Here is a 55,745-nt window from a genome sequence, read left to right as displayed (position 1 = left end):
ACGCCGGGCCATTTCCAGGCGCAGTTCGGTTTGTTCGGGCTTGGGGAACAACTTCTCGCCGAGGGCCTTGCCGATGGTTTCCAGGCTCAGCAGGCGCATCAGGCTCCAGCGCTTGAACCATTGCCAGCAATCGTCGGGCGTACGGACTTTGACTTCAGGGGCACTGTTGACGATGCACAGGCTCCTGACCCGTGCGGGTTCGTCCACGGCCAGCTGGAAACAGATCATGCCGCCCATGGACCAGCCCACCAGGTGCACCGGGCCGAGATCGAGGCGCTCGATCAGGGCGCCCAGGTCGGCGCTGAAGCCCGCGATGCTGTAGGGCTCGCGCGGCTTGTCGGAGCGGCCGTGGCCGCGCACATCCATCACGATCAGGCGGTAGTGGCGCGACAACACGGGAATCTGCTTTTCCCAGTCGCGAGTGCTGGAGCCCAACCCGTGGACCAGCACCAGCGGTTTGCCGTGGCCATATTCCTCATAGTGCAGGCTGCAACCTTCATGTTCGAAAAAGGCCATCGGCGAGATCCTTGTCAGGCTTGTTCAGGGGCAGCGAACGGCGCATCCAGCGGCGCGGTATCGAAGGTGCGCAGCAGTTCGATGAGAATCTGCGTGGCCGGTCCCAGAGGCTTTTCCTTGTTCGAATACAGATAGAAGCTCGGGTTGCGGCTGGCGCCCTGATCCAAGGGTAGACGTTTGAGCGTGCCCTCCCTGAGTTCTCGCTCGATCATGTGCCGGGGCAGCCAGGCAAAGCCGAGGCCGCTGCCGACGAACGTCGCGGCGGTGGCCAGGCTCCCCACGGTCCAGCGCTGTTCGGCGCCGAGCCAGCCGACATCGCGGGGCTGCTGGCGGCCGGAGTCGCGGATCACCACTTGCAACTGGCTCTCCAGGTCCTGGAACGTCAGCTCGCGGTTGAGTCGGTGCAGGGCGTGCTCGGGATGGGCCACCGCAACGAATTCGACATCGCTCAGTTCCGCGCCCAGGTAACCGGGAATGCTGAAGCCGCTGATGGCAAGGTCGGCGACGCCTTCGAGCAGCACCTCTTCGACGCCGGACAAGACTTCTTCGCGCAGCCGCACCCGGCAGCCCCGGCTCTGCGGCATGAACGCGGTCAGCGCGCGGACGAGGCGGGCAGTGGGGTAGGCCGCGTCGACCACCAGGCGCACTTCAGCTTCCCAACCCTGCTCCATGTGGTGGGCCAGGTCTTCCAGCTGGCTGGCCTGTTTCACCAGTTGCCGGGAACGGCGCAGCAGCACGCCGCCGGCTTCGGTCAGCACGGCTTTGCGTCCGTCGATACGCAGCAACGGCACGCCGAGCTGATCCTGCATGCGGGCCACGGTGTAGCTCACCGATGATTGAGAGCGGTGCAGTACTTCGGCGGCCTGGGCGAAACCACCATGGTCCACCACCGCCTGCAACGTTCGCCATTGATCAAGGGTCACGCGGGGCGCTTTCATATTGAGCTCCTCTTGTCCTAAGCTGGCGGTCCCCTCGTGGAGACTGCCGAATGAAAAAAATCTGTTGTGCGCTGCTGGCCCTGCTGCCGCTGAGTGCCTTTGCCTACCCGATCGACGTGGAAAAACACCTCAACGGCTTGAGCATCGACTACACCGCCTACGACACCGATGCCGACATCGGCTCGATCCAGGTCAACAACTACGGCAGCACCGACGCGGCGTGCAGCGTGGTGTTTCGCAACGGCCCCGAAGCGCCGCGAACCCGCAAGATCGAAGTCGCCGCCGGCAAGTTCAAGAACGCCACCGCCAAGTTCAACCGCAACATCATCAAGCTGCGCATCGAGCTGACCTGCAAGCCGAAATAACCAGCGGCGGGGCAGCGTCACAAGGCGTGCTCCGCTTATAAACGAAATAATCGATGTTTTGCAGCAATTATTTGCGCTTTTTCATCGATATGATCGCGCTTAACCTTCACTCCATCGACTTACAACATTCTCAGATGGAGCCTACAAGCCATGTCCCGCGTTCTGATCATCGAAAGCAGTGCCCGCCAGCAAGACTCGGTTTCCCGTCAACTGACCCAGACCTTTATCAGCCAGTGGAAAGCCGCGCATCCGGCCGATGAGATCAGCGTTCGCGACCTGGCAGTCAACCCGGTTCCGCACCTGGACGCCCATTTGCTGGGGGGCTGGATGAAACCGGCCGAGCAGCGCAACGACCTCGAGAACGCCTCCCTGGAGCGCTCCAACCAGCTGACCGATGAGCTGCTCGCCGCCGATGTTCTGGTGATGGCCGCGCCGATGTACAACTTCGCCATCCCGAGCACCTTGAAAGCCTGGCTCGACCACGTGCTGCGCGCCGGCGTGACCTTCAAGTACACCCCCACCGGTCCCCAGGGGCTATTGACCGGCAAGCGCGCTTTCGTGCTCACCGCCCGCGGCGGCATTCATGCCGGTGGCAGCACCGATCACCAGGAACCGTACCTGCGCCAAGTCATGGGCTTCATCGGCATCCACGACGTGACCTTCATCCATGCCGAAGGCATGAACCTGGGCGGCGACTTCCAGGAGAAGGGCCTGAACCAGGCCAACGCCAAGCTATCCCAAGTGGCCTGAGCGTTAATCCTCGGGTAATCGCCAGGTGTTCTAGTGACTTGGCGCTTCCCTTCAAACCGTTTTGCGCATCGAACCTCCCTTGGCACTTATTGCTCCTGAGTGCAGCCGCCCGATTGAACGCTGAAGCGAGATCGGGCTTTTTTTTGCCTGCGACCTCCCATTCACTGAATTTCCCCTGTGGGAGCGAGCTTGCTCGCGATAGCGGAATGTAAGCCGACATCTCTCTCGACTGTCAGGCAGCCATCGCGAGCAAGCTCGCTCCCACAGGGTTTAGTGTCTGGGCTGGTTATTGCGGTTAGCGGCGATCCTGAAAAACCGCTATCTTCGCCGCCATCCGAAAACGAGGGGCGGTATGGGCTATCTACTTTTTGTGACCTTGATCCAGGCGTTTTCCTTCAGCCTGATCGGCGAATACCTGGCCGGGCATGTCGACAGTTATTTCGCGGTGCTGGTGCGCGTAGTGTTGGCGGGGCTGGTGTTCATTCCACTGACCCGCTGGCGCCAGGTTGAGCCGTCGTTCATGCGCGGCATGCTGTTGATCGGCGCCCTGCAGTTCGGCGTGACCTACGTCTGCCTCTACCTGAGTTTCCGCGTACTGACGGTGCCGGAAGTGCTGCTGTTTACTATCCTCACGCCGCTGCACGTGACCTTGATCGAAGATGCACTCAATCGACGCTTCAACCCCTGGGCCTTGATTGCGGCGCTGGTGGCGGTGGCCGGCGCGGCGGTGATTCGTTATGACCGGATCAACCCGGATTTCTTCATGGGCTTTTTGCTGCTGCAACTGGCCAACTTCACCTATGCGGCCGGGCAAGTGTTGTACAAGCACCTGGTGGCGCGGCACCCGAGCGACCTGCCGCACTATCGGCGTTTCGGCTATTTCTACCTCGGCGCGCTGATGGTCGCGCTGCCGGCCTTCCTGCTGTTCGGCAAGGCCGATTTCTGGCCTGAAGCGCCGTTGCAATGGGGCGTACTGGTATTCCTCGGCCTGGTCTCCACCGCGCTGGGGCTGTATTGGTGGAACAAGGGCGCGTGCCTGGTGAACGGCGGGACATTGGCGGTAATGAACAACCTGCACGTGCCGGTGGGGTTGCTGGTGAACCTGCTGATCTGGAACCAGCATGAGGCGTTGGGTCGGTTGCTGCTGGGTGGGTCGGTGATACTCGCGGCGGTGTGGATCAGTCGGTTGGGGATACGCCAGCCTCAGCCTTCACATTGACCCTTCACCCTGAACCCTGTGGGAGCGAGCTTGCTCGCGATGGCGCACTATCAGTCAACATCTATGTTTCTGATACACCGCTATCGCGAGCAAGCTCGCTCCCACAGGGGAATCGGGTTGGCTTCAGACCACCTGCTTTTCCGGCTCCGGAATATGGCTTGCCCCCAGCACCGCCGGCAGCAACCCCGCCCGCAGATCCGTACCGCTCGGCTGTTGGTACAAGCCCAGCCCGAACTCTGGCATCACCGCCAGCAGGTAATCGAAGATATCCCCCTGGATGCGCTCGTAGTCGGCCCACACGGTGGTGCCGGTGAAGCAGTAGATTTCCAGCGGGATACCCTGGGCAGTGGTCTGCAGCTGGCGGACCATGCAGGTCATGTTCGGCTGGATCTCCGGGTGGCTTTTCAGATAGGCCAGGGCATAGGCGCGGAATGTGCCCAGGTTGGTCATCCGCCGGCGGTTGGCCGACATCGCCGCGACGTTGCCCTGGGCTTCGTTCCAGGCCTTGAGCTCGGCCTGCTTGCGGCCGATGTAATCGGTCAGCAGGCGCACCTGCGTCAAGCGCTGTTCTTCCTCGTCGTGGAGGAAGCGCACGCCGCTGGCATCGATGAACAGGCTGCGCTTGATCCGCCGTCCGCCGGATTGCTGCATGCCGCGCCAGTTCTTGAACGATTCGGACATCAGACGCCAGGTGGGGATCGAGACGATGGTCTTGTCGAAGTTCTGCACCTTCACCGTGTGCAGGGTGATGTCCACCACATCACCGTCGGCGCCCACCTGGGGCATTTCGATCCAGTCGCCGACCCGCAGCATGTCGTTGCTGGTCAACTGCACGCTGGCGACAAACGACAGCAGCGTGTCCTTGTAGACCAGGAGGATCACCGCCGACATCGCACCCAGGCCCGACAGCAGCAACAGCGGTGAACGGTCGATCAGCGTGGCGACGATGATGATCGCGCCGAACACGTAGAGGACCATTTTTGTCAGTTGCACGTAGCCCTTGATCGAGCGGGTGCGGGCGTGTTCGGTGCGAGCATAGACGTCCAGCAGCGCAGTGAGCAGGGCACTGACGGCCAGCAGCATGAACAGGATGGTGAAGGCCAGCGCGACATTGCCGAGGAAGACCGTGCTGGTCTTGCTCAGCCCCGGCACCAGGTGCAGGCCGAACTGGATGATCAGCGACGGCGTCGTCTGCGCCAGGCGATGAAAGACTTTGTTCTGGCGCAGGTCGTTGACCCAGTGCAGGGCCGGTTGGCGGCCGATCAGCTTGGCGCCGTGAAGGATCAGGTAACGCGCCACGCGCCCGAGCACCAGCGCGATCGCCAGCAGCAGGGCCAGGGCGAGACCGGAATGCAGGAGCGGGTGCTGATCCAGGGCCCCCCAGAAATCCTGAAGGTTGAGCCAGAATTGTTTGATATCCATGGACGAGACGGTCTTCTAATGAGCGCGATGGGCGAATTAGAGCATTTAAGCGTGGCGAAGTGACCGTTGATGACAAATCCGGTCTTGAAAACACACTGATTTGCAGCCGTTTGTATAAAGAAACTCGGCCTGCGCGCTCGAAACCGGTAACCTATGCAGCTGTTTTTTTGCATTTCTTCGAGGTAGCACCCGTGTTTTCCCAATTCGCCCTGCACGAACGCCTGCTCAAAGCCGTGGCCGAGCTTAAATTTGTCGAGCCAACGCCGGTGCAGGCAGCGGCTATTCCGCTCGCGCTCCAGGGGCGTGACCTGCGGGTGACGGCGCAGACCGGCAGCGGCAAGACCGCTGCGTTCGTGCTGCCGATCCTCAATCGCCTGATCGGCCCGGCCAAGGTCCGCGTCAGCATCAAGACCCTGATCCTGCTGCCGACCCGCGAACTGGCCCAGCAGACCTTGAAGGAAGTGGAGCGCTTCTCGCAGTTCACCTTCATCAAGTCCGGCCTGATCACCGGCGGGGAAGATTTCAAGGTCCAGGCCGCCATGCTGCGCAAGGTGCCGGATATCCTGATCGGCACGCCGGGGCGGATGATCGAGCAACTGAACGCCGGCAACCTCGACCTCAAGGAAGTCGAAGTGCTGGTGCTGGACGAAGCTGACCGCATGCTGGACATGGGTTTTGCCGAAGATGTGCAGCGCCTGGTGGATGAATGCGTCAATCGCCAGCAGACCATGCTGTTCTCCGCCACCACCGGCGGTTCGGGCCTGCGCGAGATGATCGCCAAGGTCCTGAACAACCCTGAGCACTTGCAGCTCAACGCGGTCAGTCAGCTGAACTCCACGACTCGCCAGCAGATCATCACCGCTGACCACAACCAGCACAAAGAGCAGATTGTGAACTGGTTGCTGGCCAACGAGACCTACGAAAAAGCCATCGTATTCACCAACACCCGGGCCATGGCCGACCGCATCTACGGTCGTCTCGTCGCCCAGGAATACAAGGCGTTCGTGCTGCACGGCGAGAAAGACCAGAAGGACCGCAAGCTGGCCATCGACCGCCTCAAGCAGGGCGGTGTGAAGATCCTGGTTGCCACCGATGTCGCCGCCCGTGGCCTGGACGTCGACGGCCTGGACATGGTCATCAACTTCGACATGCCCCGCAGCGGGGACGAGTACGTGCACCGCATCGGCCGCACCGGTCGCGCCGGCAACGATGGCCTGGCGATCTCGCTGATCTGCCACGGCGACTGGAACCTGATGTCGAGCGTCGAGCGCTACCTCAAGCAGAGCTTCGAGCGCCGCACCATCAAGGAAGTCAAAGGCACCTACGGCGGACCGAAAAAGGTCAAGGCGTCGGGCAAGGCCGTTGGCGTGAAGAAGAAAAAGGTCGACGCCAAGGGCGACAAGAAAAAAACCGGCGCCAAGGCCCCGACCAAGCGCAAGACCGCCAACCGCCCGAAGAGCGATGCGCCGTCGCTGGTCAGCAAGGACGGCATGGCCCCGCTCAAACGCCGCAAGCCCGAGGCGCCGGCGGCTGAATAAGCCCATGAATGAAAAACCGGACCTTGGGTCCGGTTTTTTTATGGGTACGCCGAGTCAGAAATGGTATTTGACCAACAGGCTGGTATTGCTCTGGTTGGTCTTGAAGCTTTCACTGTCCTCGATGGCGTACTTGTTCTTCCAGTAGTCGTATTCCACGCCCACGTATAGCTGCTTGGCGCCGAGCTTCAAGGCCTTGCCCAGGTCATATTTGATCTGCGGGACGATATGCAGGTTGGCGTGGTACGTGCCCTTGGCGTTGCTGTCGTTGTCGACGACCCAGTCGATGAACCCGTCGAACAGAATGTCGGATGAACCCACCGGGACGGTGACGGCCCAGACCGGGGTGATCTGCCAGACGTTGTCGCCCGCCCGCGAGCCTTCGGTCTGTCGGTTGTAGAAGTTCAACTGGAAATAGTCGAAGCCGGGAATCGCCAGGTCGAAACCCGGGCCGATCAGGTAGGACTCGTTGTCACCTTCGCCAAACTCATAGGTCATCGCCAGCAGCACATCCTTGACCGGGCCCAGTTCCAGCTTCTGATCAAAAATCTTGCCGAACGACAGGCGCGGGCTGAACTCGCCGTAGTAGGTGTTCGGGCCGGAATTGCTGTCGTCCTCGCCGTTGTAGAAGATCCGGTCGAGGAAGAAGAAGTTGTCGCCGTAGGTCCAGGCATCGGCGTGTTCGAACGTCACGGTCTGCTGGATACGCGGGTTGATCTGGAAATCCTTGCCGTAGAGATAACTCAGGCTGTTGTTCTGCCACTGCAACAGATCGCCGGCCATGGCTTGGCTGCCGGCGAGCAACGATCCTGCGAGTATCAGGCTGGTGCACGTACGTTTCATTCGGTTTGCTCCCAAAGGTAAGTGGTACCGCGTTGTTGTCGTCAGCGCTCTGGTGTGGCGCCTTTTTCCACGGACAAAACATCCGTTCGGTCAGCTTTTTGTTTGTGGCAGTGGCTGAAAGTCGGCGGGTCGCTCAGGACTTGATGATTATTTTGAGGTGTCCGGGTTTGAACGGCCGCGCAGGATACGGACTTGCCTGGGGCGACTCAAGTGCGTTGCGACGGCGCATCTGGAGGCGTGACGATGGAGCGCATGCATAAAGCTTTCCTCTTGTTCTTGTTGTTGAGGCGCAGGCGGCCGCTGACAGGCGACCGGTCGTGTGCCGGCCTGCCTGTCTGCGGTATTGCGGGTGGAGCGGGGTGTGTCTGGCCGGACTAGTTGGTGCGTGCGCCCTGGGTGATCCAGGCGCCGATCAGATCACGTTCCTGCTGGGTCATCTGGGTGATGTTGCCCAAGGGCATGATCTGGGTGGTCACGGCCTGGGCCTGGATGCGTGCGGCCTGTTGCTGGATCTGCTGCGGCGTATCGAAGATCACCCCGCCCGGCGCGGCGCTGAACAGCGGACTGGTGGGCTTGGCCGAATGACAGACCGAGCAGCGCTCCTGGATCACGCTGTGGACCTTTTCAAATGACGGGCCCTGCGCGTTGGCCGCCTGGGCGGGCGCGGTTGCCGGAGCGGCTGGCGCCGTGGCCGGTTTGGCCCCGCCGCCCACCGCCGTTTCCGGCAACGGTTGATACTCGATCACGCCAGGAGCCTTGGCGACTTCCGGTGCCGTTGGCATTGGCTTGGGCCCGGTGACGTAAGCCAGGCAGATCATCGCCAGGGCGCCGACCGGCAGCGTCCAGGCAAACCGGTTGCTGTCATGGCGGGTGTTGAAGTAATGACGCACCAACACGGCCGCCACGGCGATCCCGGCCAGGATCAGCCAGTTGTATTGGCTGCCGTAGGTGCTCGGGAAGTGGTTGCTGATCATGATGAACAGCACCGGCAGGGTGAAGTAGTTGTTGTGGCGCGAACGCAACAGGCCCTTGGCCGGCAACGCCGGGTCAGGCGTGCGGTTCTCGGCGATGGCCGCCACCAAGGCGCGCTGTGCCGGCATGATGATGCGGAACACGTTGCCGACCATGATCGTACCGATGACGGCGCCGACATGCAGGTAGGCGCCGCGACCGCTGAACACCTTGCTGAAGCCGTAGGCCGCGGCGATCAACAGCACGAACAGAATCAGGCCGAGCAGGGCGGGGCGTTTGCCGAGTGCCGAGTCGCAGAGTGCCGAATAGACGAACCAGCCAACGAACAATGAACCGATGCCCAGGGCGACACCCTCAGCGCCGCTCAGGCTGCTGCCGGGAGCCAGCAGGTAGACGGTCGGGTTCCAATAGAACACCAGGCACAGCAGGGCGATGCCCGACATCCAGGTGAAATAGGCTTCCCATTTGAACCAGTGCAGGTTGTCCGGCATGGACGGCGGCGCGAGTTTGTATTTTTCCAGGTGGTAGATGCCGCCACCGTGGATGGCCCATAAATCACCGGCCAGGCCGCTCCGGGGATTGACGCGATTGAGGTTGTTTTCCAGCCAGACGAAGTAGAACGACGCGCCGATCCAGGCCACGCCAGTGATCATGTGAACCCAGCGCACGCTCAGGTTCAGCCATTCCAGCATATGTGCTTCCACAGTCTTTACCTCTCGCCCGTCACCCTTGTCTTCGGGTGATCGGACCTTCTCTTGGGGACGGTGTGAAAACGTAGCGAGCGAAGGCAAGACAAGGCGAAAACTGGCGAGAAAGCGGAGTTGACTTTAGTCAATGAGCATTTCGAGTCTGTTTTCAACGCAGTATTGCCGAGCGCAGCAGTTTTCACTCCGTCCGCTGGTGGGGGGCGAGGATCAAGTACTCATCCTCTTGGAAAAAATGCTCATCGCAGTTATTGCCTGTGCCACTGCGATCAACCACCAGGAAGTCATCCCGCTTTTCGATCGTCAGCACCGGGTGGTGCCAGACGCCGCGATGGTAATTGATGCCCTGCCTGCCGTTGGTGACGAAGGCGCGGACCAAGCCTGATACAGGTGCATCGCCAAGTGGCGCGACCACGATCAGAAAGGGGTTGCCGAGCAGCGGAATGAAGGCCTGGCTGCCCAGCGGATGGCGCTCCAGCATGCGCACGGTCAACGGCATCTGCAGCGCGTCGGCGCGGAAGATGCTGATGATCGCCTGGTCGTCCGGCGTGGCGGTCTCGACCGTCGCCAGGCGGTGGAAGCGCATGGTCGAACCGTTGTTGATCATGAAGTGATCGCTGCCGTCGGTTTCGATCACGTCACCGAACGGGGCGAAGGCTTCTTTGGTCAATGGCTCGATCTTGAGTGTGCGCATGCTGGTCTTCTTAACCTTGAATTCGTTGTTGTCTGTTCTATTGCTATCGCGAGCAGGCTCGCTCCCACATTTGACCGCATACCCCTGTGGGAGCGAGCCTGCTCGCGATTGGCTTCACTGCTATTTAGCGACCTTGCCCAATACCCGCAGGCGGCTCACGCCACCGTCCGGGAACACGTTCAGGCGGATGTGCGTGATCGGCCCCAGTTCCTTGATCTGCTCGGCGAAGGTGTGTTCGGCGTGCATTTCCAGCTTCTGGCTCGGCAGCAGTTCACGCCAGAACAGCGACTGGGTTTCGATCTGGCTGTCGGTGCCGCCTTTGACGAACGCGCCCTGGATCGAGCAGCTGTCCGGGTAGTTGCCTTTGAAGTGCAGGGTATCGACGACGACTTTCTCAACAATGCCGGCATGGCCCAGGGCGACGATCACCCAGTCATTGCCGGGGGTGCGCCGACGGGCGGTTTCCCAGCCGTCGCCCATGTTCACGCCACGGCCCGGGTTGAGGATGTTGCTCATGCGGCCGAAGTGTTCATCGGAGCAGGCCAGGGCACGGCCACCGTTGAGGGCGGCAGCCAGGTCGATCTGTTCGTTGTCGCCGACGGCGGACCAGTCGCGGTATGGAATGCCGTAGACCCGCAGCCGGGCCACGCCACCGTCCGGATAGATGTTGAAGCGCAGATGGCTAAACGCCTGGTCATTGCTGATTTCGTGGTAGTGGTGGCTGTCGCCCTTCAGCTCGACGGCCGACAGCACTTCGGTCCACTGGGTGTTTTCATCCGGCTCGCCTTCAGCCAGGAAACAGGCTTCCAGGGAGGCCGACGGTGGGTAATTACCGGTGAAGAACGAGGTGTCGATATCCACGCCCTTGATCGAGCCCGGCACGCCCAGGCGGATCACCGCGCTGTCGTAGCCTTCGAAACGCTTGCGGCGCGACTCCCAGCCGTCCATCCATTTGCCGTTATCGTCGAACACACCCTCCTTCCACACGGCCGGGGTCGGCTGGAACAGGCGGTTGGCATCGGCGAACCAGTCATCGGTCACCGAAATGATCTTGGTGCCCAGGCGGGCGTCGGCCAGGTTGACGAATTTCTCGAACGGTACGGCGTAAGCTTTCATTCTTCTTGTCTGCCTTTGGTAAGTTGGCTGGGGATGCTTGCAGGACCTGGTCTTGAGGTGCCGCTCGCTAAAGGGTCAGTAATCGGAACAACGCGATCTTGTTGATCTCTGCCAATGCGCATTTGAATTCGGCATCCGCCGAGTGGTGAATGCGCGTTTCGAACGCGGCAAGGATCTGGTGCCGGTTGCTGCCTTTTACCGCCATGATGAAGGGAAACTTGAACTTGGCCTTGTAGGCCTCGTTCAGCTCGGTGAAGCGCTGGAACTCTTCGGCCGTGCATTGGTGAATACCGGCGCCAGCCTGTTCGTTGGTGCTGGCTTCGGTCAGTTGGCCCTGGACGGCGGCTTTGCCGGCCAGGTCCGGGTGAGCGTTGATCAGCGCCAGCTGGCTGGCGTGGTCGGCACTCAACAGGATGTCGCTCATGCGCTGGTGCAGGGTTTCGATCTGGTCGATCGAGGGATCCTGGCCCAGGTCGAAGGCCTTTTCGGCCACCCATGGCGAATGTTCGTAGATGTCGGCGAAGGCTTTGACGAACGCTTCGCGGCTCAGGCTGGAAGGCTTGAGGGTCTGGAATGCAGTCATTTCGAAACTCCCGGATACGGGTGGGTCTGCTGCCAGTGGCGTGCAATGTCGACCCGGCGGCTGAACCACACCTGTTCGTGGCCCTTGACGTATTCCAGGAAACGCTTGAGGGAGGCGAGGCGGGCAGGGCGGCCGATCAGGCGGCAATGCAGGCCGATGGACAACATCTTCGGTGCTTCGGCGCCTTCGGCATACAGTACGTCGAAGGCATCCTTGAGGTACTGGAAGAAGTCGTCGCCCTTGTTGAAACCCTGCACCTGGGTGAAGCGCATGTCATTGGTGTCGAGTGTGTAAGGGATTACCAGGTGCGGCTTGCCGGTGGGGTTATTCGGCTCCCAGTACGGCAGGTCGTCGTCGTAGGTGTCGCTGTCATAGAGAAAGCCGCCTTCTTCCATTACCAATCGCCGGGTATTGGGGCCGGTGCGTCCGGTGTACCAGCCCAACGGCCGCTCGCCGGTAAGTTCGGTGAGGATGCGGATCGCTTCGAGCATGTGTTCGCGCTCCTGCGCTTCATCCATGTACTGGTAGTCGATCCAGCGATAGCCGTGGCTGCATATTTCATGGCCGGCGGCGACCATGGCGCGGATCACGTCCGGATGGCGCTGGGCGGCCATGGCCACGGCGAAGATAGTCAGCGGGATATCGAATTGCTTGAACAGCTTGAGGATCCGCCAGACGCCGGCACGGCTGCCATACTCGTACAGCGACTCCATGCTCATGTTGCGCTCGCCCAGCAACGGTTGCGCCGAAACCATTTCCGAGAGGAACGCTTCGGACTCACGATCGCCATGCAGGATGTTGCGCTCGCCGCCTTCCTCATAGTTGAGTACGAAAGACAGGGCGATTCGGGCATTGCCCGGCCATTGCGGGTGGGGAGGGTTACTGCCGTAACCGATCAGGTCGCGTGGGTAGTCAGCGCTCACTGCAGTCTTCCTTCTTCTTCGAACCATGTAGGTGGCGCCTTGGGGGTGGATCACAGGCTGGCGTCACGACGATGGGCTGATTGTATACAACTTTATATTCGACTTGTAAGCCTGTTTTTTGCATTTTTCACCGCGACCGTCGGTTTGTCTACACTGCAAGAAATCTGCCCACTTGGTCAATTTACTCTTCACAAGCCTTTGTCGAAGCAGGGGCGGACCGGGAGTCGGGCGGAACCATCGTCAGGCGGTGTGGACGAGAAAAATTCATTTTTTATTGTGTACAATTTATGTTTAAACTGTCTTAATTCGAGAATTGCCGCAGCGTTAATGCTTCACAATGGTGCGGCCTGTCTTTCAACTGACTCAGGAGGCGCCGTGCCTGGTCGCCTTGCGGCAAGGCACGCACAATCAATGGGACGTCTGACTACACACGTTTTGGATGCTGCACACGGTTGTCCGGGCAGCTCGATCAGGATCGAGCTGTACCGCGTCGAAGGTTCGCAATTGCAACTGGTCGCCAGCGCATTGACCAACAGCGATGGCCGTTGCGACGCACCGCTTCTGCAAGGGGATGACTACCGCAGCGGGGTCTATCAGATTCAATTCCACGCCGGCGACTACTACCGCGCCCGTGGCGTGCAATTGGCCGAGCCGGCGTTCCTTGATGTGGTGGTGCTGCGCTTCGGTATTTCGCAGGAGCAGGAGCATTACCATGTGCCCCTGCTGATTTCGCCTTACGCCTATTCAACCTATCGAGGCAGCTGAGCCCCCAAGCAGCTGCCTTGCCCTGGAAGCGACTGCGCATAGAGCTTCTTTGGTTTTTAGCCCGCTCACACTGCGGGCTTTTTTTGGCCTTGAAAAAGAGCTTGTCTTCGAGGCCGCCTTCGCGAGCAGGCTCGCTCCCACAAGGTTTCGTGAACACCAGTAATCCAGTGTCGGAGCGAGCCTGCTCGCGAAGCTTTTGCTTTTCAGCGGCTCAACAAAGAAGCCGCCCCCGCCCCACTGAACAACCCCGCACTGACCCGGTTGAACCAGCTCTGGCCCTTGCCGGTACGCAGATACCGGGCAGCGCCGTGGGCACCCAGGCCATAGGCCAGCTTGCACAGCAGGTCAAGCGCGGTCCAGGTGGCGATCATGATCAGCAGTTGCGGCAGGAATGGCTGCTCGGCGCTCAGGAATTGCGGCAGGAACGCCGCGAAGAACAGGATGTCTTTCGGGTTGCTCGCGCCCAGCACGAATGCCCGGCCGAACAGCGCGCGAAACCTTGGAGTGACAGTAGCCTGGGGCACTTCGGCGCCCTGGGATGGCTGGCGCGATTGCTGCCAGCTCTGCCAGGCGAGGTAGAACAGATACAGCGCGCCGACAATTTTCAGGGCGCTGAACAATTGTTCCGAAGCCAGCAACAGCGCCCCGAGCCCCAGCGCTGAGGCGCTCAACAGGCAGATCGAGGCGACCACCCCACCGAGGAACGCCGGATAAGAACGACGCAGACCGTAGTTGAGGCTGTTGCTGATCATCAGCAGCGACAGCGGGCCGGGGATGAGGATCACCACCAAGGCGGCGCCACTGAACAATAACCAGGTTTCCAGATTCATTGCTTTGCTCCTGATGCACAAAAGCCTCACCCGACGGGGTGAGGCGGATACAGAGGGTGCCCGCTTACAAGAAGATGAACTTGGCGATGAAGATCGCGCAGAGCACCCACAGGCTGACGGATATTTCCTTGTGTTTACCGGTGCCGGCCTTGAGTACCACGTAGGTGATGAAACCCAGCGCGATGCCATCGGCGACCGAGAAGGTCAGCGGCATCATGATGGCGGTGACGATGGCTGGAATACTGTCGGTCGCTTCGTCCCACTCGATGTGGGCCATGCCGCCCATCATCAGCATGGCCACATAAATCAAGGCGCCGGCCGTTGCATAGGCAGGAATCATCCCGGCCAGCGGGGCAAAGAACATGGCGGCAATAAATAGCACACCGACCGTCACCGCCGTAAGCCCCGTGCGGCCGCCGGCTGCGACGCCGGCCGCGCTTTCCACGTAGCTGGTCACCGGCGGAACACCGACCATCGCGCCGAATACGCTGGAGGCGCTGTCGGCCTTGAGGGCCTTGGACAGGTTTTCGATCTTGCCGTCGGGCTTTACCAGGCCGGCGCGCTGGGCGACGCCCATCAAGGTGCCGGCGGTGTCGAACATATGCACGAACAGGAAGGCCAGCACCACACTGATCATGCTGACGTTGAACACGCCGGCGACGTCCATCGCCATCCAGGTCGGAGCCAGGCTCGGCGGCGTCGACATCACGCCGTTGTATTGCACCAGTCCCAGGCCCCAACCGGCCAGGGTCACGGCAATGATGCTGATCAGGATCGCGCCGAACACACGGTGATAGCTCAGCACGGCGATCATCAGGAAACACACGGCGGCCAGCAGCGGTCCTGGCTCATGCAAGGAACCCAGCTTGATCAGCGTCGCCGGGCTGTCGACGATGATTCCGGCGGTCTTCAGGCCGATCAGCCCAAGGAACAATCCGACCCCCGCACCCATGGCGTAGCGCAGGCTCACCGGAATGCTGTTGAGCAACCACTCACGCACCCGCGACAGGGTCAGGAACATGAACAACACCCCGGAAACGAACACCGCGCCCAGCGCGGTTTCCCAGTTGTAGCCCATGGTCCCGACGACCGTGTAGGTAAAAAAAGCGTTCAGGCCCATGCCCGGCGCCAGGCCTACCGGCCAATTGGCATACAGGCCCATCAACAGGCAACCCAGGGCGGCGGCAATGCACGTAGCGACGAACGCAGCGCCGTGATCAATGCCCGCGTCGGCCATGATGTTGGGGTTGACGAAGATGATGTAGGCCATGGTGATGAAGGTCGTCAGGCCGGCGATCAGCTCGGTCTTCACCGTGGTGCCATGCAAGCTGAGTTTGAAGATTCGCTCCAGCCAGCCACTGCGTAGTGGCGGCGAAAGGTCCAGGGTCTGGGCTTCTGGTTTGCGGCTTTCCACAGCGAGTACTCCTCAAGAGTCTTATTGTTATTTCAGCACCGCGTGCTCCCTGAGGAGGGCTGCGAGGCATTGAGGCGGTAAGGCTGGCGAAGTAGTTGACCTTTTGGTCAGGAACTCGCACGAAGCGAATTATGCTTTTGTATACAAATAAAGCAAATAATGTTTTCTGTTTTGTTGACGAAATATCTGTACATAGGGATATATCGTTCTTGAAGACGCCTTCGCGAGCAGGCTCGCTCCCACATGGGGAGCCTTGTCGAACACAAATGCCGTGTTCAACGAGATCACTGTGGGAGCGAGCCTGCTCGCGAAGGGGTCGCATGGCTAAACGAGTTCCCTAGTCAGTGGATTTCCCCAACCCCAGATTCACCGCCAGCCACCCATCCACCGCCGCTTCACCCGCCTCGGCAAACACCCGTTCAAGCAATTTCACCTGCTCGCGCCGTAACGCCTGTTCAAAGCGCGCGCCCTCGGCGGTCAGTTCCAGCAGCCGCTTGCGCTTGTCGGCCTCGGAAGCAACGCTGTTCACCAAATGCATTTCCATCAATTGCCGCAGCGGCATATTCAATGCCTGTTTGCTCACGCCAAGCAGCGCCAGCAGCTCCTTCACACTCAATGATGGATAACGGGCGATGAAAAAAACGATGCGCTGATGGACGCGGCTCAAGCCCCGGCGCTCAAGCATTTCATCGGCTTTGGCGGTGAACGCCTGGTAACCGAAGAAGAACGCTTCCATGGCCATTTGTTGGGAGGTCGGATTTTTAAGGTCAAGCATATTGACGTTTCCAGAGGCGGCGGGGTAATTTCGGTCAAACAGTTTGACTCATTTTTCCAACGCCTCGCTACAGGTGACCCCATGGCTTTTTCCGAACGTGTCTCGCGCCTCAAAAGTTCTTTGATCCGGGAAATTCTCGCCGCGGCGCAGCGCCCGGAAGTGATGTCGTTTGCCGGCGGCCTGCCGGCCGAAGCCATGCTGCCGAAGGTGCAGTGGGAGGACATGCCGCTGTCCATGGGCCAATACGGCATGAGCGAAGGTGAGCCGGCCTTGCGTGAAGCGCTGGCAGCGCAGGCGCGATCGTTGGGCCTGGCTTGTGAGGCCGGTCAGGTATTGGTCGTGAGCGGTTCCCAGCAAACCCTCGATCTGGCGGCAAAACTGCACATTGACGTCGGCACCGAGATCCTGCTCGAAGCGCCGACCTACCTGGCGGCTTTACAGATTTTCCAGTTGTTCGGCGCCAATTGCATCACCGTGCCCCTTGAAGCGGATGGCCCGGACCTTGAGCAATTGCGGGCCCGGCTGCAGCAGCATCGACCGGCGTTCATCTACCTGATCCCAACGTTCCAGAACCCTTCGGCGGTACGCTACAGCGAGGCCAAGCGCGATGCGGTCGCGGCACTGCTGGACGAGTTCGGCGTGACGCTGGTGGAGGACGAGCCCTATCGCGAACTGACCTTCGATGGCGGCAGCGCCACGCCAATTGCCAGCCGTTTGAAAAAGGCCAGCTGGATCTACACCGGCACGGTGTCGAAGACGCTGCTACCTGGGCTGCGGGTGGGGTATCTGATTGCCAGCCCGGACCTGTTCCCGCATCTGCTACGGCTCAAGCAGTCAGCGGACCTGCACACCAATCGCATCGGCCAGTGGCAGGCGTTGCAATGGATCGGCACCGAGCAGTACCGCAGCCATTTGAGTGAATTGAGGGATTTCTACCGGGATCGCCGCGACAGGTTCCAGGCCGCGCTGCAAAAGCATTTCGCCGACATCGCTGACTGGAACGTGCCCCAGGGCGGGCTGTTTTTCTGGCTGACCCTCAAACAACCGCTGGATACCCGGACCTTGCTTGCCGCAGCCCTGGCGGAGGACGTGGCGTTCATGCCGGGAGAGCCGTTTTTTCCCGAGCCGGACAAGCATCCCGGGCACTTGCGGTTGAATTTCAGCCATATCGATCCGGCGCGGCTGGATGAAGGGCTCAGGCGACTGGCGGGGGTGGTGCGGGGGGCTTTGGCTGCCGAGGCGGCTTGAGGCTTGGGTTGGATCGACCGGCCTCTTCGCAAGCAGGCTCGCTCCCACATGGATCTCTGGGTGATTGCAAACTTGTAATCAACACCGGCCTCCTGTGGGAGCGAGCCTGCTCGCGAAAGGGCCATCAACCCCAGCACAAACCCTCAGACCGCCGAAAACCGCTTGTCCAGATAATCAATAATCACCTTGGACTCATACATCCAAATGGTCTCGCCATTCTCTTCAATGCGCAGGCAAGGCACCTTGATCCGGCCGCCCTGTTCGAGCAGCGTCTGGCGATCCTGCTCGTTGTTTTTCGCATCGCGCAGCGCCACGGGCACGTTGAGGCGGTGCAGGGCGCGGCGGGTCTTCACGCAGAACGGGCAGGCATGGAACTGATAAAGCGTCAGGCTGCGGGCCGCCTGGTCGACTTGCGCCTGGGCCTCGGCCGAGCGCTTTTTCTTGCCGGGGCGAGTGATGAAATCGATGAAGATGATGAGCTGGCCCAGACCAACTCGAAGCGCTTTGACGATCACGGTGCAAGCCTCGAAGCAGGGAAGAAGAGGGCGCGCAGCTTACCTGATTTTTGCCAGGCGAAAAAAAACCGGCGATCAATGCCGGTTTTCTTGATGCATCGCGTTACTTGATCAGGCTGAGGAATTCCATGCGAGTCGCCGCGTTTTCACGGAACTCACCGAGCATCACCGACGTGATCATCGAAGAATTCTGTTTTTCCACACCGCGCATCATCATGCACATGTGCTTGGCTTCGATCACCACTGCCACGCCCATGGCCCCCGTCACCTGCTGGACCGCATCGGCGATCTGGCGGCTGAGGTTTTCCTGGATCTGCAGGCGACGCGCATACATATCGACGATACGCGCGACTTTCGACAGGCCCAGCACCTTGCCACTCGGGATGTAGGCCACATGGGCCTTGCCGATGAAAGGCAACAGGTGGTGCTCGCACAGCGAGTACAACTCGATGTCCTTGACCAGCACCATTTCGCTGTTGTCGGAGCTGAACAAGGCACCGTTGGTGACTTCTTCCAGGGTCTGTTCATAACCGCGGCAAAGGTACTGCATGGCCTTGGCAGCGCGCTTGGGCGTGTCGAGCAGGCCCTCGCGGGAAACGTCCTCGCCGAGTTGCCCGAGGATCGCGGTGTAATTCTGTTCCAGAGACATGAAACTACCTGTGGGATTTTACGCAAAGGGCAAGGGTACGGTGGCGGACACGGCGCTGCAAGCTCGGCAATCGAGGGTTACTCGTCGCGACCTTCCATCATGGTGCGCTTGAGCATCACGTAGACCGCCCCGGCGCCGCCGTGCCTGGCCTGGCAGGAGGTGAAGCCGAGCACTTGCGGGTGCTGGCGCAGCCAGGTGTTGACGTGGCTCTTGATCATCGGTCGCTTGCCGTCCAGCCGCACCGCCTTGCCGTGGGTGACGCGCACGCAGCGGATTTCGAATCGGGTGGCTTCGGCGAGGAAGGCCCAGAGGGTTTCCCGGGCCTTTTCGACAGTCATGCCGTGCAGGTCGAGGCTGCCTTCGAAGGGGATCTGACCGACCTTCAGCTTGCGCATCTGGCTTTCCTGGACCCCGTCGCGCGCCCACATCAACTCGTCTTCAGGACCGACGTCGATGACGAACTGATCGGACAAGCCATCCACGGTTGTTGCATCGGTGCGCACGGTGGCGGCCTGGCGCAACTTGGCGATCTGCGCGCGATCGGCCTTTGGCTTGCCGGTTTCGGCGCGATCGTGTTTGATCGGTTTTACGCCCTGGATCGCACTTTTGAACAGGGAAAAGTCGTCGTCTTGCATGTCAGCCTCCGCGAAGGCCGGCCAGTTTACCCAACTCCGCTGGGATAGGGCGCGACAAAACGTCGGATGGCGGATCAGTCGTGTTTTTTCATCAGATGGGGAGCCATGGCCAGCTCCAGGGATTGGCGGGCGCGACGGCGGCAACGGCGCCAGAGCCAGATGCCCAACAGCAGAACCAACAGACCGATTGCCAGGATGATCGCCGAGCCGAACGGGGTGGCGTTCAACTCGCCCAGCGCGGGCGGACGGCCGAGCAGGCTGGCGGCGCCGGCCATCGCCAGCAGCACACCGAGCGTTGCCAGCAGCGCCGCGATCCCCGCGCCGATACGAAATCGCCAGTTGCTCGGGCCCTTGGGCCGCAAGCGACGTGCGTCAAAACCATCGGATAACTTCATTCCGACCTTCCTCAATGGGTATCGGCCCTTCGACCGGAAGATGTTCGGGTTGTTCCTGAAGCCGGGACAATTGCAGCAAATGAGACGTTTTTGCGGATGAGCGGCGCAACCAGCCGCTCATCAGCGCTGTCAGATGAAGTCGCGGGTCATGGCCAGGGTGGCGAAGTTGTCCGCCATGATCGCCATTTCAGTCTGGTGGACGTGTTCGGCGCTCAGCACGCCGCCCTTGTGCGGCAGATCACGGGTGGCGCAGGCATCTTCGACCAGGGTGCAGCGGAAACCCAGATTCTTCGCGGCGCGCACGGTGGTGCTGACGCTGGAATGGCTCATGAAACCGCAGACGATCAGGTCCAGTGGGCCGAAATCTTCCAGGCGCTTCTTCAGTTCGGTGCCGTGGAAAGCGCTCGGCAAGAGTTTTTCGATAATGGTTTCGTCGTCCCGCGGCTCAAGGCCTGGAATGAATTCCCCCCGTTCGCCCTGTGGATCGAACAGCCCGCCGTGGGTACCGAGGTGGCGTACATGCACGATCGGCCGGCCGGCGGTGCGGGCTGCGCCGAGCAGTTGCTTGATGTTCGCGACCGCCGCATCCATGCCGCTGAGGGCCAGGGGGCCGGCGAGATACTCTTTCTGGGCATCGATGATGATCAGCGTCGCTTGACTCAGGTTGGCCGCTGCATAACCGCGGCCGCTGAGTTGAAACATCGTTTTTGGAACGGACATTCTGGGGCTCCTTCGAGTGGGGCTTTTGCGACATTCTCCTCCGGCTGAGCGGTTCTGTGAATCGCTTCCATCGCAAGGGCCGTCGTTGCTGGCCTACAGCCTTGTCAAGATCGCCATCTAATTCAACGTGCGGTGCAAAAAATGGAAAGATCCTACGGCTGGATCGGAGTTTTTCGTTTCTCGCAGGGGGTGTTTGGGGGAGGGCGGGTTTGGCTGGTAGACTCGCCCGTCGATTTTCCTGGAGTTTGCCGCTGTGATCACTTCCCGCCTTCGTACCCTGCGCGACCATATTCGTTGGGCCGTCAGCCGTTTCCATGGCGAGGATCTGTTCTTTGGCCATGGCACCGACAATGCCTGGGATGAGGCTCGCCAACTGGTGTTGGGCGCGCTGCATTTGCCTTGGGAAATTGCCGACAGCTATCTAGATTGCCGTCTCGAAGACGAAGAACTGGTGCATGTACAGCGCCTGCTGCGCCGACGTATTGCCGAGCGCATTCCGACTGCCTACCTGCTCGGTGAAGCGTGGTTCTGCGGAATGTCTTTCATCGTCGACGAACGCGTGCTCATCCCGCGTTCGCCCATCGGCGAGCTGATTGAAAAACGCTTCGAACCCTGGCTGGGCCAGGAGCCTGCGCGGATCCTAGACCTGTGCACCGGTTCCGGCTGCATCGGGATCGCCTGTGCCTATGAATTCCCGGAGGCCGAAGTGGTGCTGGCCGACCTGTCGTTCGAAGCGCTGGAGGTGGCCAATCAGAATATCGAGCGCCATGGCGTCGATGAGCGGGTGTTCACAGTCCAGGGCGATGGTTTCGATGGCTTGCCGGGGCAACGTTTCGACCTGATCGTGTCGAACCCGCCTTACGTCGACGCGGAGGATTTCGCCGACATGCCCCAGGAATACCAGCACGAACCTGAGTTGGGCCTGGCCTGTGGCGATGACGGCTTGAACCTGGTTCGCCGGATGCTGGCCGAGGCGGCCGACCATCTGACCGAGAAGGGCCTTTTGATTGTCGAAGTGGGCAACAGCCAGGTGCATGTCGAGGCACTGTACCCGGAAGTCGACTTCGCCTGGCTGGACTTCGAACGCGGCGGGCATGGCGTGTTCATGCTCAGCGCCGGACAGTGCCGTGAGCACCAGGCGTTGTTTGCCTCAAGGGTTTGACGCTGGGCTGCCTTTGTGGCGAGGGAGCTTGCTCCCGCTGGGCTGCGCAGCAGCCCCCGCTTCAAAGGTTTGAGATAGGAGTCGCCAGGTTTACGACTGCTGCGCAGCCGAGCGGGAGCAAGCTCCCTCGCCACGGTCGCCGCAGTCCCTGTGGGCGCGAGCTTGGATTCAATGCCGCGTCGCAATCCAGATCAGCAATCCCGCCTGGAACATCGCAAACGCCACCAGGCAAGTGATGGTAAAGCGCAAGCCGGTGTCTTCGCGCTTGAACTTGTTGACCTTCTCTTCCTGCTTCTTGAGTTTGACTTCCTGCTCCGCCAGGTTCTGCTCGGCTTGTTGCAGCATCTGCGCGGCTTCGAGAATCTCGACGAACTGCAGCTTCTCGGTGTTCCAGTCGCCCACCAGGTCGCCAACCTGGGCGGCCTTGACGCTGCCCTTGAGATGCTGGGCGTCGGCGTAGACCACCTCGAAGCCGTGGGCCTTGAGGAAGTGATCGCGGCGCAGGCGCGTGTCTTCGTTCAGCGCGTCCTTGTTGTTCAGGTCGCTGCCGTCCACCCGATAGCTCGACCAGCGCTTCTTCGCCCAGGTGATGCCCTGAGCGGCGAGAAAGCGTCCGAGCCCACGATTCAAAGGCTCGACTTGCAAGTTGTCAGGGGAGAAAGACAGACGTTTCTCGACGTGGTCGGCCCAGACGTCCAGATGGTTCTGTTCCTTGCGCACCCGTTGGCCCGGCAACTTGATGCTCATGCGCAGCAAACTGCGCTCCTTGCTGTGACGCTCGGCGTAGCTGAACTCGACAAAGCGCAAGGGCCGCACACCGGTGGCGCGATCGGTCTTGAGCGGGGCCAGCCGGAGCATTTTATGCTGCTCGGCCTGCACATCCGCCCAAGGCTGCTCCACCGCAGGCGCGGCGGCTGGTTCGGCGACGGTGTCGGGAGAAGTTTGAGTCTCAGTCATAACGGCAAAATCCTGTCCAGGCCGGCTTGTCGACAGCCATTGCGCTGCCCGACGTCGGTTTATCGGCCGTTTTCGCCAGGACTGGAGGGCAATTGGCCGGTATGGCGATCAAGTCCGCTCAACGGGAACCGATCGAGCCGATAAAGCGCAGGATCTGCACACCCAGTTCAGCCGCCAGGGGCAGATTGGGGTCTTTATAGGACGCCAGTTGCCGCTTCACGTCGTTGGGCACAATGCGCATCACATGGTTCATGCCCTCGATCAGGGCCAATTGTGCGTCAGGCTTGGCGGCTTTCAGCTGCCTGGCATCCTCGACGCTGACCTGGATGTCATGGCTGCCCTGGATGATCAGCGCCGGCATCTTCAATGCCGCGAAGGCTTGGGCCGGGTCCTGGCGGAACAACGAGATCAGGTAAGGCTGCACACTGGGACGGAAAATCACCTGCAACTGCGCAGGAACGTCTGCGTCGGGGCGCCCGGCCTTGAGGCTGTCGAGTAACTCGTTGCTGCGCAACATCAGCGCCGGTGGCAAGCGGCTGCTCAGTTGTTGCCGTAGCACCTGGTCGATCGGCCGTGCACTGCCGGACACCGAAATCACTGCCGCAGCGTTGGCCTGGGGCGCGGCGAGGCTGGCGATCAGCGCGCCTTCGCTGTGGCCCAGCAGGATCAACGGGCCCAGTCGCGGATCGGCGGCGAGCTTGTGGCTCCAGGCCACGGCATCGGCGACGTAGGCCTCGACGCTGAGGTTGCGCTCGTCTGGTGTGGCGGCAAGGCTGGCGGCCACGCCGCGCTTGTCGTAGCGGACGCTGGCGATGTGGTGCCTGGCGAGTACCCAGGCCAGGCGCTTGAGGCTGTCGTTGCGCCCGCCCTCGGGGTTGTTTCCGTCACGATCCGTAGGACCTGACCCGGAAATGATCAGGACAACGGGCACCGGTGTGTCGGACTTGGGCAACAGCAGCGAGCCGAAAAGTTCACCGTTGCCGGTGTCGAGGCTGATGGGACGTTGCAGGACGGTGGCCTGGGCCTGGCCGCAAACCAGGCCAGTCAAGAGGGCGAGACTCAAGGCAAACAGTTTTAACATCATGACGCCATTAGTTGCGAAGGTGCCGGTTGGACTGGCGCGCACCGATAAGGTTCGAGGATGAACTACTCGGGGAGCCTGCGTATACTGGCGCCCATCTCGATTTTTCAGCGATTCCACGGAGCACCCTGCATGTCCGGCAATACCTACGGCAAGCTGTTCACCGTCACCACCGCGGGCGAAAGCCATGGCCCGGCGTTGGTCGCCATTGTCGATGGCTGCCCGCCGGGCCTGGAGATTTCCCTGGAGGACCTGCAGCGTGACCTTGATCGCCGCAAGCCCGGCACCAGCCGCCACACCACCCAGCGCCAGGAAGCCGATGAAGTCGAAATCCTCTCTGGAGTGTTCGAAGGTCGCACCACCGGTTGCGCCATCGGCCTGCTGATTCGCAACACCGACCAGAAGTCCAAGGACTACTCGGCCATCAAGGACCTGTTCCGCCCGGCCCACGCCGACTACACCTACCATCACAAATACGGCGAGCGCGACTACCGTGGCGGCGGTCGCAGTTCGGCCCGGGAAACCGCCATGCGCGTAGCGGCCGGGGCAATCGCCAAGAAGTACCTGGCCAGCCAGGGCATCGTCATCCGTGGCTACATGAGCCAGCTGGGCCCGATCGAAATCCCGTTCAAGACCTGGGATTCGGTGGAGCAGAACGCCTTTTTCAGCCCCGACCCGGACAAAGTCCCCGAGCTTGAAGCCTACATGGACCAGTTGCGTCGGGACCAGGATTCGGTCGGCGCGAAAATCACCGTGGTCGCCGAAGGCGTGATGCCTGGCCTGGGCGAGCCGATCTTCGACCGTCTCGACGCCGAACTGGCGCACGCGCTGATGAGCATCAACGCAGTCAAGGGCGTGGAGATCGGCGCCGGTTTCGCCTGTGTCGCCCAGCGTGGCACCGAACACCGCGACGAGTTGACTCCCGAGGGATTTCTGAGCAACAACGCCGGCGGCATCCTTGGCGGCATCTCTTCGGGCCAGCCGATTGTTGCCCACCTGGCGTTGAAGCCGACGTCCAGCATCACCACGCCGGGACGCTCGATCGACATCCACGGCAACCCGGTGGATGTCATCACCAAGGGCCGCCACGACCCTTGCGTGGGCATTCGCGCAACGCCGATTGCCGAGGCGATGATGGCGATCGTGCTGATGGACCACCTGTTGCGTCATCGCGGACAGAACGCCGACGTTCGGGTCGGCACGCCGGTGTTGGGTCAGCTTTGATGGCTGGCCTGCCGACCGCCGTGGCCTGACCACCATGGCGGCAGTGCCGTACTGGCGGCTTTCCAGCTTCTATCTGTTTTACTTTGCGTTGCTCGGTTCGACCGCGCCGTTCCTGGCGCTGTATTTCGATCACCTCGGGTTCAACGCCGCGCGCATCGGCGAGCTGGTGGCGATTCCCATGCTGATGCGTTGCGTCGCGCCGAACCTCTGGGGCTGGCTGGGTGACTACACCGGCCGGCGCCTGGCAATCGTGCGGTTTGGCGCGATCTGTACGCTGCTCAGTTTCTCACTGATCTTCATCGACAGAAGCTACGCCTGGCTGGCGATGGTCATGGCGCTGCATGCGTTCTTCTGGCACGCGGTGCTGCCGCAATTCGAAGTCATCACCCTGGCCCACTTGAGCGGGCAGGCTGCGCGCTACAGCCAGATCCGCCTGTGGGGCTCCATCGGCTTCATCATCACCGTGGTCGCGCTCGGTCGGTTGTTCGAATGGTTGAGCCTGGACATCTATCCCGTGGCGCTGGCGTTGATCATGGGTGGCATCGTGCTCAGCAGTTTCTGGGTGCCCAACGCCCAGCCCGTTCAGGGGGCGCGGGTGGCCGGGGACGGTTTCCTGCGGCAGTTGCGCAATCCGGGCGTGCTGGCGTTTTATGCCTGCGTCGGCCTGATGCAACTGAGCCATGGGCCGTATTACACCTTCCTGACGTTGCACCTGGAACGCCTGGGCTACAGCCGCGGATTGATCGGCATGCTCTGGGCCGTCGGCGTGGTTGCGGAAGTGCTGGTTTTCCTGCTGATGAGCCGGATCCTGGCGCGGTTTTCCGTGCGCCGGGTGTTGATGGCCAGTTTCCTGCTGGCGGCGCTGCGCTGGTTGCTACTGGGGTCGTTGGCGGAGTTTCTCTGGGTGCTGTTGCTTGCCCAGGTCCTGCACGCAGCGACCTTTGGCAGCTTTCACGCCGCTGCCATCCATTTCGTGCAACGTAGCTTCGGTTCACGCCAGCAAGGTCAGGGGCAGGCGCTGTACGCCGCGCTGGCCGGCACCGGCGGGGCGTTGGGCGCGTTGTATTCCGGCTACAGCTGGAATGCCCTGGGCGCCGGTTGGACTTTCAACATCGCCAGTCTCGCAGCCTTCGCTGCAGCCGTTATCATTGCCACACGCATGCAAGAGGACAGGCCATGAGCCTTACCCGTGAACAACTCACCCGGGAAATCATCGACGCCGGGCGTTTTCTGTATGGTCGCGGCTGGTCCCCGGCCACCAGCAGCAATTATTCGACCCGGTTGTCTTCCGACCAGGCCCTGCTTACCGTTTCCGGCAAACACAAGGGGCAACTGGGCGCCGACGATGTGCTCGCCACCGACCTGGACGGCAACAGCCTGGAGCCGGGCAAGAAACCGTCTGCGGAAACCCTGTTGCACACGCAACTGTATCGCTGGCGGCCGCAGATCGGCGCGGTGCTGCACACCCATTCGGTGAATGCCACGGTGCTCTCGCGCTTGACCGGCGCAGACTTCATCGACTTCGAGGACTACGAGCTGCAAAAGGCCTTCAGCGGAGTCACGACCCATGAGTCCCAGGTTCGCGTGCCGATTTTCGACAACGACCAGGACATCGCGCGCCTCGCCGCCAAGGTTCAGCCCTGGCTCGACGCGCACCCCGATTGCGTCGGTTATCTGATCCGTGGGCACGGCCTGTACACCTGGGGGCCGGGCATGAACGATGCGCTGCGGCAAATCGAGGCGTTCGAGTTCCTGTTCGAATGCGAGCTCAAGACTCGCACACTCCTGAACCGTTAAATTGCTGGAGCCATGACCATGAGCAGCCTGTCCGTCTATCACGTTTCAAGTCCCGAGATTCCGAACAAGGTCCTGACCCATTTAGAAGACATCGCCGCGACCCTCGCCGAAAAAGGCGTGCGCTTCGATCGTTGGGAGGCTGCGACCAAGATCCAGCCCGGCGCCAGCCAGGAGGAAGTGATTGGCGCCTACCGGAGCCAGATCGACAAGCTCATGACCGAGCGCGGCTATGTCACGGTGGATGTCATCAGCCTCAACAGCGACCACCCGCAAAAAGCCGAACTGCGCGCCAAGTTTCTGGATGAACACCGTCACGGCGAGGACGAAGTCCGCTTTTTTGTCGCCGGTCGTGGCTTGTTTACCTTGCACATCGACGACTACGTCTATGCGGTACTGTGCGAAAAGAACGATCTGATCTCGGTGCCCGCCGGTACGCCGCATTGGTTCGACATGGGCGAACACCCACATTTCGTCGCCATTCGGCTGTTCAATAACCCGGAAGGCTGGGTCGCCAAGTTCACCGGTGATGAAATCGCCAGCCGTTTCCCGCTCCTGGAGGACTGAGCCCGTGACGATCAAGGCCATCCTCACCGACATTGAAGGCACTACCAGCGCCGTCAGTTTTGTATTCGACGTGCTGTTTCCCTATGCCGCCCGACACCTGCCGGATTTTGTCCGGCACAACGCCGGGCGTGCCGACGTCGCGGAGCAACTGGACGCCGTGCGCCGCGACAGTGCCGAGCCGGACGCAGACGTCGAACGGGTCATCGCGATCCTGCTGGGCTGGATTGCCGAGGACCGCAAGGCCACGCCTCTCAAGGCGCTGCAGGGTATGGTCTGGGAGCAGGGATACACGGCCGGCCAGTTGAAAGGGCACGTTTATCCGGACGCGGCGCAGGCGCTCGAAGCCTGGTATCAGCAAGGTTACCGGTTGTTTGTCTATTCCTCGGGGTCGATCCAGGCACAGAAGCTGATTTTTGGCTGTTCAGAGGCTGGCGACCTGTCGCCGTTGTTCAGCGGTTATTTCGACACCACGTCGGGAGCCAAGCGGGACGCGCAGTCGTATCGGCGAATCAGCGAGGCGATGGGGATCGCGCCGCAGGAAATCCTGTTTCTGTCGGATATCGTCGAGGAACTGGACGCGGCCAGGAATGCCGGAATGGCAACCTGTGGATTGGCGCGCGAGGGCGGTGATCTGGCCGGCCACACGGCCGTTGAAAGCTTTGCGCAGATCGAACCTTCGCGCTTCTGAACGCCTTCTCGCTGCTGAAAAAATCAGGCCATGGAACCGCTGGGTTCCATGGCCTGTCTTTGTTCAGAGCTTGAAGCTGTTGGCTGTCAGGCGCTGTGATAGGTCGGCAGCGCGAAACGGTGCTGGCTCTGCAGCATCGCGACCGGTGGCAGTTCGCTGGCCTGTTCAGCCAGATCGCGGCGAATGGCACTGATCGCCCAGGAGAGTTGATCCCCGGCATGCAACTGAGCGTAGGAAATCGTACGCTTGAACAGTTTGCCATCGCTGTTGCGCAAGGTCAGCAGAATGCCGCCGTCCGGGCGAGGCTGCGTGGTGACTTCGTAGTTGGAAAACAGCGATGCAAACTTCTCTTGAATCATGTTCATAGTTGACTGCTCCATGGTATGGCAAACCGTGGAGGGGTAGTTGCAGTGTCTATGCCAGCATTGGAATTATAAAAAATACGTTTAAAAACAATAAGTTAATCTGTTCAGGATTTTTTGCATTCGTGCATCTTGCATGAACGGCCTTCGTGCATCCTGCATTTTGCGGGGGTGCTCGATTATTTTTGGAACCAAACCGCATCCTGGCGCTCCCGCTTCGCCTGTTCCCCGCAGCGGATACAAAACATTGCAAAAACCGCATGTACAGCACCGGAATCGCTGGCGTAATTTCCCTCCAGATTCGCCCAACCCATAACAAGAACCGCGGCCCACAAGGTCGAACGGGGAAGGATCGTCCATGAGTCGTACACCCAGCGACGCTATTACCTGGGGCATGATGCTGCGCAAGCTGCCCGTCATCGCCAAAGTTGTTCCGCGAATCATCAAAGGCCTGAAACTCGCCAACGTCCAGGACCCCACCCAGCCTTGCGGCCTTGGCTGGTGTTTCGAACAGGCCACGCAACGCAATCCCCACGGCCCGGCGCTGCTCTGCGGCGACACGGTGCTGTCTTATGCACAGGTCAACGAACAGGCCAATCGCATTGCCCATTACTTGCTGGCGCAAGGTCTTGGCAAGGGCGACTGCGTGGCGATTGTTCTGGAAAACCGCCCGCAGCTGCTGATTACGGTGTTGGCGGTGGCGAAGGTCGGGGCGGTGAGCGCGATGATCAACACATCGCAAACCGGAGATGCCCTGGTACACAGCCTGGCGCTGGTCGCGCCGGTGGCGGTGGTGGTCGGGGATGAACGGGTCGCCGTCTTCAACGACGTGCGCGGCCGAACGGCGCTGGCGGATGCGCGGACCTGGTGGGTTGCCGACCAGGACAGTGGCGCGGTTCCGTGCGGATTCGTCGACCTGATGGTCGGCAGCGAGGATTACCCAGGCGATAACCCGCTTGGCAGACAGGTGTTTTTCAACGATCCCTGTTTTTATCTCTACACCTCGGGCACCACCGGGTTACCCAAGGCCGGCGTATTCCGCCATGGACGCTGGATGCGCACCTCCACCAGTTTTGGCCTGATCGCCCTGGACATGCAGCCCGATGACGTCGTTTATTGCACGCTGCCGCTGTATCACGCCACCGGCCTGTGTGTGTGCTGGGGCGCGGCAGTTTGCGGTGCCTCGGGGTTCGCCATCCGCCGCAAGTTCAGCGCCAGCCAATTCTGGAGCGACGTGCGTCGCTATCGGGCGACCACGTTGGGTTATGTCGGCGAACTGTGTCGCTACCTGATCGAGCAGCCCGCCAGCGCCGATGACCGGCGGCATGAGGTCCGGAAGATGATCGGCAACGGCTTGCGCCCGGGCGCCTGGCTGGCCTTCAAGACCCGCTTCGGGATTGGCCATATCTGTGAATTGTATGCGGCCAGCGACGGCAATATCGGCTTCACCAACATCCTGAATTTCGATAACACGGTCGGGTTTTCCCTGATGGGTTGGGAACTGGTGCAGTACGACCATGACAGCGGCGCGCCGTTGCGCAACCTGCAAGGGCGCATGCAGAAAGTCCCCAAGGGCGAGCCGGGCCTGCTGCTGGCGCGCATCGACGACAAGGCGCCGCTGGATGGCTACACCGATCCGGCCAAGACCGAAAAAACCGTCTGCCGAGACGTCTTCGTCCCAGGCGATCGTTATTTCAACACCGGCGACCTGCTGCGCAATATCGGCTTCGGCCACGGGCAGTTCGTTGATCGCCTCGGCGACACCTATCGCTGGAAAGGCGAAAACGTCTCCACCACCGAAGTCGAAAACGTGCTCCTGCAACATCCACAGATCGCCGAGGCGGTGGCCTACGGCGTGGAGATCACCGGCACCAACGGCCGCGCCGGGATGGCCGCGATCACCCCGGCCGAGTCCCTGGCGACGCTGGATTTCAACGAGCTGCTGCAATTTCTGCAAGGCAAGCTGCCGGCCTACGCGGTGCCGCTGTTCCTGCGGATCAAGGTGAAGATGGAAACGACCGGCACGTTCAAGTATCAGAAAACCCGCCTCAAGGCCGAAGCCTTTGACCCCTGCCTCACGGGCGAGGAACCGATCTACGCCTGGCTCCCCGACACTTCGACCTACGTGCGGGTGGACCAGCAACTGGCGACGCTGATCCAGGGTGGGCAGTACCGCTATTGATTGTGGCTATGGCTCTTGCAGAGAAAAAAGGGATGACAGGCTTTGAGTCCCTCGGGAAACTAGCGGCTTTGCAAAAGCCAGAGGAAGTTGTCCATGTCCGATACAAGCCGCCAGATGACCCCGGAAGAAGCTGCGGAGTTTGCCGAGCAGGTATTCAACGTCGCTCGTCAGGGCGATGCCGCGATGATGGCCGCGCTGTTGAGCAAGGGCCTGCCGCCGAACCTGCGCAATCACAAGGGCGACACCTTGCTGATGCTGGCCGCGTACCACGGGCACGTGGAGACGGTAAAAGTGCTGCTGGAGAATAAGGCCGATCCGGAAATCCGCAACGACAACGGCCAGAGCCCGATTGCCGGTGCGGCGTTCAAGGGCGATCTGGCGGTGGTTTCGGCCCTCGTCGATGGCGGCGCGCAAGTCGAAGGCTCCTCGTTCGATGGCCGCACGGCGCTGATGATGGCGGCGATGTTCAACCGAGTGGAAATAGTCGATTACCTGATCAGCAAAGGCGCCGACCCGAAGGCCAAGGATGCCAACGGCGTCTCGGCGCTGGACGCGGCCAGGACCATGGGCGCGGTGGACACCACGGCGCAGCTGGAAAAGTTGTTGGGCTGAAGCCTGGCTCCCTGGCCACAGGGTTCCTGACTTGACCTGGGGTGATGCGCTATCCTGCGCGCCTGAAAATTCAGCCACAGGATCCGCCCCATGAAAGCCGCACTCGTCGAACTCATCAGCAAAATCAGCTCCGGCTGCCTGGGCGAGGCGGACATCGAGAAAATCGCCGACGAAGCGGCCCAGGCCTACGCCGACCCGGTGACGTTCCTGGCGGCGAACCCGGACATCAATTATGACGACAGCTTCCCGATCCCGCTGGGGGAGTGGGTGGTGGTAGGCAGTCTGCCGGACACCGTGCTGTTCCAGGCCGACTCCTACGTCGACCTGTTCGAGCAGATCGTCGCCTCGTTCGGCCCTGGCGTCGCGTTCAACCTCAAGCCCAAGCAACTGGCGAAGACCGAGGCGCTGACTGCGCTCAATCGTATCCAGATCCAGATGAGCAGCCTGAACAAGGAGAGCGGCGGCTACGTGCTGATGAACTTCAGCCAGTTGCTCGACGATGAATTGCAGATGGTGCTGGTGTACGGCAACGACGTGCCGCGTGTGCTGGAACTGTGTGGCGAAGTCGGCATCGCCGCGGCCCCCGCCCTGGAAGCGCTCAGGATCGCGGTTCACGTCTGAAACAATAAACGGAACCCTTGCCCGGACCCCGCTATCCTAAGTGTGCATACCACCATTCGGGAGCGACACCATGGGTTCCACTTTCAACGGCCTGATTGGCCTGATCATCCTGGCGCTCGATATCTGGGCGATCATCAATGTGCTCAAGAGTGGCGCGGGCACCGGGGCGAAAGTCCTGTGGGTGCTGCTGATTCTCCTGCTGCCGGTGTTGGGCCTGATCATCTGGGCGATTGCCGGGCCGCGGGGCAACGTGCGGGTCTGACCGCTCCATGAAAAAAGCCCGACAGGTCCTGGCCTGTCGGGTTTTTTTTGCTCGACGGTATCAGGCCGTCGCCAGCGAAGCCTTCTGCGAAGCACTCAGGAAACGCAACAGGGCCAGCAACGGGAAGGCGCTACCGATGATCACCACCCACAGCCAGCCGCCATGTTCGTAGACGGCACTGGCGATGGACGAACCGAAAGCGCCGCCAACAAAGATGCTGGTCATGTACAGCGCGTTCAGGCGGCTGCGGCTTTTTGCGTCAAGGGCGTAGATGGTGCGCTGGCCCAGGACCATGTTCATCTGCACGCAGAAATCCAGAACCACGCCGGTCACCGCAAGGCCGATCACGCTATAAGCGGGATGGATGAACGCCGGCAGGAAACTCAGGCTGGCGAACAGCATGGCCAGCAGCGAAGCAATTCGGGTGTGGCCGGCGTCCGCCAGGCGGCCGGCAATCGGCGCGGCGACGGCACCGATGGCGCCGACCAGCGCAAACAGCGCAATTTCAGTCTGGGACAAACCATGGTTGCGCGACAGCTCCAGGGGGACGGCGGTCCAGAACAGGCTGAACGTGGCAAACATGCACGCCTGGTACAAAGCCCGCTGGCGCAACTGCGGCTGCTGGCGTAACAGGGTGCCGAGCGAGCCCAGCAGTTGCGCGTAGGAGGCGCGGTGCTCGGGCTGGCGCTTGGGCACGGTGAATGCCAGGACGATGCTGATTGCCGCCATCAACGCGGCGGCGATCATGAACATCGCCCGCCAGCCAAGGTGATCGGCGACAAGGCTGGACACCGGCCGCGCCAGCAGGATCCCCAACAGCAGGCCGCCCATGATCCCGCCCACGACCCGCCCCCGGGATTCTTCCGGCGCCAGGTGCGCCGCCAGCGGAATCAGCACTTGCACCGAGACGGAACTGAACCCCACCAGCAATGACACCAGCAGGAACACGTTCGGCTGGTCGGTAAACGCCGCGCCCAGCAGGCTGGCGATGGCCACCACGGTGGTGAGAATCATCAAGCGCCGGTTTTCCAGCAGATCCCCCAGCGGCACCAGGAAAAACAGGCCCAGGGCGTAGCCGATCTGGGTCAGCGAGACGATCAGGCTGGCCATGGTGCTGGACAGGCCGACGTCGGGCGCGATCAGTTCGATGATGGGTTGGGCGTAGTAGATATTGGCAACGATGGCGCCGCAGCAGAAGGCAAACAGCAGGACCATGCCCCGGGTCAGGGCAGCGGGCGAGGCGGGTGAATGAGCACTCATGGCAATCTCATCGATCGATTGAAAGGGATGGCGAGAGGCTAAAGACTTGCAGGGCACTGGAACAGGGCTTGGGGTTGATAGCAGTCATGCCTGCGGTTGATGGTAGAACGCGCCAGAGGGAATGTGAAAGTGCTCTTGTGGCGAGGGAGCTTGCTCCCGCTCGGTTGATCGGCAACCGCCTGAATGGGGCTGCTACGCAGTCCAGCGGGAGCAAGCTCCCTCGCCACAGGACCGCGTTCAGCTCACTATTGCCTTACTGCCCGCTATAGATCTGGTCAAAAATCCCGCCGTCGTTGAAATGGGTCTTCTGCACGGTGCGCCAGTCGCCGAAGGTTTTTTCCACCGAGAGGAAATCCACTTTCGGGAAACGGTCGGTGTATTTGGCCAGCACCGCCGGGTCGCGAGGACGCAGGTAGTTGGCGGCGGCAATTTCCTGGCCTTCGGGCGACCACAGGTATTTGAGGTATTCCTCGGCGGCGGCGCGGGAACCTTTCTTCTCGACGACTTTATCCACAACGCTGACCGGTGGTTCGGCTTCGGCGGAGACGCTTGGGTAGACCACTTCGAACTGGTCGCGACCGAATTCACGGGCGATCATTTCCGCTTCGTTCTCAAAGGTCACCAGCACATCGCCGATCTGGTTGGTCATGAACGTAGTCGTCGCGGCACGACCGCCGGTGTCCAGCACGGGGGCCTGCTTGAACAGCTTGCCGACGAAATCCTTGGCCTTGTTCTCATCGCCGCCATTCTTCAGCACATAGCCCCAGGCCGAAAGGTAGGTGTAGCGGCCGTTGCCCGAGGTTTTCGGGTTGGGCACAATCACTTGCACGCCGTCCTTGAGCAGGTCCGGCCAGTCCTTCAGCGCTTTCGGATTGCCCTTGCGCACGATAAACACGGTGGCCGAGGTGAACGGCGCGCTGTTGTTCGGCAGGCGGGTGACCCAGTTATCCGGAACCAGCTTGCCGTTGTCGGCCAAGGCATTGATGTCAGTCGCCATGTTCATGGTGATGACATCCGCTGGCAGCCCATCGATTACCGAGCGCGCCTGCTTGCTCGAACCGCCAAAGGACATCTGCACGGTGATGCTTTCGTTGTGCTCGGCCTGCCAGTGTTTCTGGAACGCGGCGTTGTAGTCCTTATAGAAATCCCGCATCACGTCGTAGGAAACGTTGAGTAGAGTCGGGGCGGCGTGGGCCAGGCTGCCGAACGCCAGGCCGGCGGCGAGGAGGGAGGCGCCAAAGAAATTCTTCACTGCGAGGTCCTTTTTATTGGCAAGGGATGCGGGCGATAAGCCAGCACCCTAGCGATTTGCTTATAGGTCATCAAGAATTAAAAAGTGCTTTGCTTATTCCAATTTCTTAAACAGTGCGTTACCGCAACGAGAACAGAAAGCAGCGCCATGGTCGTGGTTGTTTTTGCTGCACACCGGGCAATTGTGCTTGAGCTGGTCACCGCGCATGGCGGTGGCCAGTTCCGCAGTGAAGATACCCGTCGGTACGGCGATGATCGAGTAGCCGGTAATCATCACCAGGGACGAAACCACTTGGCCCAGCGGCGTCTTCGGCACGATGTCGCCGAAGCCTACGGTAGTCAATGTCACGATAGCCCAATAGATGCCCTTGGGAATGCTGGTGAAACCATGCTCGGGGCCTTCGATGACATACATCAGGGTGCCAAACACCGTCACCAGCGTCGACACGCTGACCAGGAACACGATGATTTTCTGCTTGCTGCCGCGCAGTGCGGCCAATAGATAGTTGGCCTGCTTGAGGTAGGGGCTGAGCTTGAGAACGCGGAAAATCCTCAGCATGCGGATGATCCGTACGATCAGCAGGTACTGGGCATCGCTGTAGTACAACGCGAGGATGCCCGGCACGATCGCCAGCAGATCCACCAGGCCATAAAAGCTGAACGCATAGCGCAGCGGCTTGGGCGAGCAGTACAGGCGCAGGCCGTATTCAACGATGAAAATCAACGTGAAACCCCACTCGATGTAGGCCAGCAGGGCCGCGTAGTTCTTGTGCACGCTGTCGATGCTGTCGAGCATCACGATCACCAGGCTCGCGAGGATGATCAACAGCAGCGTGCTGTCGAAGCGCCGGCCGGCCACCGTGTCGGTCTGGAAAATGATCACGTAGAGGCGTTCACGCCAGTTGTTGTTGCTGTCCATAACCTTCGCCTGAACCAATGACCAGCGCAGCCTAGGGTGATTGCCCCGCAGAGCGCAAGGCGCGATGTCGAGACAGGCTGGGTGCCAAAGCCGCGCGGTGGCATGCACCAGCCAGCACGCGAGAATGAAAGGCGCCGTCAATGGCGCCACGCCCAGCGCCGCGAAACCCGGTGCGAGAAGGACCGCCAGCAGCACGCCCGCCAGCGGCTGCCATGGCCCGCGTGCGTATTGGCCGAGAGCCAGGGCCGCTAACGCCGGGTTGTAGCCGCCCAGGCCGGACAAGGTGTGCGGGCTGTCGTGCAGCCAGGCAAAGGCAAAGCCTGCGACGGAACCGAACAGCGCCCAGCCGGCGGCGCAACGGTTGGCGATCAGCAGGCCGATGGTGATCAGCACACCAGCCAGAGGCTGGTCGAGAAACATGACCTGGCCCAGGCCGTTCAGCGGGGCAAGCAACAGGTTGGGGAGTGTCTGCTCTAGTGCTGCGGGCGAGGGCGCAGGCGGGGCGAGACCCAGCAGCAACCAGCCGAGCCCGACGAAAGGCACGGTGTAGGCGGGCAGGCAGCGTGGGCCTCGGGTGCGCTTGAGCCACTGTTGGGTGAGCATTGCGCTGAGGCCGCCAGCGGCGATGATCAATGGCGGCAACAGGGCTGACCAAGGCAATACCAGGCTCAGCAGCAAACCCAGCAGGATGGCGTTATAGCTGAACAGCCCGGCCTGCCGATCCTCCTTGGCATAACCACGCCGTTGGGCCGTCAGCAATCCGGCCACGCCGCCCAGGAGCGCGCCGCCGAACAACGCTGGCGCGGTGAGCAGAATCGCCAAGAGACAGAACAGGCCGCACAGGGGATGGCGCTGGAGGAAGATCTGGCTGAAGCCGTTGAGCAGGGCGGTGGCCCAGTCTGGGCAGTGGGAGGATGAAGAATGGTTGGGCATATGGGTCAGGGATAAGGGAACACTGTGGCGAGGGAGCTTGCTCCCGCTCGGTTGCGTAGCGACCGCAAAAAAAGGGGCCGCTACGCGACCCAGCGGGAGCAAGCTCCCTCGCCACGGAAAATCAGAGGAGGGTCTCGATACGCAGCGAGTTGGTCGACCCCGGCTGCCCGAACGGCACGCCGGCGGTAATCAGCAGGGTGTCGCCACGCTGGGCCATGCCCTGGGCCTGGGCGATTTCCAGCGCGGTGGAACACACTTCGTCCACCTGCCGCAGCCGATCGTTGACCACCGAATGCACGCCCCACGCGACGGTCAGGCGACGGGCCGCCTGCAAGTTGGGCGTCAGGTTGAGGATCGGCACCGTCGGCCGTTCCCGCGCCGCCCGCAGGCTGGAGCTGCCCGACTCGCTGTAGTTGACCAGCACCGCCACAGGCAGCACGTTGCTGATCCGGCGGATCGCGCAACTGATGGCGTCCGACACCGTGGCCTCGGCTTTCGGTCGGCTGACGTCGAGTTGTGCCTGGTAGTCCGGGCCGTTTTCCACCTGGCGGATGATCTTGCTCATCATCTGCACGGCTTCGAGGGGATAGTCGCCCGAGGCGGTTTCCGCCGACAGCATCACCGCGTCGGCACCTTCGGCCACGGCGTTGGCGACATCGGTGACTTCGGCGCGGGTCGGCGCCGGGGAGAAGCGCATCGACTCAAGCATCTGTGTCGCCACCACCACCGGTTTGCCGAGGGCGCGGCAGGTGCCGATGATGTTTTTCTGAATCTGCGGCACGCTCTCGGCCGGCACCTCGACGCCCAGGTCACCTCGGGCAACCATGATCGCGTCGCTCAGTTCGGCGATTTCCCGCAGTTGGGCGACGGCCGAGGGTTTCTCGATCTTGGCCATCAGGAACGCCTTGTCGCCGATCAGCGCGCGGGCTTCGCGAATGTCCTCGGCACGCTGCACGAATGACAGCGCCACCCAGTCCACGCCCAGCTCCAGGCCGAAGCTCAGGTCGCGGCGGTCCTTGGCGGTCAGTGGGCTCAGGTCAAGCACGGCCTGGGGCACGTTCACGCCCTTGCGGTCCGACAGTTCGCCACCGTTGAGCACCTCGGTATCGATGGCGTCGGTGTGTCTGGCGGTTACCCGCAGGCGCAGCTTGCCGTCATCGAGCAGCAAGTCCATGCCCGGCTCCAGCGCGGCGATGATTTCCGGGTGGGGCAGGTTGACCCGACGCTGATCGCCCGGCGTCGGGTCCAGGTCCAGGCGCAAGGCTTGACCGCGCTGCAACAGCACCTTGCCATCGGCGAACTTGCCGACCCGCAGTTTTGGTCCTTGCAGGTCCATCAGGATGCCCAGCGGGTAATTGAGCTGCTGCTCGACTTCACGGATCCACTGGTAGCGCTGGGCGTGGTCGGCGTGGTCGCCGTGGCTGAAGTTCAGGCGAAAGATGTTCACTCCGGCCTGCACCAGTTCGCGGATGTCATCGATCCCACGGGTGGCGGGGCCGAGTGTCGCGAGGATCTTGACCTTCTTGTCAGGCGTCATTTTTCGGGTTCTCGAGGATCAGGATGGCGCGAAAATCGTTGACGTTGGTGCGGGTCGGCTCGGTGACGATCAACCCGTCCAGCGCGGCGAAGTAGCCGTAGCCGTTGTTGTTATCCAGTTCATCGCTGGCGTTCAGGCCCAGCTCGGTGGCGCGGCGATAGCTGTCCGGGGTCATGATGGCGCCGGCGTTGTCTTCGGAGCCGTCGATGCCGTCGGTGTCGCCCGCCAGTGCATAGATGCCGGGGTGGCCCTTGAGGCTGTCGGTCAGGCTCAGCAGGAACTCGGCGTTGCGCCCGCCACGGCCATTGCCGCGCACGGTGACCGTGGTTTCGCCGCCGGAGAGGATCACGCACGGCGCAGCCAAGGGCTGGCCGTGCAGGGCGATTTGCCGGGCGATGCCGGCGTGGACCTTCGCCACGTCCCGGGATTCGCCTTCCAGGTCACCGAGGATCAATGGGCTGAAACCGGCCTGGCGAGCCTTCACCGCCGCGGCTTCGAGGGATTGCTGAGGACGGGCGATGAGCTGGAAATGACTGCGCGTCAGGCTCGGGTCGCCGGGCTTGACGGTCTCCGATTCCGGACTTTGCAGCCAGGTGCGCACCGAGGCCGGGATCTCGATGCCGTAGCGCTTGAGAATCGCCAGCGCGGCGGCCGAAGTGCTGGGGTCGACCACGGTGGGGCCGGAGGCGATTACCGTGGCGAGATCGCCGGGCACATCGGAAATCGCGTAGGTGTAGACGGTCGCCGGCCAGCAGGCCTTGCCCAGTCGGCCACCCTTGATCGCCGAAAGGTGCTTGCGCACGCAATTCATCTCGCCAATGGTGGCGCCGGACTTGAGCAGGGCCTTGTTGATCGATTGCTTGTCGGCCAGGGTGATGCCGGCCGCCGGCAAGGCCAGCAACGCCGAGCCCCCGCCGGACAGCAGGAAGATCACCCGGTCGTCTTCGTTGAGGTTGCTGACGAGTTCGAGCACCCGTCCGGCCACTTCCAGGCCAGCGGCGTCCGGTACTGGATGAGCGGCCTCGACCACTTCGATTCTCTCGCAGGGCGCGCCATGACCGTAGCGGGTCACCACCAGGCCGCTGACTTCGCCGTGCCAGCAGCGCTCGACCACTTGCGCCATGGCCGCGGCGGCCTTGCCGGCACCGATGACGATCACCCGACCGCTGCGGTCTGCGGGCAGGTACTGTTCGAGGACGTGCTGCGGATGGGCCGCGTCGATGGCCGTGGCAAACAGCTCGCGCAGCAATTGTTGCGGATCGACCGACATGGCGGGCTCCCGATTTTTATTATTGGCTGAGGCGACTCGGTTACCTGTGGGAGCGAGCCTGCTCGCGAAGGCGGTGTGTCAGTCAACGCTTGATTGGCAGGTTGACTGCCTTCGCGAGCGGGCTCGCTCCCACAGGGTTTCGGCTATGTCAGTTATCGCGAATCGAGAAATTGGCCATATGCTCCAGCCCCTTGATCAGCGCCGAGTGGTCCCAATTGCTGCCACCCATGGCCGCGCAGGTGCTGAACACCTGTTGGGCGTTGGCGGTGTTGGGCAGGTTGATGTTCAGCTCCCTGGCGCCTTGCAGCGCCAGGTTCAGGTCCTTCTGGTGCAGGCTGATGCGGAAGCCCGGGTCGAAGGTGCCCTTGATCATGCGCTCGCCGTGCACTTCGAGGATCTTCGACGAGGCGAAACCGCCCATCAGCGCTTCACGGACCTTGGCCGGGTCGGCGCCGTTCTTCGAGGCGAACAGCAGGGCCTCGGCCACGGCCTGGATGTTCAGCGCGACGATGATCTGGTTCGCCACCTTGGCGGTCTGGCCATCGCCGTTGCCGCCCACCAGGGTGATGTTCTTGCCCATCGCCTGGAACAGTGGCAGCGCGCGCTCGAACGCGGCGCTGTCGCCACCGACCATGATGCTCAGGGTCGCGGCCTTGGCGCCGACTTCACCGCCCGATACAGGGGCGTCGAGGTACTGCGCGCCTTTTTCATTGATCTTCGCCGCGAACGCCTTGGTGGCGGTGGGGGAGATCGAACTCATGTCGATCACCACCTTGCCCGCGCCCACGCCGGCCGCTACGCCGTCGGCGCGGAACAGCACATCCTCGACCTGGGGGGTATCCGGGACCATGACGATGATGAACTCGGCCTCCTGGGCGACTTCCTTCGGGTTGGCCAGCACCACCGCGCCGCCTGCCACGAGGTCGGCCGGGGCAGCGTCGTGATGCTGGGTCAGGAACAGGCTGTGCCCGGCCTTTTGCAGGTTCAGTGCCATGGGGTGGCCCATGATGCCGGTGCCGATGAATCCGATTTTAGCCATGTGGAAAATCCTCTCTTGTTTAAGATGCCCCGCGGACTCTGTGGCGAGGGAGCTTGCTCCCGCTGGGCCGCGAAGCGGCCCCAGAAATCCATCGGTGAAAAAACATGCGTCTGCTTCGCAGCCGAGCGGGAGCAAGCTCCCTCGCCACAAAAGCTCGTGTCAGGTCAGATCGCGTTATGGCTTTTCAACCAGCCCAGTCCCGCTTCGGTCGTGGTGAGCGGCTTGTATTCACAGCCGATCCAACCCTGATAACCAATGCGATCCAGGTGTTCGAACAGGAACCGATAATTGATCTCGCCGGTGCCGGGCTCGTTGCGGCCCGGGTTGTCCGCCAGTTGCACATGGTTGATCTCGCCCAGGTGCGCCGACAGCGTCCGGGCCAGGTCGCCTTCCATGATTTGCATGTGATAGATGTCGTATTGCAGGAACAGGTTGGCGCTGCCCACCTGTTCGCGGATCGACAGGGCCTGGGCGGTGTTGTTCAGGAAAAAACCCGGGATGTCGCGGGTATTGATGGCTTCCATCACCAGCTTGATGCCGGCGCCCTGGAGCTTTTCGGCGGCGTACTTCAGGTTGGCGACGAAGGTTTTTTCCGCCAGCGCTTCGTCGCACTTCTGCGAACGGATCCCGGCCAGGCAATTGACCTGGGTGTTGCCCAACACCTTGGCATAGGCAATCGCCAGGTCGACCCCGGCACGGAACTCCTCGACCCGATCCGGCAGGCAGGCGATACCGCGCTCACCCTTGGCCCAGTCGCCGGCCGGCAGGTTGAACAGCACCTGGGTCAGGCCATGGGCATCGAGCAGGGTCTTGAGTTCAGCGGAGCTGTAGTCGTAGGGAAACAGGTATTCGACACCACTGAAACCGGCCTTGGCGGCCGCTTCGAAACGGGCGAGGAAATCCTGCTCGGTAAACAGCATGGACAGGTTGGCGGCGAAACGCGGCATGGTGGTCTCCTGTAAATAGTTGGCAGGCCTCCCTTGTGGAGCGAGCCTGCTCGCGAAAGCGGTATGTCATTCAACATTCAATAAAGGGTAGATCGCCTTCGCGAGCAGGCTCGCTCCCACAGGAGAAGGTCAGTCGAGCAATGAAATCGCGGTGGGTGCATCGTTGCCCACCAGCGCCAGGTCTTCAAATTCATTGACGGCGTTGATCTCGGTGCCCATGGAAATGTTGGTCACCCGCTCAAGGATGATCTCGACGATCACTGGCACCCTGAACTCTTCGATCATCTCCTGGGCCTTGCGCAGCGCTGGCTGGATACCTGACGGCTCGAACACCCGCAATGCCTTGCAACCCAGGCCCTCGGCCACGGCGACGTGGTCCACGCCATAACCGTTGAGCTCCGGGGCGTTGAGGTTGTCGAAGGACAGTTGCACGCAGTAGTCCATGTCGAAGCCGCGCTGGGCCTGGCGGATCAAGCCCAGGTAGGAGTTGTTCACCACGACGTGGATGTAGGGCAGCTTGAATTGTGCGCCCACCGCCAGTTCTTCGATCATGAACTGGAAATCATAGTCGCCCGACAGCGCCACGACCTTGCGATCCGGATCGGCCTTGACCACTCCCAGCGCGGCCGGAATGGTCCAGCCCAGGGGACCGGCCTGGCCGCAGTTGATCCAGTGGCGTGGTTTGTAGACGTGGAGGAACTGCGCCCCGGCGATCTGCGACAGACCGATGGTGCTGACATAGCAGGTGTCCTTGCCGAACACCTGGTTCATTTCCTCGTAGACGCGCTGCGGCTTCACCGGCACGTTGTCGAAATGGGTCTTGCGCTGCAGGCTGGCCTTGCGCTGCTGGCAATCCTGAAGCCAGGCGCTGCGGTTCGTCAGCTTGCCGGCGGCTTGCCATTCGCGGGCCACTTCGATGAACACGGTCAGGGCCGAGGCTGCGTCGGAAACGATGCCCAGGTCGGGGGTGAATACCCGGCCGATCTGGGTCGGTTCGATGTCGACGTGAATGAATGTGCGGCCTTCGGTGTAGACGTCCACCGAACCGGTGTGGCGGTTGGCCCAACGGTTGCCGACGCCCAGCACCACGTCCGACTTGAGCAAGGTGGCGTTGCCGTAGCGGTGCGAGGTTTGCAGGCCGACCATGCCGACCATCAACGGATGATCGTCCGGGATCGTGCCCCAGCCCATCAAGGTCGGGATCACCGGGATGCCGGTGAGCTCGGCAAACTCCACCAGCAAGTCGCTGGCATCGGCATTGATGATGCCGCCACCCGCCACCAGCAATGGGCGCTCGGCCTGATTCAGCATCGCCAGGGCCTTCTCGATCTGCACCCGGTTGGCGGCCGGCTTGGCCAGGGGCAGCGGCTGATAGGCGTCGATGTCGAATTCGATCTCGGCCATCTGCACGTCAAACGGCAAGTCGATCAGCACCGGGCCCGGACGGCCGGAGCGCATCTCGAAGAAAGCCTTCTGAAAGGCGTAGGGCACCTGTCCCGGCTCCAGCACGGTAGTCGCCCATTTGGTCACGGGCTTGACGATGCTGGTGATATCCACCGCCTGGAAATCTTCCTTGTGCATGCGGGCGCGGGGCGCTTGTCCGGTGATGCACAGGATCGGAATCGAGTCGGCCGAAGCGCTGTAGAGGCCAGTGACCATGTCAGTGCCCGCCGGCCCCGAAGTACCGATGCACACGCCGATGTTGCCGGCCTTGGTCCGGGTGTAACCCTCGGCCATGTGCGAGGCGCCTTCAACGTGGCGAGCGAGGACATGATCGATGCCGCCAACCTTTTGCAGGGCAGAGTACAGCGGGTTGATCGCGGCACCCGGGATGCCGAAGGCGGTGTCCACGCCTTCACGGCGCATCACCAGGACGGCGGCTTCGATTGCTCTCATTTTGCTCATTGTTTTGTGCCTCTTACGTTTTGTAATTGTATACAAGTGGCTTTGCGGCAGAGTGTATTCATGGCGAATGGCGCAGGTCAATCCCTTTCCTCAAGCACGCGTTTAATTCGTTGGGAACCTGATTCTGCTGCGGCCTTTTGTCGCTAAAGCTGGTTTGCGTAAATTATTGTATACAAAAATATGTATTGTTGTGTTCTATTTGTGGTGTTCGGTTTTGCTGAAAGTGAAGCCGCCAAGGCTTTCCCATAACAAAAGAAGGACTGCACCCATGAGCGTTCTAACCTTGAAAGTTGCCGTCAACCTGGCGGGACAAGCACTGGCCGCAGGCCGTGAGGTCAATGCAGCCCCCTTGACCGTCGCGGTCCTGGACAGCGGCGGACACCTCGTAGCCTTGCAGCGCGAGGATGGGGCGAGCCTGTTGCGCCCGCAAATCGCTATCGGCAAGGCCTGGGGCGCGATCGCCCTGGGCAAGGGCTCACGCCTGCTGGCCCAGGACGCCCAGCAGCGCCCGGCGTTCTTTGCGGCTTTGAACGGCATGGGCCAAAGCAACATCGTGCCGGCACCGGGCGGAGTGTTGATCAGGGATCAGGACGGGAAGGTGCTGGGGGCGATTGGTGTCAGCGGGGATGTTTCGGATGTGGATGAGCAGGTGGCTGTCAGGGCGGTGGAGGTGTCGGGGTTGAGGGCGGATGTGGGGGTTGCTGTTTGATCATGCGCTGAATCGACTGGCGTATTCGCGAGCAAGCCCGCTCCCACAGGGTCTGGTAACCGACACAAAATATATGGACATCGCAGATCCCCTGTGGGAGCGGGCTTGCTCGCGAATGCAATCGACCCTACACATCCGGCAAAAAAGCTGACCACGACACTTCATTTCCCAGCGCTAACCTTTCAGGATTCGTTAGGGAAGGAGGGCGACGGAATGCCTGCACGCTCAGCTTCACATCGCCTGCGTATCGGTCGCTATGCGGAGCAAAATTGCATCTACTTATTGACTGCCAATACGCTGGCGCGCGAACCGGTCTTCAAAGACCATGGTTTGGGCAGGATCGTCGTTCAGGAGTTCAGGGAGGCACAAGAGCAGGGCATCGCGGACTCCCTCGCATTTGTCGTCATGCCTGATCATGTCCATTGGTTGATTCGACTGCATCAAGGGTCCTTGGGGCAGTTGATGTGCCAAGTAAAATCCATCAGTGCCAAGGGGATCAATGAGGCGACTGGCAGGGCCGGCAGCCTTTGGCAGGCGGGCTACCATGATCGGGCGTTGCGTCGGGACGAAGATCTGAAAATAATGGCGCGTTATGTCGTCGCCAACCCACTGCGGGCAGGCCTGGTGAAGCGGCTTGGCGACTATCCGCTGTGGGACGCCATTTGGCTTTGACATGAAATCGAGTCGCCGCCAATCGCGAGCAAGCCCGCTCCCACAAGGTCTGGCGACCGACACAAAATGTATGAGAATTGCAGATCCCCTGTGGGAGCGAGCCTGCTCGCGAAAGCGGCGACTCGCTCCAGAGCCTAGCGATCCACCTCACACCCCTTCAAAACCAACCGGATAATCGTCTGCGCCGCCGCTTCGTAATCCGCTTCGTCGAGCTTGGCCTTGCCGGTCACGGCGCTGATCTGCCAGTCGAAATCGGCGTAGGTCTGGGTGGCGGCCCAGATGCTGAACATCAGGTGGTTGGGGTCGATGGGGGCGATTTGGCCGCGGTCGATCCAGGTCTGGATGCAGTCGATGTTGTGCCGGGCCTGGGCGTTGAGTTGTTCGACCAGGTCGGCGCTGAGGTGCGGGGCACCGTGCATGATTTCACTGGCGAAGACTTTCGAGGCGAAGGGCAGGTCGCGGGAGATGCGGATCTTGGAGCGGATGTAGTGGCTCAATACTTCGCCCGGCTCGCCGTCAGCGTTGAAGGGCGTGGAGGCCTGGAGGATCGGCTCGATGATGCTTTCCAGGACCTCGCGGTAGAGGTTCTCCTTGGATTTGAAGTAATAGTAGACGTTGGGTTTGGGCAGGCCCGCCTTGGCCGCGATGTCGCTGGTTTTGGTCGCGGCGAAGCCCTTGTCGGCAAACTCTTCGCTGGCGGCACGCAGGATCAGTTCTTTGTTGCGCTCGCGGATAGTGCTCATAAACCCTGGGGTTCCTTGCCGGTTCTGGCGGTGGCGCATGGTAGCACCGGCCTCGCGGGCCGCTCAAGAATGCCCCAAGGCGGCGCCGCTCGCGGTATGCTGCGCAGCATTATTGTTCAAGGAGCCCCTCCATGGCTGGAAGCAGTTTGCTGGTTTTGATCGACGACATCGCCACCGTGCTCGACGATGTGGCGCTGATGACCAAGATGGCCGCCAAGAAAACCGCCGGCGTGCTCGGCGACGACCTGGCGCTCAATGCCCAGCAAGTCTCTGGTGTGCGGGCCGAGCGGGAGCTGCCGGTGGTCTGGGCGGTGGCCAAGGGTTCCTTCATCAACAAGCTGATCCTGGTGCCGTCGGCGCTGGCAATCAGTGCCTTCGTGCCTTGGCTGGTGACACCCCTCTTGATGGTGGGCGGTGCCTACCTGTGTTTCGAGGGGTTCGAAAAACTCGCCCACAAGTTCCTTCACAGCAAGGCTGAAGACCAGGCCGGGCATGCGCAACTGGTGGAGGCGGTGGCCGACCCGGCGGTGGACCTGGTGGCCTTCGAAAAGGACAAGATCAAGGGCGCGGTTCGCACCGACTTCATTCTCTCGGCGGAAATCATCGCCATCACCCTTGGCACTGTCGCTGATGCGCCGCTGACCCAGCAGGTTATCGTGCTGTCGGGCATTGCGATTGTCATGACCGTCGGCGTGTACGGCCTGGTGGCGGGGATCGTCAAGCTCGATGACCTGGGCTTGTGGCTGACCCAAAAGCCGGGCCAGGCCGCCAAAAGCATCGGCGGCGCCATCCTGCGCGCCGCGCCCTACATGATGAAAAGCCTGTCGGTGATCGGTACGGCGGCGATGTTCCTGGTGGGCGGCGGCATCCTGACCCATGGCGTACCGGCGGTGCATCACTGGATCGAAGGCGTGGCGGCTGGCGCCGGCGGCGCCGGGTTCATCGTGCCGATGCTGCTCAATGCGGTGGCGGGGATTGTCGCGGGTGCGGCCGTGTTGGCGGGTGTGCTCGTCGTGGGCAAAATCTGGAAAGCGCTGAAAGGCTAAAGCTGGCAATACACAACCGCTGTGGGAGCGGGCTTGCTCGCGAATGCGGTGTGCCAGAAGACATATTCATCAACTGGCACACCGCATTCGCGAGCAAGCCCGCTCCCACACTGGGATTTACGTCAGGCGTTGGGTTACTCGGCGATCTGCAACTTGCGCGACTCGGTGTACACGTACCGCACCTTCTCATACTCGAACGGCGAGTTCAGCTGCCCGTAGCGGAAGCTGGTCTGGTAGCGCCTGTCCACGCCGCGCAACAGCAGCAGTTCCGGGTGGTTGGAGCTGACCTCCGAGACGTTCAGGAAGTTGATCGCCGATTCCGCGGTGTAGTCCACCAGCAGGCCCGAAGTGTCGCGCAGGTTCGAAGGGCCGAAGATCGGCAGCACGAAATACGCGCCGCCGGGCACACCATAGAAACCCAGGGTCTGGCCGAAGTCCTCGCTCTGGCGCGGCAGGCCCATGGCCGTGGCCGGGTCCCAGAGGCCGGCGATGCCGACGGTGGTATTGAGGAGCAGGCGCGCCGTGGTTTCCATCGAACGCTTGCCCTTCAATTGCAGCAGGCTGTTCATCAGGTTCGGCACGTCCCCCAGGTTGTTGAAGAAATTGCTGACGCCGGTGCGCACGAAGCTCGGGGTGACGTAGCGGTAGCCGTCGACAACAGGGAGGAAGACCCATTCGTCAAAGCGGTAGTTGAAGTGGTAGACGCGGCGGTTCCACGATTCCAGCGGGTCGTAGACGTTCAAAGCGTTGAGCGTCGAGCGTTCGAATTCGCGCTGGTCCAGGCCCGGGTTGAACTTGAGTTTGGTCAGCGGCTCCTTGAAGCCGTCCGAATCCACCACCACGGGGGCATTGGCCTTGCTGTTATCGGCGTGGACCATGCCCGCACTCATTAACGCGGCGATAAGCAGGAGGTATTTAGCCACGGAAGAACTCCAGCATGGCGTCGCTGTTGACGCGATAGTTAAGGTTGCCGCAATGGCCGCCCAGAGGATAAACGGTCAGGCGGTCGCCAAAAGTCTTGCGCAGGAAGCCGAGGTCGCCCGGGCCGAGAATCACATCGTCGGCGTTGTGCATCACCGCGATTTTCGTGCTGGCCTGCAGATAATCCTTCAACGCGTACAGACTCACCTGGTCAACCAGTTGCAGCAGGCTGCCACCGTCGGTGCGCGCACGCCACATTGGGATCACCTGCTCGGTGAGGTAGCAGTCGAAATCGCATTGCAGCGCGCGCTTGAGGAACGGCGTCAGGCTGGTGCTTTCAGTGATCGGGAACTTCGGCGGGATGATCAGGCCGCGACGGTTGATCAGGTCCGAGGTAAAGGCGATGTCGGCCGCCGAGAAACGGAACGACGTGCCGATCAGCATCGCCATCTGTTCGTTGGTCAGGTGTTGCTTGGACTGCTGGAAGTCATACAGCAGTGCATCGTTGAGATCGATGTAGCCTTTCTGCTGGAAGTAGCGGGTCAGCTTGTTCAGCACCAGTTCATAGAATGTCGTGGTGCTGTTGATGCCCTTGACCTCGGTCTGGACCAGCTTGTCCAGGTTGGTGATCGACGTGTAGAGGTTCACAGGCGGGTTCAGCAACAGGACTTTCTTGAAGTTGAAACTGCGCCGGGTCTCGTCCAGGTGCGCAACGAAGGCCGCGTCCAGGGCGCCGAGGCTGTAGCCGGTCAGGTAGTACTCGGTGACGGGCACTTTCGGATTCTGCGCGCGCACAGCCTGCATCACGCGGTACATGTCTTCGGCGTCTTCCTTGGTGATGCCTGGCGTGGCGAAGCGCGAAGCGGCACTCATGAAATCGAAACTGGTGGGCGAGGACAACTGCACTACGTGGTAGCCGGCCTTGTAGTAGAGGCGCTTCAAATACTCGTTGAGCGTGCTGTCATACCGCGCGCCGGTGCCGGCGATCAGGAAGATCAGCGGCGCGGGTTTGTCCTGGGTGGCCATGCGGTAGGTGAGGCTTTTCACCGGCCAGAAATTGTCCGGCAGAATGAATTCGCGCTCCGGACGCAGGGTCAGGCTCTGGTCCGACTGGTTGATGTCCTCATTGAGCGGCAGCTCCGGGCGCAGGTCCGGCGGCGTGGTGGCGATGGTCGCCTCGAACGGGTTGGTCAAGGGGTAGCCATAGCTGGCGGCGTCGACATCCACCGCCAGCGCGGACGCACTCAGGATAAGGCCGCCGGCGAAGGCAGCGAAGCGCAAGGAACGGAGCATGTCTGGATCCCTTAGAGGAAGGTGCCGAATGAAGTTCGCAGCCTATGACCACCGAAGTGAAGCCAAGTGCCATGACGGCTGTAAAACAAGCGCGGACGGGTCGCGATAGTAGCGGGACGATACACGGTGAGGCGTGGTGACCGCTAGTGACCTGGCGGCTCGCCTGGTTCAGGCATGCAAGATTTGATCGAAATCTGCGGTCTGAAACGCCCGGAATGGCTTGCTGGCTTTCTGATGTCGTTTCTCGCTGCCTCAGCGTCGCAGACAGAGCAGGTTCCAGATCGGCGCAGGTTGATGATCAGCCTGTCAGTACTCCACTGGCGTTCGAACCGGTTTGCAGGTGAGCGTGATGGGGGCGCTGTGCACCATAACAATACGTTGACGCTGCTCGGCATCCGTCGGGCGCAGCACTTTCGGGGAAGTAACGATGAAGATGCGACGACTCTTGGGCGCAGGTGCCGCACTGGTACTGGCGATCAGCTCCACCCTGGCCAGCGCCGAAACCAAAACCCTGAGCATTGGTTATGTCGACGGCTGGTCCGACAGCGTCGCGACCACCCATGTGGCGGCCGAAGTGATCAAGCAGAAACTCGGTTATGACGTGAAGCTGCAAGCGGTGGCGACCGGGATCATGTGGCAGGGCGTGGCCACCGGCAAGCTCGATGCAATGCTTTCGGCCTGGCTGCCGGTGACTCACGGTGACTACTGGACGAAGAACAAGGACCAAGTGGTCGACTACGGCCCGAACTTCAAGGACGCCAAGATCGGCCTGATCGTGCCGGAGTACGTCAAGGCCAAGTCGCTGGAAGACCTCAAGACCGACGATTCCTTCAAGAAACGCATCGTCGGCATCGACGCCGGTTCAGGCGTGATGATCAAGACCGAACAGGCGATCAAGGACTACGACCTGACCGGTTATCAACTCAAGGCCAGTTCCGGCGCCGGCATGATCGCCGAGCTGACCCGTGCCGAGAAGAAACAAGAGTCCATCGCCGTCACCGGTTGGGTGCCGCACTGGATGTTCGCCAAGTGGAAACTGCGTTTCCTGGAAGATCCGAAGGGTGTCTACGGCGCGGCTGAAACCGTAAACAGCATCGGCAGCAAAGGCCTGGAAGCCAAGGCGCCGGAAGTGGTCGAGTTCCTGAAGAAGTTCCAGTGGGCCTCGAAAGACGAAATCGGCGAAGTCATGTTGGCAATCCAGGAAGGCGCCAAGCCGGACGCCGCCGCCAAGGATTGGGTTGTCAAGCACCCGGACCGCGTGAAGGAATGGACCGGCAAGTAATCGGCCTGGTCTGACTGTTCCGAAAAACCGCATGAGTTGTTCATGCGGTTTTTTTGTGCCCGTGATTCTTCAATTCGACGCACCCCTGTGGGAGCGAGCCTGCTCGCGAAGCGATCTGCCAGCTGACCCTGCATTTGACCCGCAAGCAGCTTTCGCGAGCAGGCTCGCTCCCACAGGGGCAGGGGCAATTGCGAAAATATCCGGGAAACTGGCAAAACCGTCATGTCGTTCTAATACTAAGGTCGTCTGGAACCTGGCCTTGAGCCGCATAGAGTAGGCTCGTTCCAACTTAAATCTGTGCTGCGAGGATAAAAACAATGAACGACAGCATTTACCTCTCGATACAAAACAGCCCGCGCTTCAAGGAGCTGGTGAGTAAAAGGGAAAAGTTCGCCTGGATTCTCTCGGCGATCATGCTAGGGCTTTACTCGGGATTCATCCTTCTGATTGCCTACGGGCCGCATATTCTCGGCGCCAAGATCACGCCTGAGGGAACGATCACCTGGGGCATTCCCATCGGGATCGGCCTGATTCTCTCGGCTTTTGTCCTGACCGGCATTTACGTACGACGCGCCAATGGCGAGTTCGACGACCTGAACAATGCGATTCTCAAGGAGGCTCAGCAATGATCCGGCGTCTACTGGCTCTTTTGAGCATCGCTGCGTTCGCACCGAGCGTCTGGGCGGCTGATGCCGTGGCGGGGGCTGTGCAGAAACAGCCCCTCAACGTCGCGGCTATCCTGATGTTCGTGGCCTTCGTCGGCGCGACTCTGTACATCACCTACTGGGCGTCCAAGAAAAACAACTCGGCGGCCGACTACTATGCGGCTGGCGGCAAGATCACCGGCTTCCAGAACGGCCTGGCGATTGCCGGCGACTACATGTCGGCGGCGTCCTTCCTGGGTATTTCCGCGCTGGTGTTCACGTCCGGTTATGACGGCCTGATCTACTCCATCGGCTTCCTGGTGGGCTGGCCGATCATTCTGTTCCTGATCGCCGAGCGTCTGCGCAACCTGGGTAAATACACCTTCGCCGACGTGGCGTCCTATCGCCTCGGGCAAACCCAGATCCGCAGCCTGTCGGCTTGCGGTTCGCTGGTGGTGGTGGCGTTCTACCTGATCGCGCAAATGGTCGGTGCCGGCAAGCTGATCCAGCTGCTGTTCGGCCTGGACTACCACGTTGCGGTGATCCTGGTCGGTATCCTGATGTGCCTCTACGTGCTGTTCGGCGGTATGCTGGCCACCACCTGGGTACAGATCATCAAGGCCGTGCTGTTGCTGTCGGGTGCTTCGTTCATGGCGCTGATGGTGATGAAGCACGTCAACTTCGACTTCAACATGCTGTTTGCCGAAGCGGTCAAGGTTCACCCTAAAGGTGAAGCGATCATGAGTCCTGGCGGCCTGGTGAAGGATCCGATCTCGGCCTTCTCCCTCGGCCTGGCGCTGATGTTCGGTACCGCTGGCCTGCCACATATCCTGATGCGCTTCTTCACCGTGAGCGACGCCAAGGAAGCTCGCAAGAGCGTGCTGTATGCCACCGGCTTCATCGGCTACTTCTACATCCTGACCTTCATCATCGGCTTCGGCGCGATCCTGCTGGTCAGCACCAACCCGGCCTTCAAGGACGCGGCAGGTGCCTTGCTGGGCGGCAACAACATGGCGGCGGTGCATCTGTCCAACGCGGTTGGCGGCAGCATCTTCCTGGGCTTCATCTCGGCGGTGGCGTTCGCGACCATCCTGGCGGTGGTAGCGGGGCTGACCCTGGCCGGTGCCTCGGCGGTGTCCCATGACCTGTACGCCAGCGTGATCAAGAAAGGCAAGGCCAACGAGAAGGATGAGATTCGGGTTTCGAAAATCACCACCATCTGTCTGGCGGTGCTGGCGATCGGCCTGGGTATCCTGTTCGAGAAGCAGAACATCGCGTTCATGGTGGGCCTGGCGTTCTCCATCGCGGCGAGCTGCAACTTCCCGGTACTGCTGCTTTCGATGTACTGGAAGAAACTGACCACCCGTGGCGCGATGATCGGCGGCTGGCTGGGCCTGGTCAGTGCCGTGGGCCTGATGGTGCTCGGTCCGACCATCTGGGTGCAGATCATGGGTCACGAGAAGGCGATCTTCCCGTACGAATACCCAGCGCTGTTCTCGATGGCCATTGCGTTCGTCGGCATCTGGTTCTTCTCCATCACCGACAAGTCGGCTGAAGGTGCAAACGAGCGGGCGCTGTTCTTCCCGCAATTCGTGCGTTCGCAGACTGGCCTGGGGGCGAGTGGGGCGGTGAATCACTGAGGCAGCTGCAAGTTGAAAGCTTCAAGTTGAAGCGTTGTGTTTGAAGAAATACCCCGGTCGAGAGGCCGGGGTATTTTTTTGCATGTGATGTTTGCGTTGTCTGTGAGGACGCCTTCGCGAGCAGGCTCGCTCCCACAGTGGTATGCGATCCTTGTGGGAGCGAGCCTGCTCGCGAAGAGGCCGGTCCTGACACTAAGCTTTTTGAAGGCATAAACAAAACAGCCCCTGCTCTTTATAAGAAGCAGGGGCTGTTCCGGTGCAGCTTGAGACTTACTGCAAGGCAGGCCTTACTTGCGGTCTTCCAGCTTGGTGATGTCACGCGACTCGTAGCCGGTGTACAGCTGCCGCGGGCGGCCGATCTTGTACGGGCTGGAGAGCATTTCCTTCCAGTGGGAGATCCAGCCGACGGTCCGCGCCAGGGCGAAGATCACGGTGAACATGCTGGTCGGGATGCCGATCGCCTTGAGGATGATCCCCGAGTAGAAGTCGACGTTCGGGTAGAGCGAGCGCTCGATGAAGTACGGGTCGGTCAGGGCGATCTCTTCCAGGCGCATGGCCAGTTCGAGTTGCGGATCGTTCTTGATTCCCAGTTCCTTGAGCACTTCGTCGCAGGTCTGCTTCATGACGGTGGCGCGTGGGTCGCGGTTCTTGTAGACCCGATGACCGAAGCCCATCAGCTTGAATGGATCGTTCTTGTCCTTGGCCTTGGCGATGAACTTGTCGATGTTCGAGACATCGCCGATTTCATCGAGCATGGTCAGTACCGCTTCGTTGGCACCGCCGTGGGCCGGGCCCCAGAGTGCAGCGATACCGGCGGCGATACAGGCGAACGGGTTGGCACCCGACGAACCGGCCAGGCGCACGGTGGACGTGGAGGCGTTCTGCTCGTGGTCGGCATGGAGGATGAAGATCCGGTCCATGGCCTTGGCGAGCACCGGGCTGATCGGTTTGATCTCGCACGGGGTGTTGAACATCATATGCAGGAAGTTCTCTGCATAGGTCAGGTCGTTGCGCGGGTACATCATGGGCTGGCCCATGGAGTACTTGTAGACCATGGCTGCCAGGGTCGGCATCTTCGCCACCAGGCGGATCGCGGAGATTTCGCGATGCTGGGGGTTATTGATGTCCAGGGAGTCGTGGTAGAAGGCCGAAAGGGCGCCGACAACGCCGCACATGACGGCCATCGGGTGGGCATCGCGACGGAAACCGTTGAAGAAGGTCTTCAACTGTTCATGAACCATGGTGTGGTTCTTCACGGTACTGACGAACTGGGCCTTTTGCTCTGCGGTTGGCAGCTCGCCGTTGAGCAGCAGGTAGCAGGTTTCCAGGTAGTCCGATTTTTCAGCCAGTTGCTCGATCGGGTAGCCGCGGTGCAGCAGGATGCCGTTGTCGCCGTCGATATAGGTGATTTTCGACTCGCACGAGGCGGTCGACATGAAACCTGGGTCAAAGGTGAAACGGCCCGTGGCCGTCAGGCCCCGTACGTCGATTACATCGGGACCAACGGTGCCGGTTAAAATGGGCAGCTCGACGGGGGCTGCGCCCTCGATGATCAACTGCGCTTTTTTGTCAGCCATGTGGCCTCCTATTAATGCTTGGAATCATCAGACAGACCCCCCACGCAGGGCCCGCACCACTATAGTGAGATAAATCCGAATGTCAATTTGCCTAAAGTCTTGCTCCAGAAGGCTTTAACCGGACTTTTTCCGCGAAATTGCCTGCCGTTTACGCCTTTTGCCCCGCATGTGCAATGCGCTATTAGGGGAAGGTGAACGCGTTGTCATTAGTAGCCTAACTGTCTATACTCGGCCACCGACCGCCAGGGGCTTTTGGGCCTGCTTTCTTGGGGGTCGTCACTCCCTGGGTGGTGAGTACCTGACCAGTGCGCGCCCCAACAACTTTGCCCTGATTGTTAGGGGCTCTTCAGTGTGAAAAAAGCCGTGAAAAGCCAACGACCTGTAAACCTAGACCTTAGAACCATCAAAATCCCCATTACAGCCGTCACGTCGTTCACTCATCGTGTCTCCGGCATCATTCTGTTTCTTGGCCTTGTGATCATGCTTTATGCATTGAGCAAGTCGCTGGAGTCCGCCGAAGGGTTTGCCGAGGTGAAGGCGTACATGACCAGCCCCTTGGCCAAGTTCATAGCTTGGGCCCTGCTGTCGGCGTTGCTCTATCACATGGTGGCCGGCGTGCGCCATCTGATGATGGACATGGGCATCGGCGAGACGCTAGAGGGTGGCAAGCTGGGCTCGAAGATAATTATTGCCGTATCCGCGGTACTGATCGTTTTGGCAGGAGTATGGATATGGTAACTAATGTCACGAACCTCTCGCGTTCGGGTCTGTACGACTGGATGGCTCAGCGGGTGTCTGCGGTCGTTCTCGCGGCTTATTTCATCTTCCTGATTGGATATCTCATTGCAAATCCTGGCATTGGCTACGACCAGTGGCACGCGCTGTTTGCAAATAACTGGATGCGTATTTTCAGCCTCCTGACTCTTGTTGCGCTAGGGGCTCACGCCTGGGTTGGGATGTGGACCGTCGCGACCGACTATCTAACGCCTATGGCGCTTGGCAAGTCTGCGACTGTAGTGCGTTTCCTCTTCCAGGCGGTATGCGGCGTTGCGATGTTCGCTTACTTCGTCTGGGGTGTGCAGATTCTCTGGGGTATCTGATTCATGGCTAACATTCCAACGATTTCTTTCGACGCCATCATCATTGGTGGTGGCGGTGCCGGCATGCGCGCAGCGCTGCAACTGGCACAGGGCGGTCACAAGACTGCCGTGATCACCAAGGTTTTCCCGACCCGTTCGCACACTGTTTCCGCCCAGGGTGGCATCACTTGCGCCATCGCTTCGGCCGACCCGAACGATGACTGGCGCTGGCACATGTACGATACCGTCAAGGGTTCCGACTACATCGGTGACCAGGACGCTATCGAATACATGTGTCAGGAAGGCCCGGCTGCTGTTTACGAGCTGGACCACATGGGCATGCCGTTCTCGCGTACCGAACAGGGCCGTATCTACCAGCGTCCGTTCGGCGGCCAGTCCAAGGACTACGGCAAGGGCGGCCAGGCTGCACGCACTTGCGCTGCGTCCGACCGTACCGGTCACGCACTGCTGCACACCCTTTATCAGGGCAACCTGAAAGCCGGTACCGTGTTTCTGAACGAGTACTACGCTGTCGACCTGGTGAAGAACCAGGACGGCGCCTTCGTCGGCGTGATCGCGATCTGCATCGAAACTGGCGAAACCACCTACATCCGCGCCAAGGCCACCGTGCTGGCGACCGGCGGTGCGGGCCGTATCTACGCGTCCACCACCAACGCCCTGATCAACACCGGTGACGGCGTCGGCATGGCCCTGCGTGCCGGCGTGCCGGTGCAGGACATCGAAATGTGGCAGTTCCACCCGACCGGCATCGCCGGCGCTGGTGTACTGGTCACCGAAGGCTGCCGTGGTGAAGGCGGTTACCTGATCAACAAGCACGGCGAGCGTTTCATGGAGCGTTATGCTCCGAACGCCAAGGACCTTGCCGGTCGTGACGTCGTGGCTCGTTCGATGGTTAAAGAGATCATTGCCGGTAACGGCTGTGGCCCGAACGGCGACCACGTGATGCTCAAGCTCGACCACCTCGGCGAAGAAGTGCTGCACAGCCGCTTGCCAGGTATCTGCGAACTGTCCAAGACCTT

At 61.1% G+C, this 55,745-nt stretch carries 57 protein-coding genes and 1 pseudogene (2 of these 58 running past the window's edge); 25 read left to right on the top strand and 33 right to left on the bottom strand.

Going from position 1 to position 55,745, the window contains the following annotated elements; genetic code table 11:
* Positions 1–516: the 5' portion of an alpha/beta fold hydrolase gene (locus tag J3P89_RS21180; protein ID WP_434695556.1), read on the bottom strand. 288 nt of this gene lie to the left of the window's left edge; only the first 516 of its 804 coding nucleotides appear in the window; the start codon lies at positions 514–516; its stop codon lies beyond the left edge, outside the window.
* A 14-nt stretch (positions 517–530) separates the two neighbouring features.
* Complete coding sequence (locus J3P89_RS21175; protein WP_305496160.1) at positions 531–1,454, bottom strand: LysR family transcriptional regulator; 924 nt, start codon at positions 1,452–1,454, stop codon at positions 531–533.
* A 50-nt stretch (positions 1,455–1,504) separates the two neighbouring features.
* Between J3P89_RS21175 and J3P89_RS21170 the strand changes: the two genes are divergently transcribed.
* The 3 genes from J3P89_RS21170 to J3P89_RS21160 all read left to right on the top strand — a co-directional run bounded on the left by J3P89_RS21170 (position 1,505) and on the right by J3P89_RS21160 (position 3,788).
* Positions 1,505–1,819, top strand: a complete 315-nt coding sequence (locus tag J3P89_RS21170) for a 3-phosphoglycerate kinase (RefSeq protein ID WP_305496159.1) — start codon at positions 1,505–1,507, stop codon at positions 1,817–1,819.
* Between the two features lie 150 nt (positions 1,820–1,969).
* On the top strand, positions 1,970–2,569 hold the full coding sequence (locus tag J3P89_RS21165; RefSeq protein ID WP_434695555.1) for an FMN-dependent NADH-azoreductase: 600 nt from the start codon (positions 1,970–1,972) through the stop codon (positions 2,567–2,569).
* Between the two features lie 352 nt (positions 2,570–2,921).
* On the top strand, positions 2,922–3,788 hold the full coding sequence (locus J3P89_RS21160; RefSeq protein WP_434603083.1) for a carboxylate/amino acid/amine transporter: 867 nt from the start codon (positions 2,922–2,924) through the stop codon (positions 3,786–3,788).
* Positions 3,789–3,911: 123 nt separating this feature from the next.
* Here J3P89_RS21160 and J3P89_RS21155 read toward each other — a convergent pair whose 3' ends face one another.
* A complete protein-coding gene (locus tag J3P89_RS21155) occupies positions 3,912–5,210 on the bottom strand; it encodes a mechanosensitive ion channel family protein (RefSeq protein WP_434695553.1) in 1,299 nt (432 codons plus the stop codon).
* Positions 5,211–5,401: 191 nt separating this feature from the next.
* On the opposite strand from J3P89_RS21155, the gene J3P89_RS21150 reads away from it, so the two are divergent.
* Entirely contained in the window at positions 5,402–6,748 is a 1,347-nt protein-coding gene (locus tag J3P89_RS21150; RefSeq protein ID WP_434673780.1) for a DEAD/DEAH box helicase, read from the top strand.
* Positions 6,749–6,802: 54 nt separating this feature from the next.
* Here J3P89_RS21150 and J3P89_RS21145 read toward each other — a convergent pair whose 3' ends face one another.
* The 6 genes from J3P89_RS21145 to puuE all read right to left on the bottom strand — a co-directional run bounded on the left by J3P89_RS21145 (position 6,803) and on the right by puuE (position 12,580).
* Positions 6,803–7,588 carry an outer membrane protein OmpK gene (locus J3P89_RS21145; protein ID WP_434569445.1) on the bottom strand — a complete coding sequence of 262 codons (786 nt, stop codon included), beginning with the start codon at positions 7,586–7,588 and terminating at the stop codon, positions 6,803–6,805.
* Between the two features lie 374 nt (positions 7,589–7,962).
* On the bottom strand, positions 7,963–9,264 hold the full coding sequence (locus J3P89_RS21140; protein WP_434695552.1) for a urate hydroxylase PuuD: 1,302 nt from the start codon (positions 9,262–9,264) through the stop codon (positions 7,963–7,965).
* A gap of 181 nt (positions 9,265–9,445) precedes the next feature.
* Positions 9,446–9,958: an ureidoglycolate lyase gene (locus tag J3P89_RS21135; protein ID WP_434569444.1), complete on the bottom strand. Its 513-nt coding sequence runs from the start codon at positions 9,956–9,958 to the stop codon at positions 9,446–9,448.
* 120 nt (positions 9,959–10,078) lie between these two features.
* Complete coding sequence (gene alc, locus J3P89_RS21130) at positions 10,079–11,074, bottom strand: allantoicase (RefSeq protein ID WP_434695551.1); 996 nt, start codon at positions 11,072–11,074, stop codon at positions 10,079–10,081.
* Positions 11,075–11,141: 67 nt separating this feature from the next.
* Positions 11,142–11,657, bottom strand: a complete 516-nt coding sequence (gene uraD, locus J3P89_RS21125) for a 2-oxo-4-hydroxy-4-carboxy-5-ureidoimidazoline decarboxylase (protein WP_434625347.1) — start codon at positions 11,655–11,657, stop codon at positions 11,142–11,144.
* A complete protein-coding gene (puuE, locus tag J3P89_RS21120) occupies positions 11,654–12,580 on the bottom strand; it encodes an allantoinase PuuE (protein WP_434625345.1) in 927 nt (308 codons plus the stop codon). Before puuE ends, uraD begins: the two co-directional genes overlap by 4 nt.
* A gap of 411 nt (positions 12,581–12,991) precedes the next feature.
* Between puuE and uraH the strand changes: the two genes are divergently transcribed.
* Positions 12,992–13,345, top strand: coding sequence for a hydroxyisourate hydrolase (uraH, locus tag J3P89_RS21115; RefSeq protein WP_434569440.1), 354 nt, complete (start codon positions 12,992–12,994; stop codon positions 13,343–13,345).
* Between the two features lie 203 nt (positions 13,346–13,548).
* Here the strand turns inward: uraH and J3P89_RS21110 are convergent, their stop codons facing one another.
* The 3 genes from J3P89_RS21110 to J3P89_RS21100 all read right to left on the bottom strand — a co-directional run bounded on the left by J3P89_RS21110 (position 13,549) and on the right by J3P89_RS21100 (position 16,364).
* Complete coding sequence (locus tag J3P89_RS21110; RefSeq protein ID WP_434695550.1) at positions 13,549–14,175, bottom strand: LysE family translocator; 627 nt, start codon at positions 14,173–14,175, stop codon at positions 13,549–13,551.
* A 64-nt stretch (positions 14,176–14,239) separates the two neighbouring features.
* Complete coding sequence (locus J3P89_RS21105) at positions 14,240–15,589, bottom strand: NCS2 family permease (protein WP_305496146.1); 1,350 nt, start codon at positions 15,587–15,589, stop codon at positions 14,240–14,242.
* A 337-nt stretch (positions 15,590–15,926) separates the two neighbouring features.
* Positions 15,927–16,364: a MarR family winged helix-turn-helix transcriptional regulator gene (locus J3P89_RS21100; RefSeq protein WP_434695549.1), complete on the bottom strand. Its 438-nt coding sequence runs from the start codon at positions 16,362–16,364 to the stop codon at positions 15,927–15,929.
* Positions 16,365–16,445: 81 nt separating this feature from the next.
* Between J3P89_RS21100 and J3P89_RS21095 the strand changes: the two genes are divergently transcribed.
* Positions 16,446–17,612, top strand: coding sequence for a PLP-dependent aminotransferase family protein (locus J3P89_RS21095; RefSeq protein WP_434569437.1), 1,167 nt, complete (start codon positions 16,446–16,448; stop codon positions 17,610–17,612).
* Positions 17,613–17,755: 143 nt separating this feature from the next.
* Here the strand turns inward: J3P89_RS21095 and J3P89_RS21090 are convergent, their stop codons facing one another.
* The 5 genes from J3P89_RS21090 to J3P89_RS21070 form a co-directional block, all read right to left on the bottom strand.
* Positions 17,756–18,127 carry a glutaredoxin family protein gene (locus tag J3P89_RS21090; protein ID WP_434695548.1) on the bottom strand — a complete coding sequence of 124 codons (372 nt, stop codon included), beginning with the start codon at positions 18,125–18,127 and terminating at the stop codon, positions 17,756–17,758.
* A 103-nt stretch (positions 18,128–18,230) separates the two neighbouring features.
* On the bottom strand, positions 18,231–18,776 hold the full coding sequence (gene folE / locus J3P89_RS21085; RefSeq protein ID WP_305496142.1) for a GTP cyclohydrolase I FolE: 546 nt from the start codon (positions 18,774–18,776) through the stop codon (positions 18,231–18,233).
* 77 nt (positions 18,777–18,853) lie between these two features.
* Entirely contained in the window at positions 18,854–19,411 is a 558-nt protein-coding gene (locus J3P89_RS21080) for a Smr/MutS family protein (RefSeq protein ID WP_434603147.1), read from the bottom strand.
* A 74-nt stretch (positions 19,412–19,485) separates the two neighbouring features.
* The gene (locus J3P89_RS21075) at positions 19,486–19,806 is read right to left on the bottom strand and encodes a hypothetical protein (RefSeq protein WP_434653294.1); all 321 of its coding nucleotides are present in this window, start codon (positions 19,804–19,806) and stop codon (positions 19,486–19,488) included.
* 129 nt (positions 19,807–19,935) lie between these two features.
* Positions 19,936–20,526 (bottom strand): cysteine hydrolase family protein, encoded by a 591-nt coding sequence (locus tag J3P89_RS21070; protein WP_434625321.1) that lies wholly within the window; start codon positions 20,524–20,526, stop codon positions 19,936–19,938.
* 253 nt (positions 20,527–20,779) lie between these two features.
* On the opposite strand from J3P89_RS21070, the gene prmB reads away from it, so the two are divergent.
* The gene (prmB, locus tag J3P89_RS21065; protein ID WP_434653292.1) at positions 20,780–21,688 is read left to right on the top strand and encodes a 50S ribosomal protein L3 N(5)-glutamine methyltransferase; all 909 of its coding nucleotides are present in this window, start codon (positions 20,780–20,782) and stop codon (positions 21,686–21,688) included.
* Between the two features lie 168 nt (positions 21,689–21,856).
* Here prmB and J3P89_RS21060 read toward each other — a convergent pair whose 3' ends face one another.
* Complete coding sequence (locus tag J3P89_RS21060) at positions 21,857–22,645, bottom strand: hypothetical protein (protein WP_434569433.1); 789 nt, start codon at positions 22,643–22,645, stop codon at positions 21,857–21,859.
* 118 nt (positions 22,646–22,763) lie between these two features.
* Positions 22,764–23,729 (bottom strand): alpha/beta hydrolase, encoded by a 966-nt coding sequence (locus J3P89_RS21055; RefSeq protein WP_434695547.1) that lies wholly within the window; start codon positions 23,727–23,729, stop codon positions 22,764–22,766.
* A gap of 129 nt (positions 23,730–23,858) precedes the next feature.
* Here J3P89_RS21055 and aroC point away from each other — a divergent pair, with 129 nt between their 5' ends.
* The 5 genes from aroC to mtnC are packed head-to-tail and all read left to right on the top strand — an operon-like array spanning position 23,859 to position 27,999.
* The gene (aroC, locus tag J3P89_RS21050; RefSeq protein ID WP_434625315.1) at positions 23,859–24,950 is read left to right on the top strand and encodes a chorismate synthase; all 1,092 of its coding nucleotides are present in this window, start codon (positions 23,859–23,861) and stop codon (positions 24,948–24,950) included.
* Between the two features lie 34 nt (positions 24,951–24,984).
* Positions 24,985–26,130 (top strand): MFS transporter, encoded by a 1,146-nt coding sequence (locus tag J3P89_RS21045; RefSeq protein WP_434695546.1) that lies wholly within the window; start codon positions 24,985–24,987, stop codon positions 26,128–26,130.
* Positions 26,127–26,747 (top strand): methylthioribulose 1-phosphate dehydratase, encoded by a 621-nt coding sequence (locus tag J3P89_RS21040; protein WP_434695545.1) that lies wholly within the window; start codon positions 26,127–26,129, stop codon positions 26,745–26,747. Before J3P89_RS21045 ends, J3P89_RS21040 begins: the two co-directional genes overlap by 4 nt.
* A gap of 18 nt (positions 26,748–26,765) precedes the next feature.
* The gene (locus J3P89_RS21035; protein WP_434695544.1) at positions 26,766–27,311 is read left to right on the top strand and encodes a 1,2-dihydroxy-3-keto-5-methylthiopentene dioxygenase; all 546 of its coding nucleotides are present in this window, start codon (positions 26,766–26,768) and stop codon (positions 27,309–27,311) included.
* Between the two features lie 4 nt (positions 27,312–27,315).
* Entirely contained in the window at positions 27,316–27,999 is a 684-nt protein-coding gene (gene mtnC / locus J3P89_RS21030; protein ID WP_434695543.1) for an acireductone synthase, read from the top strand.
* 86 nt (positions 28,000–28,085) lie between these two features.
* Here the strand turns inward: mtnC and J3P89_RS21025 are convergent, their stop codons facing one another.
* Positions 28,086–28,364: a DUF3509 domain-containing protein gene (locus tag J3P89_RS21025; RefSeq protein ID WP_186637286.1), complete on the bottom strand. Its 279-nt coding sequence runs from the start codon at positions 28,362–28,364 to the stop codon at positions 28,086–28,088.
* 355 nt (positions 28,365–28,719) lie between these two features.
* Here J3P89_RS21025 and J3P89_RS21020 point away from each other — a divergent pair, with 355 nt between their 5' ends.
* The 4 genes from J3P89_RS21020 (at position 28,720) to J3P89_RS21005 (ending at position 32,038) form a co-directional block, all read left to right on the top strand.
* Entirely contained in the window at positions 28,720–30,543 is a 1,824-nt protein-coding gene (locus tag J3P89_RS21020) for a long-chain-acyl-CoA synthetase (protein ID WP_434695542.1), read from the top strand.
* A gap of 93 nt (positions 30,544–30,636) precedes the next feature.
* Complete coding sequence (locus J3P89_RS21015; protein WP_305496129.1) at positions 30,637–31,155, top strand: ankyrin repeat domain-containing protein; 519 nt, start codon at positions 30,637–30,639, stop codon at positions 31,153–31,155.
* Positions 31,156–31,245: 90 nt separating this feature from the next.
* On the top strand, positions 31,246–31,776 hold the full coding sequence (locus J3P89_RS21010) for a hypothetical protein (RefSeq protein WP_434695541.1): 531 nt from the start codon (positions 31,246–31,248) through the stop codon (positions 31,774–31,776).
* Positions 31,777–31,846: 70 nt separating this feature from the next.
* Positions 31,847–32,038, top strand: a complete 192-nt coding sequence (locus J3P89_RS21005; RefSeq protein WP_053149901.1) for a PLDc N-terminal domain-containing protein — start codon at positions 31,847–31,849, stop codon at positions 32,036–32,038.
* A 60-nt stretch (positions 32,039–32,098) separates the two neighbouring features.
* On the opposite strand, the gene J3P89_RS21000 is transcribed toward J3P89_RS21005, so the two are convergent.
* The 9 genes and pseudogenes from J3P89_RS21000 to gcl form a co-directional block, all read right to left on the bottom strand.
* On the bottom strand, positions 32,099–33,298 hold the full coding sequence (locus tag J3P89_RS21000) for an MFS transporter (RefSeq protein WP_434695540.1): 1,200 nt from the start codon (positions 33,296–33,298) through the stop codon (positions 32,099–32,101).
* Positions 33,299–33,551: 253 nt separating this feature from the next.
* Positions 33,552–34,550 (bottom strand): sulfate ABC transporter substrate-binding protein, encoded by a 999-nt coding sequence (locus J3P89_RS20995; RefSeq protein WP_434569423.1) that lies wholly within the window; start codon positions 34,548–34,550, stop codon positions 33,552–33,554.
* A gap of 93 nt (positions 34,551–34,643) precedes the next feature.
* Positions 34,644–35,468: an ion transporter gene (locus J3P89_RS20990; protein ID WP_434625300.1), complete on the bottom strand. Its 825-nt coding sequence runs from the start codon at positions 35,466–35,468 to the stop codon at positions 34,644–34,646.
* Between the two features lie 111 nt (positions 35,469–35,579).
* Positions 35,580–36,401, bottom strand: a pseudogene (locus J3P89_RS20985) (urea transporter); the annotation flags it as partial.
* Between the two features lie 121 nt (positions 36,402–36,522).
* Positions 36,523–37,938 carry a pyruvate kinase gene (pyk, locus tag J3P89_RS20980; RefSeq protein ID WP_434569420.1) on the bottom strand — a complete coding sequence of 472 codons (1,416 nt, stop codon included), beginning with the start codon at positions 37,936–37,938 and terminating at the stop codon, positions 36,523–36,525.
* A complete protein-coding gene (locus J3P89_RS20975) occupies positions 37,928–39,208 on the bottom strand; it encodes a glycerate kinase type-2 family protein (protein ID WP_434695538.1) in 1,281 nt (426 codons plus the stop codon). Before J3P89_RS20975 ends, pyk begins: the two co-directional genes overlap by 11 nt.
* 148 nt (positions 39,209–39,356) lie before the next feature.
* Entirely contained in the window at positions 39,357–40,247 is an 891-nt protein-coding gene (locus J3P89_RS20970; protein ID WP_434695537.1) for a 2-hydroxy-3-oxopropionate reductase, read from the bottom strand.
* A gap of 164 nt (positions 40,248–40,411) precedes the next feature.
* Positions 40,412–41,194, bottom strand: a complete 783-nt coding sequence (hyi, locus tag J3P89_RS20965) for a hydroxypyruvate isomerase (protein WP_434695536.1) — start codon at positions 41,192–41,194, stop codon at positions 40,412–40,414.
* A gap of 129 nt (positions 41,195–41,323) precedes the next feature.
* Positions 41,324–43,099 carry a glyoxylate carboligase gene (gene gcl, locus J3P89_RS20960; RefSeq protein ID WP_434695535.1) on the bottom strand — a complete coding sequence of 592 codons (1,776 nt, stop codon included), beginning with the start codon at positions 43,097–43,099 and terminating at the stop codon, positions 41,324–41,326.
* 268 nt (positions 43,100–43,367) lie between these two features.
* Here gcl and J3P89_RS20955 point away from each other — a divergent pair, with 268 nt between their 5' ends.
* On the top strand, positions 43,368–43,808 hold the full coding sequence (locus J3P89_RS20955; RefSeq protein ID WP_434695534.1) for a GlcG/HbpS family heme-binding protein: 441 nt from the start codon (positions 43,368–43,370) through the stop codon (positions 43,806–43,808).
* Between the two features lie 213 nt (positions 43,809–44,021).
* Positions 44,022–44,480, top strand: a complete 459-nt coding sequence (locus tag J3P89_RS20950) for an REP-associated tyrosine transposase (protein ID WP_434695533.1) — start codon at positions 44,022–44,024, stop codon at positions 44,478–44,480.
* Positions 44,481–44,614: 134 nt separating this feature from the next.
* Here the strand turns inward: J3P89_RS20950 and J3P89_RS20945 are convergent, their stop codons facing one another.
* Entirely contained in the window at positions 44,615–45,223 is a 609-nt protein-coding gene (locus J3P89_RS20945; protein WP_198798355.1) for a TetR/AcrR family transcriptional regulator, read from the bottom strand.
* Between the two features lie 131 nt (positions 45,224–45,354).
* Here J3P89_RS20945 and J3P89_RS20940 point away from each other — a divergent pair, with 131 nt between their 5' ends.
* Entirely contained in the window at positions 45,355–46,269 is a 915-nt protein-coding gene (locus tag J3P89_RS20940; protein ID WP_434673841.1) for a DUF808 domain-containing protein, read from the top strand.
* Positions 46,270–46,403: 134 nt separating this feature from the next.
* Here J3P89_RS20940 and J3P89_RS20935 read toward each other — a convergent pair whose 3' ends face one another.
* Positions 46,404–47,192, bottom strand: a complete 789-nt coding sequence (locus J3P89_RS20935) for an MlaA family lipoprotein (RefSeq protein ID WP_434603179.1) — start codon at positions 47,190–47,192, stop codon at positions 46,404–46,406.
* Positions 47,185–48,483: a serine/threonine protein kinase gene (locus J3P89_RS20930; RefSeq protein WP_434695532.1), complete on the bottom strand. Its 1,299-nt coding sequence runs from the start codon at positions 48,481–48,483 to the stop codon at positions 47,185–47,187. Before J3P89_RS20930 ends, J3P89_RS20935 begins: the two co-directional genes overlap by 8 nt.
* 427 nt (positions 48,484–48,910) lie before the next feature.
* Here J3P89_RS20930 and J3P89_RS20925 point away from each other — a divergent pair, with 427 nt between their 5' ends.
* From J3P89_RS20925 to J3P89_RS20915, 3 genes are all read left to right on the top strand, one after another.
* Positions 48,911–49,765 carry a glycine betaine ABC transporter substrate-binding protein gene (locus J3P89_RS20925; protein ID WP_434695531.1) on the top strand — a complete coding sequence of 285 codons (855 nt, stop codon included), beginning with the start codon at positions 48,911–48,913 and terminating at the stop codon, positions 49,763–49,765.
* Positions 49,766–50,082: 317 nt separating this feature from the next.
* Entirely contained in the window at positions 50,083–50,394 is a 312-nt protein-coding gene (locus J3P89_RS20920; RefSeq protein WP_305496111.1) for a DUF485 domain-containing protein, read from the top strand.
* A complete protein-coding gene (locus J3P89_RS20915; protein WP_434569409.1) occupies positions 50,391–52,049 on the top strand; it encodes a cation acetate symporter in 1,659 nt (552 codons plus the stop codon). The genes J3P89_RS20920 and J3P89_RS20915 overlap by 4 nt, the downstream gene beginning before the upstream one ends.
* Before the next feature lie 287 nt (positions 52,050–52,336).
* Here J3P89_RS20915 and gltA read toward each other — a convergent pair whose 3' ends face one another.
* Complete coding sequence (gene gltA / locus J3P89_RS20910) at positions 52,337–53,626, bottom strand: citrate synthase (RefSeq protein ID WP_003172803.1); 1,290 nt, start codon at positions 53,624–53,626, stop codon at positions 52,337–52,339.
* Positions 53,627–53,989: 363 nt separating this feature from the next.
* Here gltA and sdhC point away from each other — a divergent pair, with 363 nt between their 5' ends.
* The 3 genes in view from sdhC to sdhA are tightly spaced (at most 3 nt apart) and all read left to right on the top strand, a layout consistent with a single transcriptional unit that may run on beyond the window.
* Complete coding sequence (gene sdhC / locus J3P89_RS20905) at positions 53,990–54,364, top strand: succinate dehydrogenase, cytochrome b556 subunit (RefSeq protein WP_053182236.1); 375 nt, start codon at positions 53,990–53,992, stop codon at positions 54,362–54,364.
* Complete coding sequence (sdhD, locus tag J3P89_RS20900; RefSeq protein WP_053182233.1) at positions 54,358–54,726, top strand: succinate dehydrogenase, hydrophobic membrane anchor protein; 369 nt, start codon at positions 54,358–54,360, stop codon at positions 54,724–54,726. The genes sdhC and sdhD overlap by 7 nt, the downstream gene beginning before the upstream one ends.
* Before the next feature lie 3 nt (positions 54,727–54,729).
* A protein-coding gene (gene sdhA, locus J3P89_RS20895) for a succinate dehydrogenase flavoprotein subunit (RefSeq protein WP_434653260.1) crosses the window boundary here: on the top strand, positions 54,730–55,745 show its 5' portion. The gene runs 757 nt beyond the window's last position; only the first 1,016 of its 1,773 coding nucleotides appear in the window; it begins with the start codon at positions 54,730–54,732; the stop codon falls past the right edge of the window.

Source organism: Pseudomonas sp. Z1-14, assembly GCF_051132005.1.
Taxonomy (GTDB): Bacteria; Pseudomonadota; Gammaproteobacteria; order Pseudomonadales; family Pseudomonadaceae; genus Aquipseudomonas.
The sequence above is the reverse complement of the archived record's forward strand: the minus strand, read 5'-3'. Positions and strand labels throughout refer to the sequence as shown.

Coding starts and splice junctions, on each gene's coding strand:
- J3P89_RS21175 (WP_305496160.1), bottom strand. CDS start 1,454: ATGAAAGCGCCCCGCGTGACCCTTGATCAATGGCGAACGTTGCAGGCG.
- J3P89_RS21170 (WP_305496159.1), top strand. CDS start 1,505: ATGAAAAAAATCTGTTGTGCGCTGCTGGCCCTGCTGCCGCTGAGTGCC.
- J3P89_RS21165 (WP_434695555.1), top strand. CDS start 1,970: ATGTCCCGCGTTCTGATCATCGAAAGCAGTGCCCGCCAGCAAGACTCG.
- J3P89_RS21160 (WP_434603083.1), top strand. CDS start 2,922: ATGGGCTATCTACTTTTTGTGACCTTGATCCAGGCGTTTTCCTTCAGC.
- J3P89_RS21155 (WP_434695553.1), bottom strand. CDS start 5,210: ATGGATATCAAACAATTCTGGCTCAACCTTCAGGATTTCTGGGGGGCC.
- J3P89_RS21145 (WP_434569445.1), bottom strand. CDS start 7,588: ATGAAACGTACGTGCACCAGCCTGATACTCGCAGGATCGTTGCTCGCC.
- J3P89_RS21135 (WP_434569444.1), bottom strand. CDS start 9,958: ATGCGCACACTCAAGATCGAGCCATTGACCAAAGAAGCCTTCGCCCCG.
- alc (WP_434695551.1), bottom strand. CDS start 11,074: ATGAAAGCTTACGCCGTACCGTTCGAGAAATTCGTCAACCTGGCCGAC.
- uraD (WP_434625347.1), bottom strand. CDS start 11,657: ATGACTGCATTCCAGACCCTCAAGCCTTCCAGCCTGAGCCGCGAAGCG.
- uraH (WP_434569440.1), top strand. CDS start 12,992: ATGGGACGTCTGACTACACACGTTTTGGATGCTGCACACGGTTGTCCG.
- J3P89_RS21110 (WP_434695550.1), bottom strand. CDS start 14,175: ATGAATCTGGAAACCTGGTTATTGTTCAGTGGCGCCGCCTTGGTGGTG.
- J3P89_RS21100 (WP_434695549.1), bottom strand. CDS start 16,364: ATGCTTGACCTTAAAAATCCGACCTCCCAACAAATGGCCATGGAAGCG.
- J3P89_RS21095 (WP_434569437.1), top strand. CDS start 16,446: ATGGCTTTTTCCGAACGTGTCTCGCGCCTCAAAAGTTCTTTGATCCGG.
- folE (WP_305496142.1), bottom strand. CDS start 18,776: ATGTCTCTGGAACAGAATTACACCGCGATCCTCGGGCAACTCGGCGAG.
- J3P89_RS21080 (WP_434603147.1), bottom strand. CDS start 19,411: ATGCAAGACGACGACTTTTCCCTGTTCAAAAGTGCGATCCAGGGCGTA.
- J3P89_RS21075 (WP_434653294.1), bottom strand. CDS start 19,806: ATGAAGTTATCCGATGGTTTTGACGCACGTCGCTTGCGGCCCAAGGGC.
- J3P89_RS21070 (WP_434625321.1), bottom strand. CDS start 20,526: ATGTCCGTTCCAAAAACGATGTTTCAACTCAGCGGCCGCGGTTATGCA.
- J3P89_RS21060 (WP_434569433.1), bottom strand. CDS start 22,645: ATGACTGAGACTCAAACTTCTCCCGACACCGTCGCCGAACCAGCCGCC.
- J3P89_RS21055 (WP_434695547.1), bottom strand. CDS start 23,729: ATGATGTTAAAACTGTTTGCCTTGAGTCTCGCCCTCTTGACTGGCCTG.
- aroC (WP_434625315.1), top strand. CDS start 23,859: ATGTCCGGCAATACCTACGGCAAGCTGTTCACCGTCACCACCGCGGGC.
- J3P89_RS21045 (WP_434695546.1), top strand. CDS start 24,985: ATGGCGGCAGTGCCGTACTGGCGGCTTTCCAGCTTCTATCTGTTTTAC.
- J3P89_RS21040 (WP_434695545.1), top strand. CDS start 26,127: ATGAGCCTTACCCGTGAACAACTCACCCGGGAAATCATCGACGCCGGG.
- J3P89_RS21035 (WP_434695544.1), top strand. CDS start 26,766: ATGAGCAGCCTGTCCGTCTATCACGTTTCAAGTCCCGAGATTCCGAAC.
- J3P89_RS21025 (WP_186637286.1), bottom strand. CDS start 28,364: ATGAACATGATTCAAGAGAAGTTTGCATCGCTGTTTTCCAACTACGAA.
- J3P89_RS21020 (WP_434695542.1), top strand. CDS start 28,720: ATGAGTCGTACACCCAGCGACGCTATTACCTGGGGCATGATGCTGCGC.
- J3P89_RS21015 (WP_305496129.1), top strand. CDS start 30,637: ATGTCCGATACAAGCCGCCAGATGACCCCGGAAGAAGCTGCGGAGTTT.
- J3P89_RS21010 (WP_434695541.1), top strand. CDS start 31,246: ATGAAAGCCGCACTCGTCGAACTCATCAGCAAAATCAGCTCCGGCTGC.
- J3P89_RS21005 (WP_053149901.1), top strand. CDS start 31,847: ATGGGTTCCACTTTCAACGGCCTGATTGGCCTGATCATCCTGGCGCTC.
- J3P89_RS21000 (WP_434695540.1), bottom strand. CDS start 33,298: ATGAGTGCTCATTCACCCGCCTCGCCCGCTGCCCTGACCCGGGGCATG.
- J3P89_RS20990 (WP_434625300.1), bottom strand. CDS start 35,468: ATGGACAGCAACAACAACTGGCGTGAACGCCTCTACGTGATCATTTTC.
- pyk (WP_434569420.1), bottom strand. CDS start 37,938: ATGACGCCTGACAAGAAGGTCAAGATCCTCGCGACACTCGGCCCCGCC.
- J3P89_RS20975 (WP_434695538.1), bottom strand. CDS start 39,208: ATGTCGGTCGATCCGCAACAATTGCTGCGCGAGCTGTTTGCCACGGCC.
- J3P89_RS20970 (WP_434695537.1), bottom strand. CDS start 40,247: ATGGCTAAAATCGGATTCATCGGCACCGGCATCATGGGCCACCCCATG.
- hyi (WP_434695536.1), bottom strand. CDS start 41,194: ATGCCGCGTTTCGCCGCCAACCTGTCCATGCTGTTTACCGAGCAGGAT.
- gcl (WP_434695535.1), bottom strand. CDS start 43,099: ATGAGCAAAATGAGAGCAATCGAAGCCGCCGTCCTGGTGATGCGCCGT.
- J3P89_RS20955 (WP_434695534.1), top strand. CDS start 43,368: ATGAGCGTTCTAACCTTGAAAGTTGCCGTCAACCTGGCGGGACAAGCA.
- J3P89_RS20950 (WP_434695533.1), top strand. CDS start 44,022: ATGCCTGCACGCTCAGCTTCACATCGCCTGCGTATCGGTCGCTATGCG.
- J3P89_RS20945 (WP_198798355.1), bottom strand. CDS start 45,223: ATGAGCACTATCCGCGAGCGCAACAAAGAACTGATCCTGCGTGCCGCC.
- J3P89_RS20940 (WP_434673841.1), top strand. CDS start 45,355: ATGGCTGGAAGCAGTTTGCTGGTTTTGATCGACGACATCGCCACCGTG.
- J3P89_RS20930 (WP_434695532.1), bottom strand. CDS start 48,483: ATGCTCCGTTCCTTGCGCTTCGCTGCCTTCGCCGGCGGCCTTATCCTG.
- J3P89_RS20925 (WP_434695531.1), top strand. CDS start 48,911: ATGAAGATGCGACGACTCTTGGGCGCAGGTGCCGCACTGGTACTGGCG.
- J3P89_RS20920 (WP_305496111.1), top strand. CDS start 50,083: ATGAACGACAGCATTTACCTCTCGATACAAAACAGCCCGCGCTTCAAG.
- J3P89_RS20915 (WP_434569409.1), top strand. CDS start 50,391: ATGATCCGGCGTCTACTGGCTCTTTTGAGCATCGCTGCGTTCGCACCG.
- gltA (WP_003172803.1), bottom strand. CDS start 53,626: ATGGCTGACAAAAAAGCGCAGTTGATCATCGAGGGCGCAGCCCCCGTC.
- sdhD (WP_053182233.1), top strand. CDS start 54,358: ATGGTAACTAATGTCACGAACCTCTCGCGTTCGGGTCTGTACGACTGG.